Source organism: Amycolatopsis sp. A133, assembly GCF_031082405.1.
Lineage (GTDB): Bacteria > Actinomycetota > Actinomycetes > Mycobacteriales > Pseudonocardiaceae > Amycolatopsis.
Genome location: NZ_JAVHJU010000024.1, coordinates 1 through 57,671 on the forward strand (window position 1 = coordinate 1; position 57,671 = coordinate 57,671).

Below are 57,671 nucleotides of genomic sequence, written 5' to 3' on the forward strand. Positions count from 1 at the left end.
ATCAGCCCTGCAAAGAAGCTCACAATGTTACTGTCCTAAATAGAGCATGTTGCGACGACCGCATGAATCCGCCTGGCCTTCGGTGCGTTCAACGCACCGAAGGCCACATTGGGACGCTTGAGTTGAGCGAAGGCAGACGCGGGTGAGCAGGCGGTCGTGGGCCGTCAACGCCTTGTAGTCGCGGTAGGCGTCTTCCGCCGGCGCCGCCGGGCACGTCGCCGGCTCCGCCTCCAGCAGCGCCACGTTTTCGTCCGACATCGCGGCCGCCGCCAGCGCCGCGGACGGCGGCTCCAGCAGCAGCCGCAGCGCGTAAACGGTCCCCTCTCGGTTCGTGCCCCCAGGCTATTGCTCGAACAGCGCTCCGAAGGCGTCGAGCACCGCACGCAGGTCGTCGGCGCCCCCGGCTTCGTGGCCGCTGTAGTCCCAGACCGCGATCTCCTTCGGCCCGCGATAGGCGTGGTAGGCGCCAAAGACGGTCGACGGGGGCACGATGCCGTCCGTCAGCCCCACGGAGAACCAGGCCGGCGCCTCCGCGCGGCTCGCGAACCCGACACCGTCGAAATAGGACAGGACGGCGAAGACGCGCTCCGCCCGGGTCCGGTGTTCGGCCAGGTAACCGGTTAGTTCCGTGTACGGCCGCTCTCCCGCGACGAGGCTGGCGCGCCGGAAGTCGCAGAGGAACGGCGCTTGGGCGTGCAGGGCCGAGACGTCCGGGACCAGCGCCGCCGCGGCGAGCGCGATGCCGCCACCCTGGCTGTACCCCACGACGGCCACGCGGGCGGGGTCGACGGGCCCGATCGCCCGCGCCGCGTCGACCGCGCGGGCCGCGTCGGTGAAGATCCGCCGGTAGACGTAGGTCTCGCGGCTGTCGATCCCGCGCGTGAGGTGCCCGGGGTACGCCGGGCCGCTCCCGGCCGGGTCGGGCGTCACGCCGCCCTGGCCCCGCACGTCGACCTGCAGGTGCGCGTAGCCCGCGGCCGCCCAGTGCAGCTGCTCGAGCTCGCTGCCGCGGCTGCCGCCGTAGCCGTGGAACTGGACGATCGCCGGCAGCGGCCCCCCGGCGTGCCGGGGCAGCTTCAGCCAGGCGCGGATCGGGTGGCCGCCGAACCCGGCGAACGTGACGTCGAAGACGTCGATCGCCCGCAAGGGCGACTCGACCGGGGTGAGCCGCACGCCGATGTCGTGCGTCCGCGCTTCGGCCAGCGTCGAAGCCCAGAAGGCGTCGAAGTCGGCCGGAGCCGCGTAACCACTGCGGTACTCCCACAGCGCCTCGCGGTCGAGGTCGGTCAGCATCACAGTCCTTTCAGGACGGTCGAATCGCCCACCGCCGGTCCGCGTCAGCCGGACGACGTCCGGTTCGCCGTCGCGCCGGCCGAGGTCGACGGTAACGCCCCCGTGGCAGCGCAGGCCCCGGACCTCCCCGTCCGGCCAGGCCGCGGGCAGCGCCGGGAGCAGCACGATCGTGCCGGAATGACTCTGCACCAGCAATTCGGCGATCGCGGCCGGGAAACCGGTTGCCGTCGAGCTGGACCGGCGGGTGCGTGCTGAACAGGTTGGGCAGCAGCCCGCCCCACTCCGAGCCGTCGACCGGGGCGTCGCCCAGCCCCACGGGTCGGTGTTGTGGTGGGTGACCCACCCGCGGGCGCCGTACAGCTCGCGCGCCACATCGGCGCCGGTGACCGCGAGCTTGGCGAGCAGGTCGAACAGCGGAAGGTGGCACTCGCCGAGCCCGGTCGTCTCGGCGGCCCAGTAGTTCATCTGGGTGTTGATGTTGACCGTGTAGTTCGACGACCAGGCCGGGCGCAGGTCGTCGTTCCAGATGCCCTGCAGGTTCGCCGGCGGCGTGCCGGGCCGGGGACGCGCTCGCGAGGAGGTAGCGGCCGTACTGGAAGAGCACAGCGGCTAGGTTCGGGGGCATGCTCACCACGCTGGCCGTCGGGAACTACCGCTCGCTGCGCGACCTGGTCCTGCCGCTGTCCGGGCTGACCGTCGTCACCGGACCGAACGGAAGCGGCAAGTCGAGCCTGTACCGGGCGCTGCGGCTGCTGGCGGACGCGTCGCGCAACGGCGCCGTGGCGGCGCTGGCGCGGGAAGGCGGGCTGCCGTCGACGCTGTGGGCCGGGCCGGAAACGGTCGGGCGCGCGGTCCGCGAAGGACGTTCGCCGGTGCAGGGCACGGTCCGCACCAAGGCCGTCGGGCTGCGGCTCGGCTTCGCGGGCGACGAGTTCGGCTACGCGCTCGACCTGGGACTGCCGGTGCCGGGCCGGAAGACGATGTTCAACCTCGACCCGGAGTTCAAGCGGGAAGCGGTCTGGTCGGGACCGGTCCTGCGGCCGTCCGCGTTGCTCGCGGACCGGGCGGGGCCGTCGGTGCGCACGCGCGTTTCCTCGGGGGCCTGGGGTGAAGACCGGTTCAAGATCCGGCTGACCGACAGCATGCTGAGCGAGTTCGCGGACCCGCGGGCGTGCCCGGAACTGCTGGTGCTGCGGGAACGCATCCGGTCGTGGCGCTTTTACGACCACTTCCGCACGGACGCCGCGGCCCCGGCCCGCCAGTCCCGCATCGGCACGCGCACGCCGGTGTTGTCCCACGACGGCGCCGACCTGGCGGCGGCCCTGCAGACGATCATCGAGGTGGGCCACGCTTCGGAGCTCGCGGCCGTGGTCGACGCGGCGTTCCCGGGCTCGACGCTGGAGGTGGCCACCCAGGACAGCCTGCTGTCGGTCCGCTTCCACCAGCACGGTCTCCTGCGCCCGCTTTCGGCCGCCGAGCTGTCGGACGGAACGCTGCGGTTCCTGCTGTGGGTGGCGGCCCTGCTGACCCCGCGCCCGCCGGAGCTGCTGGTGCTGAACGAACCGGAGACGAGCCTCCACCCGGACCTCCTCCCGGCCCTGGCGGCCCTCATCGCGACGGCGGCGAAGGAGACCCAGCTGGTGGTGGTGTCCCACGCCCAGCCCCTGATCCGCGCACTCGCGGAGATCGCCGAGGTGGGCACTTTGGAACTGGAGAAGGAGTACGGCGAGACCAAACTGGCCGGCCAGGGCCGCCTGGACCGCCCCTCCTGGCACTGGCCCTCCCGCTGACCAGAGCGCCCCAATGTGGCGTTGGTTGCGTCCAACGCACCCAACGCCACATTGGGGCGCTTGGGCGTCAGCGGCTGCGGGTGCTTTCGCGGATCTCCAAGGCGAACGGGGTCTGGATGTCCTGCGGTGGTGACGTGTTGTCCCCCGTGATGCGCCGGTGCACGAGGTCCACCGCCGCCTCGGCGAGCGCCGTCTTGTCCGGGGCGATCGTCGTCAACGACGGCAGGGAGAATGCGCTCTCTTCGTTGTTGTCGAACCCCACGATGGCCACGTCCCCGGGCACCCGCAGCCCCAGCTCGGCCACCGCGCGCAACGCGCCGATGGCCAGCAGGTCGTTGAAGCAGAACACCGCGTCCGGCGGCGAAGGCAACGCCAGCAGCGACTTCATCGCCGCCGCCCCCACCGAGCGGTGCCACTTGTCCGCCGGTGCCACCAAAGCGTCCGAATAGGACAAGCCGGCGTCGGCCAGCGCCGAACGGTAGCCGGCCAGCCGCTGGGACGACGTCCCGCGGGCCGGGTTGCGCCCGATCGCCGCGATGCGCTTCCGGCCGAGCGACGCCAGGTGCGACACCGCCGTGCGCGCCGCCAGGACGTTGTCGATGGCCACGTGGTCGATCGGCACGTCCACCGCGTGCTCGCCCAGCATGACCAGCGGGATCCCGCCCGGATCGGCCGGGAAGTCCGCCGCCTCCATGGCTTCCGGGTGCACCAGGGCCCCGTCGACCAGGTGCGGCCCCAAGGACGACAGCGTCTCCCGCTCCCGCGACCGCGTCCCCTGCGTCTGTTCGATCAGGACGCTCCACCCGCGCTTCTGGGCCGCCGTGATGACCAGGCCGGCCAGCTCGCCGAAGTACGGGATCGACAGCTCCGGCACCATCAACGCCAGGAACCCGGTGCGGCCGCGACGGAGGTTGCGGGCCCCGACGTTCGGCCGGTAGCCGGTCACCGCCAGTGCTTCCTCGACGCGCCGCCGGTTCTCCGGCTTGACGAAGGCGTAGCCGTTCACGACGTTCGACACCGTCTTCACCGACACTCCGGCGAGCGTGGCGACGTCCTTGAGCGTCACGGTCACGGGCGGTCCCTTCAGTGAGTGAGCACGAAGTGTAGCGAGCCACTGCCGGTTTACAACGTTGTTCCAACGATGTAAAAAGTACCTCAAGCTCCCCGCGGTGACCCCGATCACCCCGGCGAGCGGGTCACCGACGATGCTGCCCGAGGAGTCACCGTGCTGTTGTCCTCCCGCCCCCGACTGGTCCTGGTGACCGCGGCCGCCGCCGCGCTCACCCTCACCTCCTGCACCAGCCGGGAGGAAACCCCCGCGGCCCCGTCGAGCGGCGGCGGACCGGCCGCGAGCGCCCAGTCCGCCGCACCGTCCGCCGACGGCTGCACCCTGCAGAAAACCGGTTACCCCAAGGTCGACCTCAAGACCGCGGTCGTCGGTTTCTCACAGTCCGAAAAGGAGGCCAACCCGTTCCGGATCGCCGAGACGCAGTCCATCCGGGACGAAGCCGCCAAGCTCGGCATCGCGAGTGACAAGCTGCTCGTCACCAACGCCCAGAGCGACCTGAACCGGCAGATCAGCGACATCAAGTCGATGCTCGACCGCGGCGCCCAGCTGCTGATCGTCGCGCCGCTGAACTCCGACGGCCTCCAGCCCGCCCTCGACGCGGCGAAGGCCAAGAAGGTCCCGGTCGTCACCGTCGACCGCAAGGTGACGTCCCAGCCGTGCACCGACTACCTGACCTTCATCGGCTCCGACTTCGTCGAGCAGGGCAAGCGCGCCGCCCAGGAGACCGCGCGGGTCACCGGCGGCACCGGCAAGGTCGCCATCCTGCTCGGCTCGTCCGGCAACAACGTCACGACCGACCGCACCAAGGGCTTCAAGGACGAGCTCGCGAAGACGCCCGGCCTGTCCGTGGTCGCCGAGCAGACCGGCGAGTTCGACCGGTCCAAGGGCCAGTCCGTGATGGAGCAGCTCATCCAGAGCCACCCCGACATCACCGCGGTCTACGCCGAGAACGACGAAATGGGCGTCGGCGCGGTCAACGCGCTCAAGACGGCGGGCAAGACGCCCGGCAAGGACGTCAAGATCATCTCCATCGACGGCACCCGCAACGCCGTGCAGCTCATCGTCGACGGCAGCTACAACGCCGTCATCGAATCCAACCCGCGCTTCGGCCCGCTGGCCTTCCAGACGCTGCAGAAGTTCGAGAACGGCGAGCCGATCCCGGCGAGCATCGTCATCACCGACGACCAGTACGACGAGACCAACGCGGCCCAGAAGGTCGGGAACTCCTACAAATGACGTCAGCCACCGAAGAGGACGTCGCCATGACGACCGCACCGGTGCTCGAGGTGACCGGGGTGACCAAGCGGTTCCCCGGCACCCTCGCGCTCGACGACGTCAGCTTCGCACTGGCGCCGGGTGAGGTGCACGCGCTGGTCGGCGAGAACGGCGCCGGCAAGTCCACCCTGATCAAGGTGCTCACCGGCGTCTACCAGCCCGACGAGGGCGAGGTGCGCCACCTCGGCGAGCCGGTGGTGTTCAAGCGGCCGATCGACGCGCAGCGCGCCGGGATCTCCACGATCTACCAGGAGGTCAACCTCGTCCCGCTGATGAGCATCGCCGGCAACGTCTTCCTCGGGCGCGAGCCGCGCACGAGGGCCGGTCTCGTCGACTGGGCCAAGATGCACGCCGACGCCCGCGAGCTGCTCAAGGGCTACGGCATCAACGACGACGTCAAGCGCCCGCTGCACACCCTCGGTGTCGGCGCGCAGCAGATGGTCGCCCTCGCCCGCGCGGTCTCGACCGACGCCAAGGTCGTCATCATGGACGAGCCGACGTCGTCGCTCGAGCCGCGCGAGGTCGAGACGCTCTTCGAAGTGTTGAACAGACTGCACGCCGAGGGCATCGCGATCGTCTACGTCAGCCACCGGATGGACGAGCTGTACCGGGTGTGTGACAGCGTCACCGTCCTGCGCGACGGCCGGGTCGTCCACAGCGGACCGTTGAAGGGCCTGCCACGCATCGAGCTCGTGTCGAAGATGCTCGGCCGGGAGATCAAGCAGATCCGCGAGGAAGGCGTCACGGCGTTCGGCGAGGAGCACGACGTCGAGCGCGAGCCGCTGCTCAAGGCCGAAAACCTGAGCGGGATGCGGAGGCTGCACGACGTCTCGGTGAGCATCCGGCCCGGCGAGGTCGTCGGGCTGGCCGGCCTGCTCGGCTCCGGCCGCAGCGAGACGGCGCGGGCCATCGTCGGCGCGTTCCCCCTCGACGGCGGGAGTGTGCTGCTCGCCGGGAAACCGCTGAAGAAGGGCAAGATCGCCCGGGCCATGCGCGCCGGGATCGCGCTGCTGGCCGAAGACCGCAAGACCGACGGCATCATCCCCAACCTGTCGGTGCGCGAGAACATCGTGCTCGCCGCGCTGCCGGGACTTTCGCCGTTCGGGCTGGTCAGCAAGGCCAAACAGGACAAGATCGTCAAGATCTTCATGGAGCGGCTGCGGATCAAGGCCGCCAGCCCCGAGCAGAAGGTGTCGGAGCTGTCCGGCGGCAACCAGCAAAAGGTGCTGCTCGCCCGCTGGCTGGCGACCGGCCCGAAGATCCTGCTGCTCGACGAACCCACCCGCGGCATCGACGTCGGCGCCAAGGCCGAGGTCCAGGCCCTGATCGACGAACTCGCGCAGGAGGGGCTCGGCGTGCTGCTCATCTCGTCCGAACTGGAAGAGCTGATCGACGGCTCCGACCGCGTGGTCGTGCTGCGCGACGGCTCGGTCGTCGGCGAGCTCACCGGCGAAGGCATCACCGAGGAGAACGTCCTGACGGCCATCGCAGCGGAGGGTGACAACGATGTCCACCGCCACCCTTGAGCGGGCGAAGGTCACCGCGTGGCTGCAGAACTACGGCGTCTACCTGGCCGTCGTGGTGCTGCTGCTGTTCAACATCGGGTTCACCGAGAACTTCCTGTCCGCGGCCAACTTCCGCACCCAGCTGGTGCAGGCGGCGCCGGTCTGCATCGTCGCGCTCGGCATGGCGCTGGTGATCGGCACCGAGGGCATCGACCTCTCCGTCGGCTCGGTGATGTCGATCGCCGCCGCGCTCATCCCGCTCTACCTCGGCGCAGGCCCGATGATGGCGATCATCGTCGCCGTCATCGCCGGGATCGTGTCCGGCCTGTTCAGCGGCTACCTGGTGGCCTACCTGGGCATCCAGCCCATCATCGCGACACTGGCGCTGCTCGTCGGCGGCCGCGGGCTCGCGCTGGTCATCGCGCACGGCCAGCTCGTCCAGCTGCACAACCAGGACTTCCTGGAGCTGGGCACCGGCGACTTCCTCGGCGTGCCGATCATGGTCGTCGTCGCGGGTGTGCTCGCGGTGCTGGCCGGCTTGGTCGTGCAGCGCACGACGTTCGGGCGCCACCTGGTCGCGGTCGGCGGCAACCGGGCCGCGAGCACCCTGGCCGGGCTGCCGGTGAAGCGCGTGCTCGTCAGCGTTTACGTGATCTCCGGGGCACTGGCCGCGATCGCCGGTGTGCTGGCGACCTCGCGGCTGGCGGCCAGCGACCCGAGCGACGTCGGCCTGCTCATGGAGCTGTCCGCGATCACCGCGGTCGTCGTCGGCGGCACGCCGCTGACCGGCGGCCGGGTCCGGGTGCTCGGCACCGTGTTCGGCGCGCTGCTCATGCAGCTCGTCCAAGCCACCTTGATCAAGCACAACCTGCCGGACTCCACCGCCCAGATGGTCCAGGCGGCGATCATCGTCGTCGCCGTCTACGTCGCCCGTGAGCGGAGCAGCAAATGACCGCGACCCAGACCCAGGTCCGCAACGCGGCCTTCGCCGGGGTTCTGCAACGCCAGGGCGCGGCCGTCGTGCTCGTGCTCGGCATCGCCGCCGCGTGGTTCGCGTTCCCGCACTTCGGCACCGCGGACAACCTGCGCAGCCTCGTGCTGCAGGGCTCCTTCCTGGCGGTGATCGCGCTCGGCATGACGTTCGTGATCATCTCCGGCGGCATCGACCTCTCGGTCGGCTCGAACTACGCGCTCGGCGGCGTCCTCGCCGCCTACGGCGCGCAGTACGGCCTGGTCGTCGCGATCCTGTTGCCGCTGGCCGTGTGTTCGCTGATCGGGTTCGTCAACGGCCTGCTCATCGCCCGCACCGGGATGGCGCCGTTCATCGTCACGCTGGCGTCGCTGCTCTTCGCCAGGGGACTCCTGCTGGCCCTGACGTCCGAAGGCGCGACAACGTACAAAGTGGACCCGGGCTCGGCGTTCCTTTGGCTCGGGCAGGGCACGATCTTCGGCATCGGCGTCCCGGTCTACTTGACGCTGATCCTGTTCGCCCTCGGCGGGCTCCTCCTGCGCCGCACGCGGTTCGGCCAGTCGGTGTTCGCCATCGGCGGCGCCGAGCAGTCCGCGCTGCTGATGGGCCTGCCGGTGGCCCGCACGAAGATCAGCCTCTACACGCTGAGCGGCGCACTGGCCGGGTTCGCCGGCGTCCTCACCGCCGCGTACCTGCAGTCCGGCGTCACGGTGATCGGCGTCGGCACCGAACTCGACGCGATCTCCGTGGTCGTCATCGGCGGCACCCTGCTCACCGGCGGCGCCGGGACGATCATCGGCACGCTAGTCGGCGTGCTGCTGCGCACGCTGATCCAGAACGTCATCAACCAGATCGGCACCCTCGACTCCAACTACCAGACGGTGGTGAGCGGGGCTTTCCTGCTCGTCGTCGTGGTGATCCAGCGCCTGCTGGCGCGTTCCCGAACCCGGTGAAAGTTCCACGCTGAGTCCCCGTCCCCCCACCAGGAGGTCTCAACGATGTTCCGCCCGGCCCGAAAAACCCGGAGATGGCTGACCGCCGCCGCGGCGTTCGCCGTCGCGATCGCCGGCCTCGGCACCGCGCCGGCGGCGAGCGCCGCCGACGCGCCCCAGTGGCAGCGGCTCACCCCGCCGCTGTCCACGCCGTGGACGAAGGACGTCTCCCCCGCCAACGCCCTCCCCGACTACCCCCGGCCCCAGCTGACGCGCGACAAGTGGCAGAACCTCAACGGCGTCTGGGAATTCGCCAAGGCGACCCCGGGTGAGGCCGCGCCGGTCGGCAAGACGCTCGGCGAGCGCATCCTCGTGCCGTACCCGGTCGAGTCCGCGCTGTCCGGGATCATGCGCCACGAGACGAACATGTGGTACCGCCGCACGTTCGAGGTCCCGAAGAATTGGCAGGTCGGCAAGGGCCAGCGGCTGCTGCTGCACTTCCAGGCCGTCGACTACGACGCCACGGTCATCGTCAACGGCAAGACCGCCGGCCGCCACACCGGCGGCTACGACGCCTGGTCCGTGGACGTCACCGACGCGCTGACCACGAAGAAGACCCAGGAGATCGTCGTCGGCGTCGCCGACCCGAACGACCAGGGCGGGCAGCCGATCGGCAAGCAGCGCCAGCCCGGTGACGGCATCTTCTACACGCCGTCGTCCGGCATCTGGCAGACCGTCTGGATGGAGCCGGTGGCGTCCGCGCGCATCGACCGCCTGGACGTGACGCCGGACGTCGCTTCGGGTTCGGTCACGGTCAACGCCGTGGTCGGCGGACCCGTGAAGCAGCGCGTGGAAGCGGTCGCCTACGACCACGGCCGCCCGGTCGGGCGCGTGAGCGGTGACGCGAACAAGCCGTTGAAGCTCAAGGTGGACCGGCCGCACCTGTGGTCGCCGGACGACCCGTTCCTCTACGACCTGCGCGTGCGGCTCGTCCCCTCCGGCGACGAGGTCGGCTCGTACTTCGGCATCCGGTCGATCGGCCTCGGCAAGACCGCCGACGGCAAGCAGCGGATGCTGCTCAACGGCAAGTTCGTGATGCAGGTCGGCCCGCTCGACCAGGGCTTCTGGCCGGACGGCATCTACACCGCCCCGACCGACGCGGCCCTGAAGTTCGACCTGGAGCAGGAGAAGGCGCTCGGCTTCAACATGGTGCGCAAGCACATCAAGGTGGAGCCGGACCGCTGGTACTACTACGCCGACAAGCTCGGGCTCCTGGTGTGGCAGGACATGCCGGCGATGAAGGACGACGTCGAGCCGTCGGCCGCGGCGCGCGTCAACTACGAGTCCGAGCTGAAGCGGATGATCGACCAGCACCGCAGCTTCCCGTCGATCGTCAGCTGGGTGCCGTTCAACGAGGGCTGGGGCGACTACGAGGTCGGCCGCATCGCCGACGAGGTCAAGGCCTGGGACCCGACGCGGCTGGTGAACGCCGAATCCGGCGTCAACTGCTGCCGGTCCGAACCGGACAGCGGCAAGGGCGACATCTACGACGACCACACCTACACCGGGCCGGGCACGCCGGTGCAGACCGGCACGCGCGCGGCCGTCGACGGCGAGTACGGCGGCCTCGGCCTCAAGGTCGCCGGGCACGAGTTCGACCCGGCGGGCAGCTTCGCCTACGAAATGGAGCCCGACAGCGCAACGCTGACCCGGCGCTACGGCGAGCTCCAGCAGCGCCTGCTGCTGGTCGCCCAGCGGTGCGGGGTGTCCGCGGGGGTCTACACGCAGACCACCGACGTCGAAAAGGAGGTCAACGGCTTCTTCACCTACGACCGGCAGGTGAAGAAGATGGACTTCGCGGCGGTCCGCGCGGCGAACCTCGCGGTGATCAAGGGCGCCACGGGTGCTCCGGTCTCCGGTCCTTCGGTGCCCGCGGGCACGCCGGGCATCGACGGCATCGCGGCCTACCCGTTCGACGAGAACGCGGGCACGGTGGCGGCGGACGTCGTCGGTGACCACGACGCGACGCTCGCCGGCGGCGCGTCCTGGACGGCCGGGAAGAGCGGATCGGCGTTGGCCACAAACGGTTCCGGCCAGTACGCCGACACCGGCGCCGCCCTGGTGAACACCGAAGGCAGCTACAGCGCGGCCGCGTGGGTGAAGTTCAACGCGGTGGGTGACGGCTTCCAGACCGTGGTGAGCCAGGACGGCGACAGCAACAGCGCGTTCTTCCTGCAGTACTCGGGCGCGGACCACCGGCTGGCGATGAGCTTCGTGGGCACGCGGGCCTTGGCGCCCACCGCGCCGGAGGCCAACCGCTGGTACCACGTCGTCGGCGTGCGGGACGCGGCGTCGGGCACGCTGAAGCTCTACGTGGACGGCCGGCTGGCCGCGACGAAGAGCGTGTGCCTCGGCGAAGCGTCGACGGGCCACACGGTGATCGGCCGCGGCAAGTACGGCGGCGGCCCGGTCGACTACCTCAACGGGGCCGTCGACCAGGTCCACGTTTACGACCGGGCGCTGTCCGACGCGGACGTGAGTGCGTTGTACAGCAGCGGTAAATAGCCGTTTGTCCGGAATGGCCGCATCGGGGTTCCCGGTGCGGCCATTCCGCTTTCCGGCGGGTAACGATCCCGAAAGGACCTTCGATACGGGACTGAACCGACACTTCACGGGGGAGGCCCGATGGGCTCGAAGGTCAGGGCGGCCGGGGTTTTCGCCGTCTCCACACTGTTGACCGCGGTGGTCGCCGCGGCACCCGCGGCCGCTTCGACGATCACCGAGGTCGCGGCCGGCTCGTGGGCGTACATCGACTCCGCGGCGCCGGGCACGAGCTTCACGAACCCGGCGGGCGACGTCCCGGTGGGCGCGCACACCTACGCCAACGGCGTCGACCACGTCTCGAAGGCGTACCTCACGTTCGACATCTCGGCGCTGCGCGGCCACCGGCTGGAGCGGGCCGGCGTGGCCGTCGACGAAACCGCCGTCGCCGACTGCACCGCGACCAGGGCCACCGAGCTGTGGCTGACCGACCCGGCGAAGAAGCCGACGTGGCACAGCCAGCCCGCCGAACTGGTCAAGGCCGGCGGTCCCATCCTCGACACGTCCTGCCCGGCCCGCGGGGTGTTCTGGAACGCCACCACGGCGCTGCAGAACGCGCTCGACGCCGGCCGCAAGACGGTGACCTTCGCCCTGCGGCTGCCGGCCGACCGGCAGGACGACCCGAAGGCCGGGCGCTCCTACAACCCGCACGCGACGCTCAGCATCGGCTACAACCGCGCGCCGCTGAAGCCGGCGCAGCTCACGGTGAACACGCACCCGTGCGCGGCGAAGCCCGTCGTCGTCGGCAACGGCTCGACCACCCTCGGCGCCGCGCTCACCGATCCGGACGGCGACTTCGGCCAGGCCGAGTGGGCGCTGTGGCCGGTCGACCACCCCGAGCAGCGGATCACGCTGCAGAACTCCTTCTACGGCGACGGCGTCTCGATGAACGTCCAGGGCCGGCTCGCCGACGCGACGACGTACGCGTGGCAGGTGCGCGGGTCCGACCGCACCGACACCGGGCCGTGGAGCGCGGTCTGCAAGCTGACCACCGACTTCGCGGGGCCGGACAAGCCGCCGGTGGTCACCTCGCCGGACTACTCCGACGTCGGCCTCGGCACCGGCGGCACCGGTGTTCCCGGTTCGTTCACGTTCACGGCCAACGGTGTCCCGGACGTCGTCGGCTACTACTACGGCCTCTTCGACACCCCCGGCTCCTACGTCCCGGCCACGCGCAAGGGCGGCCCGGCGACGGTCACCATCGTGCCGAAGCAGGGTGGCCCGCAGTACCTGTCGGTGTGGAGCGTCGACCCGGCCGGCACCCGATCCGACCGCACGGACTACCGGTTCTGGGTCGCCGACAACGGCCCGTCGATGACCTGCGCCGACCACGCCTACCTGGGTGAGACCCAGCAGTGCACCTTCGCCCCGCACGGCACCGACGGCGCGAGCGAGTACGTCTACACCATCGACGGCGGTCCGGAGACCACCGTCCCCGCGGGAGCGGACGGCACCGCCACGATCGACGTCACGCCCACCGATGCCACGCAGGCCTACTACCTGCTCGTCCGGGCGCGGATGGCCAACGGCAACCTGTCGGGCTCCGGCGGAGGGCAGCTCCCGGTCGACCGCGGCCTGCCCGTGGTCGACGTGCCCACGGACACCATGGTCGGCAAGCCGGTGGTCTTCACCCTGCACGCCACGCTGCCCGGTTCGGTGTCCTTCACCTACGACTGGGACTACGGCGAGCCGGTGACCGTCCCGGCCGGACCGGACGGCACGGCGCAGATCACGATCGTGCCCGACTCGGCGTACGGCCACTACCTGCACGTCAGCAGCACGACCGGTGCCGGGATCGGTTCGGGGACCCAGGAGGTCGACGTCCAGATCGGCTCGAACGAACCGACGGTGACGAGCGCGGAGTACCCGGCCGGGCGCCAGGGTGCCTACGTCACGACGCCGGGCACGTTCGCGTTCGCCCCGGCGCTGCCCGGCGTGGTGAGCTACTCGTACCGGTACCTCGGCGGCGCGCCGGTCACGGTGGCGGCGGGCCCGGACGGCACGGCGAGCACCGTCCTGACACCGCTCACGGCGAACACGCAGTACCTGGAGGTCCGCAGCACGTTCGCCGACGGCACGGTGTCCGAGGCGGCGTACTACTCGTTCTTCCCGCGCTCGGCCGCCCCGCCGCTCACGTGCGACGCGGCCGCGGGCCTGCACCCGGACCAGGTCGTCCACTGCACGCTGGCGCCGGTGCAGCCGGGCCTCGCGGCCTACGGCTACCGCATCGGCAACGGCACGGAGGTGCCGGTGCCCGCAGCGGCCGACGGCACCGGCGCGTTCGAGTTCACCGTGCCCGCGGGAGACGGCCGGTACTACCTTTCGCTGACCGCTTGGAGCGTCAACGCGGCCGGGCTGCGCACGGACACCTCGTACACCGGCTACGTGGTGGACGCGACCTCGGCAGCACAGGTCACCAAGGCGGTCTGACCCGCCTCGCCGGCCGCCTCACGTCGTGGGGCGGCCGGCGAGCCGCTGCCGTGCGACGAGGCCGGCCAGCAGGTTCGTCAGCCCTTCGGCCGGCACGAACACCGGCCGATCCGCCGGCTCCGCGGCCGCCGCTGGCTCGGCGGCCGCCGCCGGCTCGGCCGCGGGCCACGATCCCGACACCAGGACCACCCCTCCGCGGGCGAAGTGCCGCGCCCCTTCGGGCGGCAGCTCCGGCACCCGGACCCGGACCAGCTCGCCGAGTCGTTCGAGGCTACCGGTCAGTCGCGGGCCGAAGCCTTCGTTCCGGTTTCCCGGCGCGACTTGACCCGGCGGTAGCTCCAGCCGAGCAACGCGAACAGGATCACCGACGACAGGATCAGGCTCGACCCGGTGCTCCAGCCGCTGAACGGCAGCGATTTCACCGTGCCCCAGACGATGCCCGCCGCCAGCAGCGCCAGCCCGGCCAGCACCGAGCCGGCGATCCGCAGCGGCGACGACACGCTGTCCTCGGCCGCCTTCATCGCCCGGTCGCGGACCGGGTCGACGTACCGCTCCAGCGCCGGGAACTCCGAGGCCAGCAGCAGCAGCCCCGCGAGCACCAGCAACAGCCCCGGGCCGGGCAGGACGAGCAGCAGCACCCCGACGATCAGGAGGATCGCGCCCGCCACCACCTTCGAGACCCGCTTCATCCGCTTTCCGAGCCCCACGCGACCACTCCCGTCGTTTCGACCGATTCTTCCCGGCGCGGCCGCTGTCTGCCACTCACCAGAGCCCGTACCCGCGCAACGACCACCACTAACGCGCAGAGCGCGGCGGATCCGAGCCAGCCGACGAGACCGGGCCAGACGTACAGGATCTGCCCGAACGTGCCCTGCCGCCCGGCGAACACGACGCTCATCAGGTCCGGCAGCAGCAGGAGGGCCAGGCCGGGCACCGGGTACGGCAGCAACCGCAGCCCCGCCCGCCACGGGCTCGTCCGGCGCGCGGCCCACCGTCGCGCGTGGACGACGCCGAGCGCCGCGAGCAGCACCGAAAGCAGGATCAGCGCGGCGAGCACCCGGTCCGCGACCACCCCGGCTGGCAGCGCGAGCTCCGGCGAGCCGCCCTGGACCAGGGTGGCCAGGCCCTGCGCCAGCGTCTCCGCGTCGTTGTCGATGGCCATTCCGGTGGTGGCGAGCACGGCGATGCCGTAGCCGTCCGGGAGCAGGATCTGCGCGGCGGTGTGGCTGAACCACTCGCCGGTGTGGGCCAGCTGTCCCGGGCGGTAGGCGGCCCAGCCCAGCGCGTACTGGCGGCCGGGCGCGGGGGTGTGCGCGAGCGCCACCGAGGACGGCGACAGGACGCCCCCGCCGTCACGCTGCGCGACCAGCCACCGCGCGAGGTCCTCCGCGGTGCTCTGCACGCCGTGGCTGCCGCCGGTGAACCACCGCGGTTCGGCCACCGGGACCTCGAACCCGAACGCCCGGACGTACCCCGGCGAGAGGTCCGCGGGCGGCTCGTCCACGGTCGTGCTGGCCGTCATCCCGAGCGGCCGGAACAGCCGCGTCCGCAGGTAGCCGTCGAACGGCTGCCCGGCCACGACCTCGACGATCCGGGCGGCGACCTCGTAGTTCGGGTTGTGGTAGTGGTACCGGGCGCCCGGCTCGCCGGCGAGTTCCGCGTCCTTCAGCCGGGTGACGGCCTCGGCGAGGGTGTGCGGTTGCGGCAGCTTCAGGTCGGGGAACGCCGAATCGGCCATCCCGGACGTCTGGTCCAGCAGCATCCGGACGGTGATCCGGGCGCCCCGGGGGTCGGCGAGCCGGAAGCCCGGCAGGTAGCGCGTGACGGGCTCGTCGAGCCCCACCCGGCCCGCTTCGGCCAGTTGCAGCACGGCGAACGCCGTCATGGACTTGCTCAGCGACGCGATCGGCAGCCGGCTCGACGCCGTCAGGGGGGTTCCCGCCGCGTCGTGGCCGTAGCCGGCTACGCGGACGATGTTGTTGTCGTGGGTGACGGCGACGGCCGCGCCGGGCAGGCCGGTGTGGTCGAGGTAGGCGCGGACGTAACTGTCGATGTCCGGCGGCGGCGCGGCGGCTGCCGGGGGTGCGGTGGTGAGCAGGAGGGCCGCCAGCACGAGGAAAACCCTGGTCATGGGCAGGAAGATAGGCAGCGAGGGGTGGCCGTGGCTCCTGCCGGACGGCGGGCGGCACCCCCTACTTTCGGCAGCTTCTTGACGCGTCCGGGTGACCGTCTTATCTTCAACTTATCGGTTGATAAACGGATTGGTTGATAACGATGCCCGGAGTGGTCGCGAGCTTCTGCATGTCACTGGACGGTTTTGTGGCCCGGCCCGACGACAGCGTCGGACCGCTTTTCGACTGGTACCAGGCCGGGGACGTCGAGGTGCCGATGGTCGGCTACCCCATGACGTTCCGGGTCGCGGCGGCCAGCGCGGAGTACCTGAGCGCATTCCTCGATTCGGTACGCCACAGCGCCTTCGTCTGCGGCCGCCGGGTGTTCGAGCACACCCGCGGCTGGGGCGGCCGGCCGCCGGGCGGCGGCGCGGCGTTCGTCGTGACCCACCGCCCGCCACCCGCGGACTGGCCCGCGGACCACCTGGCGCCCTTCACGTTCTGCCCGGACGTCGGGAGCGCGATCGAGCGGGCGAAGGCGGCCGGCGACGGGACCGTGGGCGTTTCCGGGCCGTCGATCGCCCAGCAGTGCCTGAACCTCGGGCTGCTCGACGAGGTGCGGATCGACCTGGTGCCGGTGTTCCTCGGCGAAGGGGTGCGGTACTTCGAGAACCTCGGCTCCGGCAAGGCCGAATTCGAACGGGTGGAAGTTGTTGCGGGGCAAGGGGTGACGCATCTGCGGTACCGGGTTCACCACCCCTGAGCCCGCTCCCGCCCTACTCCGCCAGCAGCTGTTCGAAGGGAACAAAACCCGGCCCCGCGCTCACCGCGGGCCGGCCGGCCGCTGCCGAAGCCAGTTCTCCGCCGGCCTTCTCGATCCGCCGCTGCAGCGCCCCCGCCGCCTCACCGCTGCCCCAGTCGGACGAAGCCGCGTACACGCCCGTAGCGACCGGATCCGCTTTCAGGTAACCGAACAACGGCCGCAGCTGGTAGTCGAGCACCAGCGAGTGGCGTTCCGTCCCGCCCGTGGCCGCGAGCAGAACCGGCTTGCCCACCAGCGAATCCGCGTCCAGGACGTCGAAGAACGACTTGAACAACCCGCTGTACCCCGCGGTGAACACCGGCGTCACCACGATCAGGGCGTCCGCGCCGGTCACCGTTTCGATCGCCGTGCGCAGCGCCGGGCCCGGGAAGCCCGTCAACAGGTTTTTCGTGATTTCCAAAGCGATGTCCCGCAGCTCCACCACCGACACCGAGACCGGCGGGCCGGCCGCGGCGACGGTCGCCGCGGCCAGCCGGTCGGCCAGCAATCTGGTCGACGAAGGGACCGACAGGCCCGCCGTCACCACTGCGAGTTTCATACCGAAGCCTCCACGGAAGCGTCCTTCAGCGAAGCGGCCTTGAGCGAAGCGTGCGTCGGCGCTTCCGGGACGTGGGCGGGACGCAGCGCGTCCAGTTCCTTGCGCAGCACCGGGACGACGTGCTCGCCGAGCAGGTCGAGCTGCTCCAGCACCGTCTTCAGCGGCAAGCCCGCGTGGTCCATCAGGAACAGCTGGCGCTGGTAGTCGCCGAAGTGCTCGCGGAAGGTCAGCGTCTTGTCGATGACCTCCTGCGGGCTGCCGACCGTCAGCGGCGTCTGGTCGGTGAACTCCTCCAGCGACGGGCCGTGGCCGTACACCGGCGCGTTGTCGAAGTACGGCCGGAACTCCTTCCGCGCGTCCTGGGACTTCGGGCGGATGAACGCCTGCCCGCCCAGGCCGACGATCGCCTGGTCGGCGGTCCCGTGGCCGTAGTGCTCGAAGCGCTGGCGGTAGAACGAGATCAGCTGCTGGAAGTGCTCCTTGGGCCAGAAGATGTGGTTGGCGAAGAAGCCGTCGCCGTAGTACGCGGCCTGCTCGGCGATCTCCGGGCTGCGGATGGAACCGTGCCAGACGAACGGCGGGACGTCGTCGAGGGGACGCGGCGTCGACGTGAAGCCCTGCAGCGGGGTGCGGAACTTGCCGGACCAGTCGACGACGTCCTCGCGCCACAACCGCCGCAGCAGCGCGTAGTTCTCGATCGCCAGCGGGATGCCCTGGCGGATGTCCTGGCCGAACCAGGGGTAGACCGGGCCCGTGTTGCCGCGGCCCATCATGAGGTCGACGCGGCCGTCGGCGAGGTGCTGCAGCATCGCGAAGTCCTCGGCGATCTTCACCGGGTCGTTCGTGGTGATCAGCGTCGTCGACGTCGACAGGATGATCTTGGACGTCTGCGCCGCGATGTAGCCGAGCATCGTCGTGGGCGACGACGGCACGAACGGCGGGTTGTGGTGCTCGCCGGTCGCGAAGACGTCGAGGCCGACCTCCTCCGCCTTGAGCGCGATCCGGACCATCGCCTTGATCCGGTCGTGCTCCGACGGCGTGGTGCCGTCGGTGGGATCGGTCGTGACGTCGCCCACCGTGAAGATTCCGAACTGCATGACCTGCTCCCTTCGCGAGCACCATCTTACATGCACGCTCAACTACTTCCAAGCAAGAGATATTCCGGCCGTCAACCGCTTTGGGGGCACCGGCTAAGGTCGGGGCATGGACGCGGAGCTCGCTCGGCTGGGTTTGGCAGAACGTTCGGTACGACTACTCGCCGGTCGCGACATCTGGGCCTCGATCACCCCCTTGCTCGCCCCGCGCCGGAACCTGGTGGCCGCCTTCGGCCACGTCGGTCCCGGCGCGGCGGCCCTGTTGCCGTTGCAACCCGGCGACACGCTGATCACGGACGCGAGCCTGGACACCGTGCTGTCGGGGGCGACGAGCCCGCACGCGCTGCTGCACTGGGTCAAGGCGGGCGTGATCGTGCACTCGCTGCGGGGGCTGAACGCCAAGCTGGTGATCGCCGAGGACGACCCGTCCTTCGTCGTGGTCGGCTCGGCCGACGTCACCGCCGCCGGCCCGCGGCAGCTGTTCGAGGCGGTCACCCTCTCCCACGAGCGGCAGACCGTCGAGGAGGCCCAGGAGGCCTGGCTCGAGTGGTGCGACCTCGCGGGCCCCTCGCTGACCGCCGGCGACCTGGAGCCGCTGCTGGAGCAGTACGCCGCCGGCAAGCCGGTCACGGCCCGCCCGGCGGCCTCCCGGCCCACCGCGGCCGCCCGGCCGGTGGTGACCAGCCGCCCCGCGACGCCGGTCCGCCCCGCGGCCGTGACGCCGCCGCCCTCGCCGGTCCGGCCCGCGCCTCCCGCGCCTTCGCCGGTCCGCCCCGCACCTCCCGCACCCTCGCCGGTCCGCCCGGCGACGCCCGACGCGCCCGCGGCTGCCCTCGCCTCCCCGGCCCAGCCGGGAACGGGCCCGCAGCCCACCGGCCCGGGTGGCCCGGAAGGCACCGCGGCCGCCCAGCCGGACAGCGCGCCGCCCGCCACCGCGGAGCCGGCCGAGGCCGCCGCGACCGCGGAACCGGTGGCGGCCGAGCCGGAAGCCGCCGACGTGCCCCGGCCGTCCTGGCCGCGTCCGGCCGAGCTGTACCTGGTCAGCCTCGTCGAAGGCGGCGAACCGAACGCCGAGGCCGCGTACCGGCTCGAAGAGCTGCAGCGCGAATACACCCACCCCGGCGACAACGGCGAATCACCGTTCCGCGTCGAGCTGCTCTGGGCCGACGACGCCCAGGGCCAGGACCCGCCGCGCACGCTTCGCGCGGGCGTGCACGTGATCCCCGTCTACAGCCAGAAGCAGGGCCGGCCCCTCGTCGGGTCGCGGATCGAGGCCCCCGGTCTCGTCCTGCAGGCTTACATCGACGAGTTCGCCTACCCCCGCCGCACGTACTGCTACGTCCTGACCCGGCAGTCGGCCGCCAAACCGGCCTTCGGCGACCTCCGCAAGGCCCTCGCCGCGATCGGCGAAAAGCCGAACTTCCGGAACAGCTTCCAGGTCCCCCGGAAGATCGAAGCGCTGCTGGGCCTGTGGCCCGACCTGGGCTTCGACCCCCGCTAGGGAGCGGCGCACGCCACTCCGGGAACGGGAGCGCGCGGAAGTTGTCGGGGGTGGCGGATATCCTGCACTACGGTGCAGGCGAGTCCGCACCACCACCAGCACTTTCGCGAGCCACGATCCGGGAGAACGACCCTGTGACTGCCGAGACCTTGTACGGGGCCGACGACCTGACGCATCTCGAGGGTCTCGAAGCCGTCCGCAAACGACCCGGGATGTACATCGGCTCCACCGACAGCCGGGGCATCAACCACCTCTTCTCCGAGGTGGTGGACAACTCGACGGACGAGGGTGTCGCCGGCTACGCGACGAAGATCGTCGTCACGCTGCACGCCGACGGGAGCGTCCAGGTGGACGACGACGGCCGCGGCATCCCCACCGGCACCCACGCGAAGTCCGGTTTGTCCGGCGTCGAGCTGGTGCTGACGCGGCTGCACGCCGGCGGCAAGTTCGGCGGCTCCGGCTACAAGACCTCCGGCGGCCTGCACGGCGTCGGTGCTTCGGCGGTCAACGCCCTGTCGCACCGCTTCGACGTCACGGTGAAGCAGGACGGCAAGGTCCACCAGATGTCGTTCAAGCACGGCATCCCCGGCACCTTCGACGCGCCCGGCCCGAAGGCGAAGTTCACCCGCCGGTCCGGGCTGAACGTCACCGGCAAGATGAAGCGCGGCGAGCGCAGCGGCACGTCGATCCGCTACTGGTACGACGCGCGCTACTTCGAGTCCGGCGCGGCGCTCGACGTCGAGGGCGTGCGGGCGAAGATGCGCAACACCGCCTTCCTCGTCCCGGGCGTCACGTACGTGCTGCGCACCGCGATCGAAGACACGATCAACGAGGAGACCTTCCACTTCCCGCACGGCCTGGTCGACATGGTCGACTTCCTCAGCCCGTCGGGCGAAAAGCCGGTCTGCGGCACGCTGCTGATCACCGGCGAAGGCACGTACAAGGAGAACGCGGCGGACGCGGCGGGCGTCATGCAGTCCAATGTGGAGCGGCACGCCGAGGTCGAGGTGGCGCTGCGCTGGGGCACCGGCTACGAGCGCACGGTCGAGTGCTTCACCAACACGATCCGCAACGTCCACGGCGGCACCCACCGGCGCGGCTTCGACCGCGCGGTGACGAAGGCGTTGCAGGAGGCCATCTCCAAGACCCGCGGGCTGCTCAAGCCCAAGGAGGACATGCCGACGATCGAGGACGTCCTCGAGGGCATGACGGCCGTGGTGCACGTCCGGCTGCCGGAGCCGCAGTTCACCTCGCAGACCAAGGACGAGCTGTCCACGGCCGGGATCACCCGCGTCCTGCAGGGCATCGTCGACAAGCACGTCAAGGCGTGGACCGAGGACCGCAAGACCAAGTCCGAGGCCAAGGTCGTGCTGCAGAAGGTGGTCGACGCCTCCCGCGTGCGGCTCACCCAGAAGCAGCAGAAGGACGCCGCCCGGCGCAAGACCGCCCTCGAGGGCGCGGCGATGCCGCCGAAGCTGGTCGACTGCCGCACCACCGGCGTCTCCCGCAGCGAGCTGTTCCTCGTCGAGGGTGACAGCGCGCTGGGGTCGGCGCGGATGGCGCGCGTGTCGGAGTACCAGGCGCTGCTGCCGCTGCGCGGCAAGATCCTGAACGTCCAGAAGGCGTCGCTGGGCGACACGCTGAAGAACGCCGAGATCGCGTCGATCGTGCAGGTACTGGGCGCCGGCACCGGCCGCACGTTCGACCTGACGACGATGCGCTACGGCCGGGTCATCCTGATGGCCGACGCCGACGTCGACGGCTCGCACATCCGCACGCTGCTGATCACGCTGTTCGCGAAGTACATGCGCCCGGTGATCGAGGACGGCCGGCTGTACGCGGCGATGCCGCCGCTGCACAAGCTCGTCACGAAGGGCCGCAACCCGGAGACGCACTTCACCTTCACCCAGCGGGAGATGGAGCAGAAGTTCGCCGAGCTGGAGAAGGCGGGCAAGAGCATCGTCACGCCGGTGCCGCGGTTCAAGGGCCTCGGCGAGATGGACGCCGACGAGCTGTGGGAGACCACGATGAACCCGGCCACCCGCTCGGTCCGCCGGATCACCATGGACGACGCCGAAGCCGCCGAAGGCGCGCTGGAGCTGCTGATGGGTGAGAAGGTCGAGCCCCGGCGGAACTGGCTGGTCGCCTCCTCCGACCGGGTCGACCGCGAAGCCATCGACGCCTGATCTTTTCGTAGCTACCAAGGAGTTCTGCCGTGGCACGCCGCAAGGGCACCACCACCAAGGTCGATCCGAGCGCGTTCGACGCCGCCGGGGCGCAGGTCTTCGAGAACCCGCTGAAGACCGAGATCGAAGACTCCTACCTGGAGTACGCGTACTCGGTCATCCACTCGCGCGCCCTGCCGGACGCGCGGGACGGGCTCAAGCCGGTGCACCGCCGGATCCTGTACTCGATGAACGAGAACGGTTACCGGCCGACGCACGCGTACGTGAAGTCGTCGCGCGTGGTCGGCGACTGCTTCGTCCGCGGCGCTCTGGTTTCCACCCCGGACGGATTGCGCCCGATCGAAGAGATCGGGATCGGCGACCAGGTGCTCGACCGTGGCGGCGCCTCCGTGCCGGTCACCGAGGTCTACGAGAACCCGGCCTCCGAACTGGTTCGCGTCACCTGGGCCAACGGGCACACGATGCTCGTGACGCCGGGCCAACGGTTCCGGACCGTAGCGGAAGACTCGAGTCTGACGTGGACGGACGCCCGTGACCTCACCGGGCGACGCACCGTCGCCTACGGGAACGCACGCCGCGAAAACCGGCCCACGGGCGGAGACCGCTACGCCTACCTCCTCGGCCTGATCACGGCCGAAGGATTCGCGGTCGACCGCAACCGCGACGCGGACGGCCGGGTCCGGATCCACATGTGCGACGTGGAGCCGCTCGACGCGGTGTACGAATGGGCAACGGCCAACGGACTGGGCGTGTCCAGGGGGACCCGCCCCGCGGCGAAGCCGGGATGGCGCGACCAGCACATCCTCACCTTTGCCCGGCACGAAGGCCTCCTCGCGGCGGGAAACCCGCTCAGCGACGCGAAGACTGTCCCGGCGGAGGTTCTCACGAACCGTTCGCACTGGGCACCGTTCCTCGCGGGCATCTTCGACGGCGACGGCTACATCCGCAAGAACCGCCGCGAGATCGTCTACGTGAGCACAAGCGAGGTGCTGGTCCGGCAGGTTTACGCGATGCTCGCCGACCTCGGGATCCACGGTCACCACTGGACCGATCCGAAGCCGGGTGGTCACAAGACCTTGCTCGGTCTCTCGGTGAGCGGATCCGACGCGGCGGCACTGGCCGGCATCCTGACGCCGTGGATCACGATCGGCTACAAGAAGAGCGATCTGGAAAAGCTCACGGAGATCACCTACGGGTACGGCGGCAAACAGGGCAACGACCGGTTGCCCGCCAAGGGCGTCATGGCCGAGTTCTCGGCCGCCCATGTCGGTGGCGGTTGGTTCCGCGACAGCGAGGGAACTGCTTTCCGCGCCTCGCTGTCCGTGGTCAGCGGGGCGAAGGTCCGCTACGGCAAGGATCGGCACGGTACCGCACTGGCCGACCGCTCATTCCCGCTTGAGCGGGCGCACCAGGACGGCTGGATCGAAAAGCTGCGGCGAATCGGCTCTCCGCTCGCCGACCGGCTCGACGCGCTGAAGGGTTTCTCGTTCCTCGAAGTGGTGTCGGTCGAGCGCGTCGAGCCGGACGTCACCTACGACATCCAGGTCGGCACCGAAGCGCACGAATTCGTGGTCGAGGGGTTCGCCGTCCACAACTGCATGGGTAAGTACCACCCGCACGGCGACACCGCGATCTACGACGCGATGGTGCGGCTGGCGCAGGACTTCTCGCTCAACGTCCCGCTGATCGACGGCCACGGCAACTTCGGTAGCCCCGACGACGGCCCGGCTGCCTCGCGGTACACCGAAGCCCGCATGTCGCCCGAGGCGATGCAGCTGGTCGGCGAGCTCGGCGAGGACACCGTCGACTTCCGGCCGAACTACGACGGTTCGCTCGAAGAGCCGTCCGTGCTGCCCGCCGCGTTCCCTAACCTGCTGGTCAACGGCACGTCCGGGATCGCGGTCGGGATGGCGACCAACATGATCCCGCACAACCTCGGCGAGGTCATCGCCGCGGCGCGGTGGCTGATCACGCACCCGACCGCGACGCTCGACAAGCTGATGGAGTTCGTGCCCGGCCCCGACCTGCCGACCGGCGGCAAGCTGCTGGGCCTCGACGAGGTGCGCCGCGCCTACGAGACGGGCCGCGGCGTGGTGCGGATGCGCGCGAGCGTCGAGACCGGGCCCCTGGAGGGCAGCCGCGGGCGGCAGGCGATCACCGTCACCGAGCTGCCCTACGGCGTCGGCCCGGAGAAGGTGATCGAGAAGATCACCGACGAGGTCAACAAGTCCAAGCGGCTCACCGGCATCGCCGACGTGAAGGACCTCACCGACCGCGAGAACGGCACGCGGCTGGTCATCGAGTGCAAGGTCGGCGTCAACCCGCAGGCCCTGCTGGCCGACCTCTACCGGCTCACGCCGCTGGAGCAGTCGTTCGGCATCAACAACCTGGTCCTCGTCGACGGCCAGCCGCAGACGCTGGGCCTGAAGGAGCTGCTGGAGGTCTTCCTCCGCCACCGCTACGACGTCGTCACGCGGCGGACGAAGTACCGGCGCCGCAAGCGCGAAGAGCGCCTGCACCTGGTCGACGGCCTGCTGATCGCGCTGCTGAACATCGACAAGGTGATCAAGCTCATCCGCGAAAGCGAGAACGCGCAGGCCGCGAAGGACGGCCTGATGACGCGCTTCAAGCTGTCGGAGATCCAGGCGACGTACATCCTGGACACGCCGCTGCGCCGGCTGACGAAGTACGACCGGCTCGAACTCGAGTCGGAGCAGGAGCGGCTGCGCGAGGAGATCGCGGAACTGACCAAGATCCTCGACGACGAGTCGGTGCTGAAGAAGCTCGTCTCGTCGGAGCTGGCGAAGGTCGCGAAGGACTTCACGACCGAGCGCCGCACCTCGCTGATCGACGGCGACCTGAAGGAGGTCCTGGCCGCGTCGAAGCCGTCCGGGCCCCTGGAGGTCACGGACGACCCGTGCCAGGTGATCCTGTCGGCGACCGGGCTGGTGGCCCGCACCGCGGCCGAGTCCGAGGAAGCGACGGAGACGCGTCGCCGCAACGGCCGCGTGAAGCACGACGCCGTGGCGGCGCTGGTCCACACGACCGCGCGCGGGCAGGTGCTGCTGGTGACCAGCCGCGGCCGGGCGTTCAAGACGGACGTGCTGCCGCTGCCGGTGCTGCCCGAGCAGGCCGGCACGGTGTCGCTGCGCGGCGGCATGGCGGCGAAGGAACTGGTGCCGCTGGAGAAGGGCGAGACGGTCGTCGGGATCGCCCCGCTGGGCGAGCAGGCGGCGGGCTCCCCGGGCCTGGCGCTCGGTACCCGCGCCGGCGTGGTGAAGATCTGTTCGCCGGAGTGGCCGGTCCGCTCGGACGAGTTCGAAGTGATCTCGTTGAAGGACGGCGACGAGGTCGTCGGCGCAACGTGGCTGACGGACGGCTCGGAGACGCTCGCGTTCGTCTCGTCGGAGGCGTCGCTGCTGAAGTACGCGGCCTCGCTGGTCCGCCCGCAGGGCCTCAAGGGCGGCGGCATGGCGGGCATGAACCTGCCCGCGGGCGCGTCGGCGGTGTTCTTCGGCGCGGTCCGCACGGACGACGACGAGCACGGTGAGCCGATGGTGATCACGGCAACGGGCCAGAGCGTGAAGGTGACCCCGTTCAGCGAGTACCCGGCGAAGGGCCGCGCCACGGGCGGCGTCCGGGCCCAGCGGTTCCTCAAGGGCGAGACGGAACTGCGAGTGGCGTGGATCGGCCCCCGCCCAGCGGGAGCGGCCCGCAACGGCGACCCGGTGGAGCTCCCGGAGATCGACGTCCGCCGCGACGGCTCGGGCCACGCCCACCCCGGCCCGGACGTGGTGGGTCACCTCATCGAACGCGGCTGACGCCTCGTGAGTGGTAAGGCGGGTTCTAACCCGCCTTACCACTCACGACCGGCTAGGCGACCTTGAACGACTGAGCGGCGCTGCCGTTGCAGGCCGCCTGGACGAGCTGGACGCTGTCCGCCGTGGACGACCCCGGCACCGTCAGGCACTTCCCGCTGTGCCGGGTGACGAAGTGGTAGTACCCGCCGCCTTCGGACACCGGCTGCCACTGCTGGTTGCCGCCGCCGCTGTAGGACCACAGCTGCAACCCGGCGTTGTCGGCCGTCGACACCCCGGTCACGTCGATGACCTGGGCCGCGTTCGTCCGGTTGTTGATGCGGTCGTAACCGCCGCCGGTCGGGGCGAACTGGTACTGCTGGGCCGCGGTGCCGTTGCACGTGTACTGCTGGATCACCGTGCCGTTGGCGCTGGCGGCACTACGGGCGTCGATGCACTTGCCGGACGCCTTGTTCGTCACGGCGTACCACGCCGCGGGGTCGATCGTGCCCGGGTCCGGCGGGGTCGTGGTCCCGCCGCCGCCGAGCCACTTCAGGCCGTCGAGCACGAACCGGTTCTGGTCGGCGCTCTCGAACGTCGACGACAGCGCCGTGTTCGTCTCGTAGTTCATCGCGTTGTGGCCGAAGTTCGCGTAGAGCATCTTGTAGCTCTTGTTCGTCCACGCGATCGGGTAGTAGCCGCTGTACCAGGTCTGGTTCGGGTCGGTGCCGATCGGGAAGGTGCCCTGGTCCATCGACGCCAGAATCGCAATGTTCGGATTCTGCCGCAGGTCGTTCTGCCAGGCGTACCACTCCGAGGTGGACGACCGGATGGTCGCCGGCAGGTTCACCGTCGACGGGTGCGTGCGGTTCTCGATCCGCAGCGTCTCCGGGGTCGGGCCCCACGTGTTCGACGTGAACCGGCCGGTGCCGAGGAAGTCGTTGTGGAACCAGTTCGCGTACGACGGCGTGGAGCTGTCGTTGTAAGCCGTGACGTGGAAGCCGAAGAACCCGCCGCCGGCCTGCATGTACCGCTGGAAGCCCTGGAACTGCGCCTGCGACTGCGGCTGGTCGTCGAGGAACAACACCACCTGGTACTGGTCCGGGGTGAGGGTTGTGAGCTGGTTCCAGTTGGTCGTCGCCGTGTAGGTGAACCCGTTGGCCGCCGCCTGCTGCGGGAACCAGACGTTGGCTTCCTTCTCGAAGCTGATGTGCGCGGCGTCGTACGAGCCGCTGTAGAAGGCCAGGACCTTGAACGGCGTGGCGGCCTGCACCGCCGGAGCGCCCAGCGAGAGTCCTAGGCAGGCGGCGAAGAAGGCGAGAATTCTGAGCAGGGGACGGCGGGGCATGCGTGTTCCTTCCGGTGGGGGACGGTGGCTCACCAGTGGCGCGAGTAGCGCAGGCCGAAGCCGAAGGGGAACAGCGCGGGCTTGCCGTCACCGACGTTGATCGGCTGCTGGTCGGCGCTGCGCATCCAGGTCACCGGCAGCTTGCCGGTCGGGTTGTAGTCGCCGAAGAGGACGTCGGCGACGCCTTGCCCTTCGCTGCCCGGCAGCCACGATGCGACGAGCCCCGCCCAGTCCGGCAGCTGCGCGGTGATGTCGAGCGGGCGCCCGGACACCAGCACGACCACCGTCGGCACCCCGGAGTCCTTCAGCTTCTGCAGCGTGGCGAGGTCGGTGGCGTCCAGCGCCATCCCCTGGGGACGGTCGCCCTTGCCTTCGGCGTACGGCGTCTCCCCGACGACCGCGACGGCGACGTCGTAGCTCTGGTCGATTCCCGTGCCGTCCTTGGCGAAGGTGACGGACGACGACTTCTGCCGCAGGCCCTGCAGGATGGTCGTGCCGGGGATGACCGGCCCGCTCGTGCCCTGCCAGCCGACCGTCCAGCCGCCCGACTGGTTGCCGAGGTCGTCGGCGTTCTTGCCGGCCACGAAGATCTTGCTGCCGCGCTTGGCCAGCGGGAGGACGTGGTTCTCGTTCTTCAGCAGCACCTGGGATTCCCGCACGGCCTGGCGTGCGAGGTCGCGGTGCGGCTTGCTGCCGATGGTGTTCAGGAACCGCCGGTCGGTCAGCGGGTGCTCGAACAGGCCGAGCTCGAACTTCTTGGTGAGGATGCGGCGGTTGGCGTCGTCGATCCGGGACATCGGCACCCGGCCCTGCTCCACCAGCGACCGCAGCGTGTCGATGAACTTCTGCCACTCGTAGGGCACCATCACCATGTCGATGCCGGCGTTGATCGACGCCTCGACCTCTTCCGGGGTGAACCCGGTCTTGCCGTCGATCTTGTCGACGCCGTTGTAGTCCGAAACGACGATCCCGGTGAAGCCGAGTTCCTTCTTGAGGACGTCGTTGATCAGGTAGGACCCGGCGTGCATCTTGACGCCGTTCCAGCTGCTGTAGGAGATCATCACCGAGCCGACCCCGCGCTGGATCGCGGCCTTGAACGGCGGGAGGTGGATGGCGCGCAGTTCCTGCTCGCCGATCTCGGTGTTGCCTTCGTTGACACCGCCGGTGGTGCCGCCGTCGCCCACGTAGTGCTTGGCGGTCGCCAGCACCGAGCCCGGCCGGTCGAGCCTTTTGCCTTGCAGCCCGGTGATGATCGACGTCATCTGGGTGGCCAGCTGCGGGACCTCGCCGAAGGACTCGTAGGTGCGGCCCCAGCGGTCGTTGCGGGCGACGCACAGGCAGGGCGCGAAGTCCCAGTCGATGCCGGTGCCGGAGACCTCTTCGGCGGTGGCGCGGCCGATCTTCTCGACCAGCCGCGGGTCGCGCGTGGCGCCGAGGCCGATGTTGTGCGGGAAGACCGTGGCGCCGTAGAGGCCGTTGTGGCCGTGGACGGCGTCGACGCCGTAGATCAGCGGGATCCCCAGCGGCGTGGCGAGCGCGGCCTTCTGGAAGCCGTCGTACATGTCGGCCCAGGTGACGGGCGTGTTCGGGGTCGGCTGCGAGCTGCCGCCGGAGAGCAGCGAACCGAGCCGCCCGGTCGTGACGTCGTCCGGGCTTTTGACCCCGAGGCGTTCGGCCTGCATCATCTGGCCGAGCTTGTCGTCGAGGGTCATCCGGCCCAGCAGGTCGGTCACCCGGACCTTGACCGGGCGCCAGGAATCCTTGTAGACGGGGCCGTTTCCGGCGAGCGCGGGCGTTTCCGGCGCCAGCAGCAACCCCACGGCCAGTGCGCCGATGCCCAGCCTGCGTCCGAGCCGCATCCGGGTCCTCCTCGTCGAGAGACCAAAATTCACGCCTTGAATTAATGCATAGTCCTCGACGGTTGGTCCAGACCTCTGAGCGAACTCGGGTGCCGGTCAGCGGGATTGTGCGTTCCGGCCGGGAACTGACCTAATTCGGTCCTACGGTGACGCCATGACCCGCGAACACGACGACCTCCTCGAGCTCCTGGCCGAAGTCCGGAAGCGCTTGCTGATCCCGGCCCGCGGCGTTTCGGACGCCGACGCGGCCAAGCGCACGACGGTCAGCGAGCTGACCCTCGGCGGCTTGATCCGCCACCTGGCCACGGGCGAGCGCCTGTGGCTGCAGATCCTGCGGACCGCCGACGGATCCCTGCCGGACGGCATGCTGGACACGGACCAGTACTCGATGAGCGAGACGCTGTCCCACTGGCTCACGGCTTACGAAGCCGCCGCTGCCGAGACCGACGCGTACGTGGCTTCACTGCCTTCGCTGGACGTCGAGGTCCAGCTGCCGACGACACCGTGGTCACCACCGGAGCCGCAGTTCTGGTCGGCCCGGCGGATAGTCCTGCACTTGATCCACGAGACGGCCCAGCACGCGGGCCACGCGGACATCATCCGGGAGTCGTTGGACGGCGCGAATTCCACGGCTCAGCTGGCTTGAGGGTCGTGGACAGAACCGGCCCAGCCCGACCGGAACTGTCGGTGCCCTGCCGTAGCGTGGAAACGGGGGCTGCTCAGCGGTCCGAGCGCAGCGAAGCCGGGTCGAAGGAGTCCCAGTACGCGTCCTCGTCCTCGACACTTGTCACCGGTTCGGGTGATTCCGCCGGCGCCGAACCGAGCCGCTCGGCCCGCTGCCGCTGGAACTCCTCGACCGTCATGCCCGGGTCGTCGTCCTGCGCACGGGCCGGCGCCGGGACTCCCGTCATCTGCTCGATCATGTACGTCATGTCTTCGCCGAGCAGCAGGGCCACCTTGTTGTAACCGTCCTGGGTCGCCTCGCGCATGGCCGCCTGGGCGATCTCCACCACCAGCGGGCCCAGCTGCTCGCCCAGGTTCACCGCCGACGGCGCCAGCCACAGCCGCAGGAGCTTGCCGCGGGCGTCGACGGTGATCTCGACCTGCCCGTCGAGGTCGTGGGCCGTGCCGGACGCCGACGCGAGCAGCTCCTCCACCCGGGCCATCGCCTCTTCGCGGGCGCGGGCCTGGGCGATCAGCTGGCGGGTTGTGATCACCTCGATCCCCCTCCGTACGAATAGGTCTCGGCGTCCGGGTCGTCGTCCGGGATCGGTTCGTAGCCCAGGGTTTCCAGCTGCGCGGCGTCCACCACGGGGGCCAGCGCGTGGTACATCTTGTCGCCCGCGCGGCGGGTCGCGCGCTGGGCCAGCTCGAAGATCCGGTCGGCGAGCACCGCCGACCCGTGCCGCAGCGCCGACCGGTGGATCGTCACGCCGGTCAGCAGCCCGCCGGGCGCCACCTGGACCTCGATCCCGCCGGCGTCCGCCTTGCCCACCACCGGACCCGAGCGGGCGAGGCGCGCCGAAGCCTCCGCGCCCGCCCGCGTTGCCTGCTCGGCGATCCGCGCGGAAGCCAGGTCGATGTCGAATTCAGCCACAGCTCACCCCGTAGGCCGGTAGAAGCCGATGAACGACTGCCCCGCGTTCGTGGTGCGGATCTTGCTGATCTGCACCGGGTCGCCGGCCTCGACCATCTGGCCGTCGCCGATCACCATGGCCACGTGCCCGGACCACACGACGAGGTCGCCGGGCAGCAGCTGGTCGATCGAGGGCACCTCGGCCCCGACCGTCTGCTGCGCCGCCGTCCGCGGCAGCTGCAGGCCCGCGTCCTGGTACGACGTCATGGTCAGCCCGCTGCAGTCGAGGCCGACACCGCGGGCGGTGCCGCCCCAGACGTAAGGCACGCCGAGCTGCGAAAGCGCGTTGCGCACGGCCTTGGCCGCGGTCTCGTTCGGCGCCATGACCTGCTTGCCGCCGGGCAGGTTGATCGCGACGCCGCTGCCGGGCTGCGGCGGGATCGCGACCGGCAGCCGCGGCTTGTGCACGGCGCCACCGCCACCGCCGCCGCCTCCCCCACCGCCGCCGCCCCCGCCGTCCGAACCGCCGGAGGAGCCGCTGTTGCTGTTGAACGACGACCCGACCTTCGTCGAGGCGGACGACGCCGACGTCGACTGCTCTTCGCCGCCGAGCCGGGTGCCGATGGCGGTGAGGTCGTTGATCGTCTGTTCGCTGAACGTCGCGGCCTGGCCGGTGAGCTGGCTGATCTTGGTCTGCAGCTTCATCAGGATGTCGCGCGAAGCGGCGCCGCGGCTCTCCGGCGGCTGGATGGTCTTGACCGCTTCCAGCGCCTTCATCGACGCCGAGATCTCCTTGATGATCTGGTCGCGGACCTGGTCGTTCTTGATCTCGCCGACGTGCAGCGTCTCGGCCGCCTCGGCGACGGCCTTCTCGATCTCGGCGCTCTCGTCGAGGAGGTCCTGGACCTCCTTCTCCAGGCTCTGCGACGTCGCCGTGGCCCGGTCGGTCGTCGAACCCGAGCTGGCGGAAACGAGGTTGACGCGCTGGGCGGAGGCGTGGTCGCGGGTCGTGCCGACCGACGTCTGCAGGGCGAGGTGCGCGTCCCGGGCGCCGCCGATGGCGGCCGGGTCGTGGCGCAGCTTCTGCGCGAACTGGTTGGTCGTGTCCAGGCCGTGCCGGACGAGCTGGTCGGCGTGCTCGGTCACGCGTCCCGCCCGAGGTCGCCGCCGAGCCGCCGGACGAAGTCGCCGTGCTCGGCCTCGACCGCCGCGTAGTTGCGGTCGGTCTGCCGGGCGGCTTCGCCGACCTGCCGCCAGCCGCCGCCGACGCGGTGCATCTTTTCCTGCAGCGCGCGCATCCGGCCGCTGTAGGCGCCGGAGAAGCCGGACTCGCCGCCCATCTCCGAAAAACCATCGCCGCCGAGCGTCACGTGCGGACCGACGTGCCGCTCCGCAGCACCCTTGACGTCTTCACCGAGCGGGTCGACTTCGCGCGCGTACCGCGTGTACGCGCCGTCGTCGACGTGAAACCCCGAATGCGAACCGTCCACTGGCCCTCCCTGTCACCGGGGGTGCGACGTGCGTGCGGCACCCCCGGTTCCCTGTGCCATCCGGGCTTCGCCCGGGCCGGGGGCTCCGCCACCCGGACCCCCGAAGAGATGTCGTGCGGGAATCAGCCTAGTCCACGGCCCATACCCGGGTGGGCGAATTGCCCGGAGTCAGCCGATGACCTTCTTGAGCCAATCCGGGTCCTGCCAGGAGACGATCGAGCCGTTCGCGGTGACCGTCGGCGTGCCGAACCCGCGCTGGCCGCCGCCGAAGTCCTGCGCCAGCTTCGGGTCGGTCTCGATCTGCTGGAACGCGGTGTTCAGCTGCTGGTCGTAGGTGCCCGCGTTGACCGTCTGGGCGAACGCCGGATCGGTGATGCCGACGTTCTTGCCGAGCTCGATCAGCTGCGCCTTGTCGTAGCCGCGCTTGCCCTCTTCGGGCTGGTTGGCGAACAGCGCGTCGTGGAACTGGAGGAACTTGCCGGCGTCGGCCGCGGCGAGTGCCGCGTTCGCCGAGTCCAGCGAGTAGCCGGGCGGGCTCGACTTCCCGGTGAGCAGCGGCACCATGTGGTAGCGGACCTGCAGCTTGCCGTCGTTGATCGCCTGCTCGACGTCGCTCTTGTACCGCTTCTCGAACTCGCCGCAGATCGGGCAGAGGAAGTCGGCGTAGACGTCGATCGAGGCCTTGGCGCCGGTCTTGCCGACGGTGACGACCACGCCGTCACGCTTCTGGCCGACATCACCCGCCAGCGCGCTCGTCGGCTCGCCGGGGTTGATGACCTGGCCCTCGGTCTTGTTCCGGTCCGAAATCGTCCAGATCACGCCGCCGATCACGAGCGCGGCCACGACGACCACGGCCCCGATCCCGATGATCCACTTCCGCTTGTCCCCGGACGCGCCCCTGGCCTGGGCCACCGCCCTCGCTCCCCCGGCCTGTGCGGCCTGACGACGCTTCCGAGCGGTCCGCTCAGCTCCACCCACTGTGTATCAATTCCCTTCCGCGATACCCGAGTAGTCGTGCCCGGGTCCGGTGGAGTTCCCGCGACCTCGCGCGAGCCAGCCGTCGAGTGACAGCCAGGTGCGCGGGCGCGCCAGCAGCCAGGCGGCGAGCAGCGCGAACCCCGAGTCGCGGAGGATCTCCTGCGGGTACTCCGTCTGCCCCGCCGCCACGTGGCCGCCGCCCCCGAAGCACCCGCAGTCGATGCTCAGGCCGCGCGCCCACGACTGGGCGATCCCGGCGATGAGCACGAGCAGCAGGCCCAGCGAAGCCGCGGCGGCCCACCGGGTCACGAGGCCCGCGAGCAGCAGCAGCCCGAGCACGAGTTCCACGAGCGGCAGCGCGATGGCCGCCACGTCTTCGAGCGCGTCCGGCAGCACCTCGTACGCCTGCACGGCGATCAGCGTCTGGCCGGGATCCGCCAGCTTCAGGGCACCGGAAACGAGCCAGACGGCCGCGAGCCCGAGCCGGGCGAGGGTGCCGACGGTGTTCAGCACGGGTTGGGACGGTCGCACCACGCACTTAGGCTAACGGGAGGACCTGAGAACCACGTGAGGCAGGACCGCGGCGGAGGGAGCGGCTGGATGCGGTGGCGCACGCTCCTCGGCTCGGCGTTGCTCCTGGTCACGGCGGCGGCGTGCGGACCGGCCACGGTTTCGCCGACCGACTCGCTCGTCACCCGGGCGAGTGCCACGGATCACCTGACCATCGGCATCCGGTTCGACGCGCCGGGGCTTTCGGAGCACACCGTCGACGGCCGGTTCGTCGGGTTCGACGTCGATGTCGCGACTTTCGTCGCGAGTGAGCTCGGCGTCTCCGCGAAGGACATCACCTGGCGCGAGACGACGCCGGCGTCGCGGGAAACGGACCTCACCTCCGGCGCGGTCGACCTGGTCGTGGCGACCTACTCGATCACCGACAAGCGCAAGCAGCAGGTGTCGTTCGCCGGCCCGTACTTCACCACCGGCCAGGACCTGCTGGTGCGGCGGACGTCGGCCGACATCGCCGGGCCGGAGGCGCTCAACGGGCGGCGGCTGTGCTCGGTCAGCGGCTCGACACCGGCGCAGCAGGTGAAGGACAAGTACGCCCAGGCCGTCCAGCTGGTCGAGTACCCGCGGTACTCCGACTGCGTGACCGCGCTGCTCGCCGGGCAGATCGACGCGGTCACCACGGACGCGGTGATCCTGGCCGGCTACGTGGCGCGCGACCCGGAACTGCTGAAGATCGTCGGGAAGCCGTTCTCGAAGGAGAACTACGGCATCGGCTTGCGCAAGGACGACACCCAGGGGGTGGCCGCGGTCGACGACGCGATCCGGAAAATGATCTCCTCCGGCGAATGGCTGCGCTCGCTCAACGCGAACATCGGCCCGTCCGGTCCCCAGCTGCCCCCACCCCCCGAGGTCACGCCGAAGTGAAGCTCCCCGACCTGCCCGTCAGGTCCGTGCTGCCCGACGTCGTCGCCGCGCTGGACGCGCACGGCACCGCGGTGCTCGTGGCCCCGCCCGGCACGGGCAAGACGACGCTGGTGCCGTTGGCGCTGGCTTCGGCCGGCGCGGGCCGGGTGGTGGTCGCCGAGCCGCGGCGGCTGGCGGCGCGGGCCGCGGCGGCGCGGATGGCGGCGCTGCTGGGTGAACCGGTCGGCGAGACGGTGGGCTACGCCGTGCGCGGCGACCGGAAGGTGTCCGCGCGGACCCGCATCGAGGTCGTGACGTCGGGGCTGCTGGTGCGGCGCGTGCAGGGCGACCCGGAGCTGCCCGGCGTCTCGACGGTCCTGCTCGACGAGTGCCACGAGCGGCACCTGGACGCGGACCTGCTGCTGGCGCTGCTCCTGGACGTCCGCGCGGGCCTGCGCGACGACCTGCGGCTGCTGGCGACGTCGGCGACGGTCGCGGCGGGGCGGCTGGCTTCGCTGCTCGGCGACGCCCCGGTGGTGACGGCCACCGCGCGGACCTACCCGGTGGAGTTCTCCTACGTTCCGCCCGCTCGCGGCGAGCGCGTGGAGGCCTGCGTCGCGCGGGCGGTGCGGACGGCGTTGGCGGCGGGAGACGGCGACGTGCTCGCGTTCCTGCCGGGGGCCGGGGAAATCGCGCGGACGTCGGGACTGCTGTCTTTGTCCGAATCGGACACTGTGGACGTTCTCCCGCTGCACGGCCGGTTGCCGGCGGCGCACCAGGACGACGCGCTGCGGCCGCGTGACCGGCGCCGGGTGGTGCTGGCGACGGCGGTGGCGGAGTCGAGCCTGACGGTGCCGGGCGTACGCGCGGTGGTGGACTCGGGTTTGGCGCGCGTGCCGCGCGTCGACCACCGGCGCGGGCTGCCGGGCCTGGCCACGGTCCGGGTGTCGGCGGCGGTGGCCACGCAGCGGTCCGGCCGCGCGGGGCGCGAGGCGCCGGGACGGGCTTACCGTTGCTGGGCGGAGCACGAGCAGGCGACGCTGCCGCCGTACCCGGAGCCGGAGATCCGCACGGCCGAGCTGGCCCGGCTGGCCTTGGAGCTGGCGTGCTGGTCGACCCCCGACGGCAGCGGGCTGGCCTGGTGGGACCCACCGGGCGAGGGCGCACTGGCGGCGGGCCGCGCCCTGCTGGTGACGCTGGGCGCAACGGACGCATCGGGAGCGGTGACACCGCGCGGACGGCGGATGGCGGACCTGGGCTTGCACCCCCGGCTGGCCCGCGCGCTGCTGGACGGATCGTCCGAGGTGGGCGCCCGCAACGCGGCAGAGGTGGTGGCCCTGCTGGACGCGGGCGCAACCTTGACGGACGTGAACGCGGAGCTGAGGCGCCTGCGCTCGGCCGGCGACGAAGGAGCACGACGCTGGAAGCGCGAGGTGCGGCGGCTCGAGGGCTTGGTTTCGGGCCACCGAGCCGATTCACGACCGGCCGATCGCTTCGGTACGGCCCCGGCCGGCGGCGGCAGCGGCGAACCGGCCGGCCGTTCGGCCCGGACCGGCGGCCACCGGCCCGATCCCGCGCTGGTCGTCGCGCTCGCCCACCCCGAGCGGCTCGCCCGGCGCCGTCCGGGCGGTGCCCCCGTCTACCTCATGGCCGGCGGTACCGCCGCCGAGCTCCCGGCCGGCAGCGGCCTCGACTCCGAATGGCTGGCCATCGCCGAAGCCACCCGGGACCCCGGCCGCGTCCACGGCACCATCCGCCTCGCCGCGGCCGCCGACGAATCCCTCGCCGTCCGTGTCGGCCCGGTGACCGAAGCCGACGAAGTCACCTGGGACGGCGATGTTGTCGCCCGGCGGGTCCGCAAGCTCGGCGCCATCACCCTGTCCGAGAAACCGCTCAAGAACGCCGACGTCCACGACGCCCTCCTGACCGGCCTCCGCGAAACCGGCCTCGGCCTCCTCAAGTGGAGCCAGGACGCGACCCGGCTGCGCGAACGCCTGGCCTTCCTGCACCGCGTCCTCGGCCCGCCGTGGCCCGCGGTCGACGACGCCGCCCTCCTGTCCGATGTGGACAGCTGGCTCAACCTGGGCAGCGCCCGTCGCAAGGCGGACCTCGCGAACATCGACGCGGGCGCCGCCCTCAAAGCCCTCCTCCCCTGGCCGGAAGCCGCGAAGCTGGACGACCTCGCCCCCGACCGCCTCGAAGTGCCGTCGGGGTCACGGATCCGCGTCGACTACACCGGCGACCGGCCCGTCCTGGCCGTGAAGCTGCAGGAAACCTTCGGCTGGACCGACACGCCCGTGCTCGCCGGCGTCCCGGTGGTGCTGCACCTGCTCTCCCCCGCCGGCCGCCCCGCGGCGATCACCGCCGACCTCGCGGGCTTCTGGACGTCCGGTTACCCGGCCGTGCGCGCCGACCTGCGCGGCCGCTACCCGAAGCACCCCTGGCCGGAAGACCCGGCCGGTGCCGTCCCGACCCGGCACACCCGCCGCCGCGGCTGATCCCTGCCGAAAGTCGGGGGTCACCCGCGACCGTCGTCCGATGTCCCCGGTACCCCGGGAACCGCAAACTCCCGGTACAGGCGAAAACCGGGAGGAAAGATGATCACGCTTCGAGGACTCACGAAGCGCTACGGGGAGAAAACGGTGGTCGACGCGCTCACGTGCGACGTCGCCCCGGGCCAGGTGACCGGGTTCCTCGGCCCCAACGGCGCCGGGAAGTCGACGACCATGCGGATGACCGTCGGGCTCGACCACCCGCAGGCGGGCGAGGTCCTGGTCGGCGGGCAGCGCTACGCCGAGCTGCGGCACCCGCTGCGGGAGGTCGGCGCGCTGCTCGACGCCAAGGCCCTGCACCCCGGCCGCAGCGCCGGCAAGCACCTCCTGTCCATGGCGCGCAGCAACGGCATCGCGGCGAGCCGTGTCGAAGAGGTGCTGGCGACCGTCGGGCTTTCCGACGTCGCCGGCAAGCGGGCCGGGCAGTTCTCGCTCGGCATGGGCCAGCGGCTGGGCATCGCGGGCGCGCTGCTCGGCGACCCGGGTGTCCTGCTGTTCGACGAGCCGGTCAACGGCCTCGACCCCGACGGCGTCCGCTGGGTGCGGCAGCTGATGCGGTCGCTGGCGGCCGAGGGGCGGACGGTGTTCGTCTCGAGCCACCTGATGAGCGAGATGCAGCTGACCGCCGACCACCTGGTGGTGATCGGCAAGGGCAAGCTGCTGGCCGACGCGCCGGTCGCGGAGTTCATCGCGGGCAATTCCCGCACAACGGTGTCGGTCCGCGTCCCGGCCGACGCCGAACGCTCCACTTTGGACGCCCGATTGCGCGCGGAGGGCGGGCTGACGCACCCGGGCGAGCCGGGCGAACTGGTGGTGGACGGCCTCGACGTCACCCGCGTCGGCGACCTCGTGCACGAACTCGGGATCCGCGTGCACGGGCTCGCCGAGCGGACGGCGTCGCTCGAGCAGGCCTACATGGAACTGACCGCTTCTTCGGTGGAATACGGGGTGTCGGCATGACTGCACCGGTCGAGGTCCGCGGCGGCGGTTTGCCGGGCGCGGTGGCTTCGGAGTGGACGAAGTTCTGGTCGGTCCGCGCGACCTGGTGGTGCCTGGTGGGCGGCACGGCGCTGCTGTTGTTCTACAGCACGCTGTCGGCGATCGCCCAGAACGTCGGCGACGAGCCGCAGGGTGCCCACACGATCGCGTTGGGCGGCGGTTTCTACCTGGCCCAGTTCGCGGTGATCGCACTGGCGACGCTGTTCGTGACGAGCGAGTACGCCGGCGGCGGCATCCGGTCGACGCTGCTGTGGACCCCGGTCCGCTCCCGGGTGGTCCTGGCGAAGGCGGCGGTGCTGGCACCGGTCCTGTTCGCCTACGGCGTGCTGCTGTCGTGCGCCGGAATGGCACTGGCAAGCGTGGTGATGAACGGCCACGGCCTGCCGACGTCGTTCGCAGCGGGCTTCACGGTGGCGTCGGGCATGGGCGGCTACTTCGCCCTGACCGGCTTGCTGTGCACGGGCATCGGCTGGGCACTGCGCAGCGCGGCCGGGACGCTGGTTTCGGTGATCGTGCTGCTGGTTCCGTTGCCGCTGATCGTGGCGTCGCTGGGCTTGCCGGAGGCGATCCCGTATTTCCCGGGCATCGCCGGGGTGAACGCCATGGTCGAAGAGGGCCGGCCGAACCCGATCACGATGACGGCGGCACCGTACGCGCCTTGGGTGGGGCTGGTGATCTGCGCGGTTTGGGCAGCGGCGGCGTTACTGGCGGGGGCGGCGGTGTTGCGCCGTCGGGACGCTTGACTCGGATCAGCTACCGGCTGGGCCCCGGCGGTCTTCCTGGCTGCCGGGGCTTCGGCCGCGAGCCCGATGTCGCACCGCCACAACGCCCGATCACGTCAGGGCTGTGGACAACCGGCCCGAGTCACCCCACCACGATCCCCGCCAGGATCTCCCGGGCGCTCGCCAGCAGCTCCTCCAAGCCAGGCGGCGCAAGCGATCCCGTCCCCGCCAGCGCCCCGAAGATCGTCCCCTCCATCCAGTCCACCACCACCCTCGCGTGCCGCTCCGGCTCCGGTGAACCCGCCGCCTCCAGCACCGAAGCCGCGCGGTGGCGGATCTGCAGACCGCCCTCGTCGTACACCGCTCGCAACTCCGGGCGCCGCGTGGCCTCCAACGCGAACTCGTAGCGCGCCAGCATGCGCGTCCGGCCCGCAGTAATCGCCTCGAATGCGTATTCCGCAACGAATTCCGCCAACCCGCCGCCACCTCCGCCGGCAAGCGGAACCTGGTCCAGGACGACGATCCGCGTGATCGTCAGCTCCAGCAGCGCCGCCCGCGTGCGCGCGTAGTAGGACGTCGACCCCACCGGCAGTCCCGCGGCGCGGTCCACCGCGCGGTGGGTCAACCCGCGCATCCCCTCCGCCGCGATCACCGAGATCGCCGCGTCGGCAATCACATCCACCCGTTCCACGAAAACGCACTCTACAGGTGTAGAGTCCTCTACACCTGTAGAGGAGGCGTTATGCACGCGATAGTGGTCGGTGGCGGCATCGGCGGCCTGGCCGCGGCCGCAGGGCTGCACCGGGTCGGCTGGACGGTCACCGTCCTGGAGAAAGCACCGGAGTTCGGCGACGTCGGCGCCGGGATCTCGCTCTGGCCGAACGCCCTGCGCTGCCTCGACGAACTCGGCGTCGACCTCGGGCCACACCTGGCCGCGCAGCAGACCGGCGGCTTCCGCGACCACCGCGGCCGCCGGATCACCCGCTTCGACGCCGCCGGATTCGAACGGCGGCACGGGAGGCCGCTCGGCGCGATCCACCGGCGCGACCTCATCGCCGCCCTTCGTGACGCCGTCCCGGCCGAAAGCCTCAAGACCGGCGCCGAAGTCACCGAAGTCCGCGAAGACGGCCTGGTCCGCTACAACGACAGCGAACTGCGCGCCGACCTCGTCGTCGCGGCCGACGGCATCCACAGCCGGATCCGCGCAGCGCTCTTCCCGCACCACCCGGCCCCGGCCTACTCGGGCAGCACGGCGTTCCGCGGCGTCGCGCACCTCCCCGGCACCGGGCTCAGCACGAGCTTCGGCCGCGGCACCGAAGTCGGCATCCTCCCGCTGACCGGCGGCGACGTCTACTGGTGGATCTCGCGCGTCGCCGAACCGGGCGAACGAACCGTCGACCTCAAGCACGCCTTCAAGGACTGGCACGAACCGATCCCCGCCCTCCTCGACGCCACTGCGCCCGAAGCCGTGCTGCACCACGACCTCTACTACCTCGCCACCCCGCTCCCGACCTACACCCGCGGCCGGATCGCGCTGCTCGGCGACGCCGCCCACGCGATGCCGCCGTTCCTCGGCCAGGGCGGCTGCCAGGCCATCGAAGACGCCGTCGTGCTCGCCCACGCCGTGTCCACACAGGACTTGAGCACCGCTCTCGAGCACTACGACCAGCAGCGACGGCCCCGCAGCCAGAAGGTCGTCCGCGAGTCCGTCCGGATGGGCAAACTCGGTCCGCAGCTGACCAACCCCGTCGCGGCAGGCCTGCGCACCGCCCTGCTGAAGTGCCTCCCGGCGAAGGCGACGGCCCGCGTGGGCGCGGGGATCACGGGCTGGCGGCCGCCGCGTCTCCCCCGACCAGTCCCGCCTCGTACGCCGTGATCGCCGCCTGTACCCGGTTCTTCGCGCCGAGCCGGGTCAGGATCGTGCTCACGTGCGCCTTCACCGTGCCCTCCACGACGAACATCTTCGCCGCGATGTCTGCATTGGACAGTCCGGACCCGAGCAGTGTCAGCACTTCCCGCTCGCGCGGGGTCAGCGCCGCGATCCGCTCGCGGGCCGCGGCGGCGCGCGCCAGCTGCCCGCCGGAGAGCCGGGCGATCACCCGCTGCGCCACCTTCGGCGAGAGGAACGCGGCCCCGCCGGCGACGGCGTGGATGCCGGAGAGGAGCTCGCGCGGGTCGCCCGACTTCAGCAGGAACCCGCCCGCGCCGAGGCCGAGCGCGCGCTCGATGTAGTCGTCCTCGCCGAACGTCGTCAGCATGATCACGCCGGTGGCCGGCAGCAGCCGCCGGATCTCGGCGGCCGCGCCGAGGCCGTCCAGCACCGGCATCCGGATGTCCAGCAGGACGACGTCCGGGTGCGTGGCCAGCACCTGGGAAACCGCTTCCCGGCCGTCGGCGGCTTCGGCGACGACCTCGATCCCGGGATCCGCGCCGAGGATCGCCGCCACCCCCGCCCGCATCATCGCTTCGTCGTCGGCCAGCACGACCCTGATCACGGTGCCCCCTCGGCGAACCTGTCCTTGGCGACCAGTCTCCCACCGGCGAAACACAGCCGGTAGGCGGCGTAATCGTTGTTCAGCCACGACCTGCCGGTGCCGTAGTACTCGCAGGCGGCGCCCGGTACCGGCGGCAGCGGCGGCTCGCCCCGCACCGGACGGGCGACGCGCTCACGCTCGGGCAGCTCCGGCACGATCTCGGCGCGCGGCTGCCCGATCCGCAGCCGCTCGTAGACCCCGGCGGGCAGCTCCGAGGAATTCCACTGGTAGAGGAACGCGATGCCGGCGATCGCGACGACCATCGCGAACAGGCCGAGCGGGACGACGACCGCCTGGACCAGGCTCCGCCGCACGTCCCGCCGGGCCAGCTCGAGAGCCCGGGCCGACGTCGACTGCCCGGCCTCGTCGTCGGTGGCGGTATCGGCATCGGTGGACGGCTCGGCCGGCGCGGCCCCGTGCGGCAGCGTCGCGGTCACGGCGAACCCGCCGTCGCGGGGGCCGGCCCGCAGCGTGCCACCGACGAGCCGGACGCGTTCGCGCAGGCCGATCAGCCCGACGTGCCCGGACGCGGCCCCCGGCAACGGCCCGGCGGGCGGCGGGGCGTTGACCACGCTGACGTCGGTTCGCGCGCCGGCACTGGTCACCCGGACCGCCACGGCGGCGCCCGGCGCGTGCTTGGCCACGTTCGTCAGCGCTTCCTGCACCACGCGGTAGGCGGCCCGGGCGACCATCGGCGGCGCTCCCGCAGCGTCCACTGTGGACTCGATGAGGAGACCGGAGGCCCGCGCGCGGGAGAGCAGCTCGCCGAGGTCGCCCTGCACCGGCTCGACCGGCGCGGCGTCCTCGCGCAGCACGCCGATGATTTCGCGCAGCCGCTCGGTCGCGGTCGCGGCGCTCGTCCGCAGCTGGGCCGCGGCGTCGCGCTGGGCGTCGTCGAGCCCGCCGGCGACCTCCAGCGCGGCGGCGCGGACGGCGATCAGGCTCAGCTCGTGGCCCAGCGAGTCGTGCATGTCGCTGGCGATCCGCGCGCGCTCGCGCAGCCGGGCCTGCGCGGCGACCAGCCGCTGCCTGCTCTCCATCTCCTCGGCCCGGCGCCAGCCCGTGCGGGCGAGCTCGCCGCGGACCCGGACGTACCGGCCGAGCAGCCACGGCGACAACCCGGCGAACACGAGGATCGCGACCATCGCCGCCCAGTCGCCCAGCCCGTCCTGGCCGAAGACGAGCGCGATCGGCAGCCCCAGGACGGCGCAGGCCACCCCGGTCAGGATCCCCGGCCGGGCGCGCGGCATCCGCAGCCCGGCCTGGTAGCTCATCGCGACCAGCACGAAGATCACCCACACCGGCACGTGGTCGCCGTACGGGAACGGCACGGCCAGCGCCCCGGCCAGCGCGATGCCGAGCGAGACGACCGGGTACCGCCGGGCCGTCGCCACCGAGCCGGCCACGACGGCGAGGCCGGCGGCCAGCTCCACGTACGACCGGGTTTCCAGCGTCCCCACGACGACGGTGAAGGCGAGGAACGCCCCGAGGGCGACGTCGAGCAGCAGCCGCCACCTACGCTTCGTCACCTCCCGCACGGGTTCGAAGCTACAAGGCGTGACAACGGCCGACCACTGCCAAAAGTCAACCTTTCAGCGTGAGCGGTGCTCTCGAAGCTGAGCGCCGCTCGCAATGGCGAGTGAGCAGTGCTCTTGCTCGGAAGCGCCGCTCCAGCCTGCGCGCCGACACGGACCGTGGACGTCTTGGTGCGCATATCCGCGCGGTAGCGCCCGCGGTGTTGCATGATGATCCACCATGGCCGAGCGCACACTCTCCGACCAGCTGGGCGGCTACCTTCCCGTAGGCATCGAAGCCCTCGAGGAGCACGAGCGGCAGGACCTCGCCGACGCCCTGCGCGACGCGCGCCGTCGGCAGGCCAAAGCGCTCGCCGAAGCGGGCGAAGAAGGCCTTCGGTACGTCCCCGCGCTGCTGCGCGGAGCGGTCCGGAAGGCGGTCGGCCTGTGACCCAGGAGAACTACGGGGCCGAGGCGGAGATCCTCAAGCTGGCCCGCGTCCTCGGCGTCGAGCCCGCGCGCCTGGAGTACCTCGCCCGCGTCGACGCCGACGACCTGCAAGCGTTCCGGGAGCAGGTCACCGACACGCTGTTCGACGCCAACGCCGCCGCGCTGCAGCGGATGGCGCTGGCCGCGCGGGTCGTGCCCGTCGGTGTGCTCGCCAAGATCGCCGAGAAGGTGTTCGGCCCGTTGCTCTGCGCCCGGATCGCCGGGCTGGTCGACGTCTCGCGCGGAGTCGACGTCGCCAAGCGGCTCAGCCCCCGGTTCCTCGCCGACGTGGCCGCGGAGCTCGACCCGCGGCGGGCGAGCGCGATCATCAGCCGCATCCCCCTGGACACCGTCCTCGCCGTCGCCACCGAGCTGGCGCGCAAGGAGGACTGGATCACCCTCGGCCGGTTCGTCGGGCACCTGCCCGACCTCACCGTGCGGCGGGCGTTGGAGCAGATCGACGACCCGTCGCTGCTGCGGATCGCGTTCGTGCTCGACGACAAACGCCGCATCGACCACGTCGTCGGCCTGCTCCCGGCCCACCGGCTCGGCCGGCTGGTCACCGCGGCGAGCGCCGACGAAGACCTCTGGCCGCCGGCCCTCGACCTGCTGAACCACCTGGGCGAAGCGCGACGCGCCACACTGAAACCGATGGTCGGCGGGCTGCCCGAGGGGTTCCGCGACCGCGTTCAGGCGACGATCAAGTAGATCCCGTAGCCGATGATCGCCGCGCAGGCGGCGAAGCAGACGACCGCGCCGGCCAGCGGCCCGGTGCCCGAGGCCCCCGACTCGCGGGCCGCGTCGCGGTGGGAGAGCCCCACCACGCCGAAGGAGAAGAGGCTCGTCAGTACCACGACCGACGCCAGCGCGACGGCGAAGACGAGACCGAGGGAACCCCAATCGATGTGCACGGCGCTCCTCAGGCGTTGGCCGGCTGCGGAACGCCGGGTTCGGGCTGGGTGACGGAGTGGGCACTGACCGGGTTCCGCTTCGACGCGAGGTAGATGCCCAGCGCGACGACGACCCCGGCCAGGCCCACCAGCACGGTGCCCCAGGTCCCGAGGGTCGAGACCTCGGCGGCGAGCGCGCCGACGATGGCGGCGGCGGGCAGCGTCAGCGCCCAGGCGAGCACCATCTTGCCCGCGACGCCCCAGCGGACTTCGGCGAGCTTGCGGCCCAGCCCGGAGCCGATGATGCCGCCCGAGCAGACGTGCGTGGTCGACAGCGCGAACCCGAGGTGCGCCGAGGTGAGGATGACCGCCGCGGCACTCGTTTCGGCCGCGAAGCCCTGCGGCGTCTGGATTTCCGTGAGCTTCTTGCCCATCGTCTGGATGATCCGCCAGCCGCCGAGGTAGGTGCCGAGCGCGATCGCGGTGCCGGCGGTCAGGACCACCCACAGCGGCGGGCCCGAGTTCGGCGCGAGCGAGCCGGAGGCGATCAGCGTCAGCGTGATGACGCCCATGGTCTTCTGCGCGTCGTTCGTGCCGTGCGCGAGCGACACCAGTGAGGCGGAGGCGATCTGGCCGGCCTTGAAGGTCCGGCCCACCGTGTCCTGCTTCGCGCGGGCGGTGATCCGGTAGACGAGGAAGGTGCCCAGCGTCGCGACGATCCCGGCTACGACCGGCGAGGCGAGCGCCGGGATCAGGACCTTTTCGACGACCTTCCCGAAGTGGACGGCGTCCGAGCCCGAGGCGATCCAGGTGGCGCCGATCAGCCCGCCGAACAGGGCGTGCGAGGAGCTCGACGGCAGCCCGATCAGCCAGGTCAGCAGGTTCCACACGATGGCGCCGACCAGGCCGGCGAAGATGATCACCGGCGTCACCTTCGTGTCGTCGACGATCCCGCCGGAGATCGTCTTCGCGACCTCGACCGAGAGGAACGCGCCGACGAGGTTCAGCACGGCCGAGACGCCGACCGCGACCTTCGGCTTGAGCGCCCCGGTGGCGATGGAAGTGGCCATCGCGTTGGCGGTGTCGTGGAAGCCGTTGGTGAAGTCGAAGGCCAGCGCGGCGACGATCACCACCAGCACGATCAGCGAGAAGTCCATGGTGGCCCACTTTCGTTGCCGTCGCCCGCAACGCTACTGATCGGCAAGAGCCGCTCCGATCCCTGTCGCGTGACGGATTACTGAACTCTGCGTGAACCGGGGTGAGGAAAACCCCACCAAGACCGGGGTGGTTCAGCCCAGTGTGCGGACGCCCATCGCCTGGAACCCTCGGATCCGGGCGAAAGGGGCACCGATGAAAGCGATCCTGGCGACAGTGGCGTCGGCTCTGTTGTTCTTCTTCGGCACGGGGCTGGACCCGCTGCCGGAGCTCGCGTGGCTGGCACCGCTACCGGTTCTCCTCCTCGCGCCGCGCGTTTCCGGCGTGGCCGCGTTCGCCTGCGCGTTCGCCGCCTACCTGGCAGGCAGTGCCGGCAGCTGGAGCTACTTCTGGCATTCCCTGTCGATCCCGCGGCCCGCCGCGCTCGGGATCCTCGGTGGGAGCGCGGTGCTGTTCGCGGCATCGACCCTGCTTTTCCGGCTGCTGGTCCGCCGCGGCCACGGCTTCCTGGCCGCGCTCGCCGCACCGGCGTTGTGGACCGTCGCGCTCTACGTCGTCTCGCTGGTCAACCCGACCGGCCTCGTGGGCACCTTGATGACGACCCAGGCCGACCGGCCGTCGATCGTGCGGATCGCCGCCGTCACCGGGGGCTGGGGCGTGGAGTTCCTCGTGCTGTTCGTCCCGGCCGCCGTCGCCGCCGCGCTCGCCCCGGGTGTCCGCGCCCGGTCACGAACGATCGGGCTGGTCGCCGTCGCCGCCGTCCTGGGTGCGGTCGCGTTCGCGAGCGTCCCGTCACTGACCGGGCCGTCGACGCGCATAGCGCTGATCGCCCCCGCGCAGAGCCGCTGGGCCGTCGACGTCGCCACCCCGGACGGCCAGGCGCTCGTTCGGTCCTATGTGGACCAGATCGGCCGCCTGCCGGACGGCGTGAAAGCCGTCGTGCTCCCCGAAGCGGCCTTCGCCGTGGACCAGGTCAGCCGTCCCCGGCTCATCGAGGCCTTCACCGAAGTCGCTCGCACGCGGAACCTCGACGTCGTCACCGGCGTCCTGGACACGACCCCGGACGGCCGGTTCAACGCCGCGCTCGCCGTCCCACCGTCCGGCACGCCGGTGGAATACCGCAAGTGGCACAACGGGGACTCGCCGAACATCACCTCCGGCACCGAACTCGCCCGCTTCGCCGGGATCGGGCTCATGGTGTGCATGGACGTCAACTTCGCCGACCCCGGCCGCGAATACGGCGAAGCCGGCACGGGCCTGGTCCTGATCCCGGCGTCCGACGAAGACGTCGACGGCTGGGCCCACAGCCGCACGGCACTGATCCGCGGCGTCGAGAACGGCTTCTCGGTGGCGTGGAGCGCCGCCCGCGGCACGCCGATGCTGGCCGACGCCCAGGGACACGTGCTGGCCGACACCCGCACCGGCGACCGCCCGGTCTCCGTGGTGGTCGCCGACGTCCCGCTCGGACCCGGAAAGACCCCGTACGCCCGCTTCGGCGACTGGTTCGCCTGGCTCTGCGGCCTGGTCGCCCTGGCCGGGATCGCCACGGCCGTCCGCAAGCCGTCGTTGTCACCCATCACAACGAACACCAGCCAACTCTGAGCGTTTTCCCAGGTCGTCTCCAGCCATATGTGACCGAGCATGATCTGCGTAACGTACTGACGAGTAACTGGAGGCAAGGGGATGCGGGTCACCAACGGCGGTGCCAAGCGGGTCCTGACCACGCTGGTCGCGGCGCTCACCCTCGGCGTCGCGGCTCCGGCCGTGGCCGAAGCCGCCCCGAGCGGCGGCTGGAACGACTGGGGCTGCCGTCCTTCGGCCGCGCACCCGCAGCCCGTCGTGCTCGTCCACGGCCTGGGCGCGAACGACACCGTCAACTGGTTCTTCCACGCGCCGAAGATCGCCGCCCAGGGCTACTGCGTCTTCTCGCTGACCTACGGCACGGGACTCCTGGGCCCCGGCGTCGGCGGGCTCGCGTCGATGCGCGACAGCGCCGCGCAGCTGGGCCGGTTCGTCGACCGCGTCCGGTCCACCACCGGAGCGGCGAAGGTCGACATCGTCGGGCACTCCGAGGGCAGCACGATGCCCGCGTACTACCTGAAGTACGGCGGCGGCGCGGCCAAGGTCGCCCACTTCGCCGGCTTCGGCGCGAACTACCGCGGCACCACGCTGGGCGGCCTCGACGCGCTCGCCAAGGCCCTGCTCACGTCCGTGCCCGGGCTGGGCGCGATCCTGCGCACAGCGTGCGGCGCGTGCACCGAGTACCTGGCCCCGTCGGCCTTCCTCGACGACCTCGCCCGCGGCGGTGTGCACGTGGCCGGCCCGTCGTACACGAGCATCGTGAGCAGGTACGACGAGGTGGTGACGCCGTACACCAGCGGAATCCTCGGCGAGCCGGGCACGACGGACATCGTGCTGCAGGACTTCTGCCCGTCCGACGCGTCCGGCCACCTGAGCCAGGCGATCGACCCGAACGTCACCGGATTGATCTTGCACGCCCTGGACTCCTCCTACGCGCCGACGTGCACGCCGTTCACCCTGCCGCTGTGAGCGGGTTCTGCCCGAGGTACCGGCGACCGTTCTCAGCGGATTCCCGCACGGCCGCGAAGCCGTAGCCCACCATCGCGGCCTCGTAGGTACCCACGGCTTCGAGAAGCGGAGCTCCGGCCAGCGCGGACGCCAGCGCCGCACCATCGCGCAACGCGGTGTTGGCGCCCGCGCCGCCGGCCGGGCTCATCGCGTGGATCGCGTCGCCGGCGAGCGTCACCCGGGACGCCTCCCACGGCCCGATCGGGATGCTCGTGCGGATCGGCTGCGGGAACGTCGACGGCACGTCCCAGCCCTCGACCATCGCGGGGGCCAGCGGATGCCAGCCGTCGACCAGGCGGAGCGCAACCTTCTGCAGGTCGTCCGGGGCCATCGCGGCGAGCTCGGCCTCGGGGTGGCCGACGACCTCCCAGCGCGCACCGACCGAGCAGGTCATGTACGGCCGGTCGTCGCGCAACCGCAGGTCCGGCACCAGCCGTGCGCACGCGTCGGCGACCGGTTCGGGGTAGTCGACGGGCGCGAAGCCGGCCATCGTCCGGTCCGGCCCGAGCATCATGGAGAACACCGCGAACATCTCCGGCTCGAACAGCGCGCGCGTTTCCGGCGTCAGCGGGATCCGGCCGTAGAGGTGCACCAGCCCGGCGTCGACGACCTGAGCGTGCGGGAGGTACTGCTGCCGCACGGCGGAGTTGATGCCGTCGGCCCCGACGAGCAGATCGCCCCTCGCCGACGTCCCGTCGGCGAAGTGCGCGGTCACGCCACCGGTGTCGGTCTCGTAGTGCGTGAACTGCTTGCCGTACGCCACTTCCTGGCCGTACAGCAGGATTTGCCGCAGGGTGAAGCGGTTGATGTTCAGGTGGGTTCCCTCGTCCGCCAATCGCGTGCGCAACCGCAACTGGTGGTCATAGACGTTCGTGTGCGGCAACGCGCGGCCGGCGGTGGCGCGGAAGAGTGCGTGCAGCTCCGGCCGCAGCACTTCGCGCAACGCCGCGTCGCCGACGCCGCTGATGTGCAGCCGGTACCCCTGCTTGCGCGCGCCCGCCGACTCGTCGCGTTCGTAGACGCGGCACGGGATTCCGGCACGGCGCAGGCCGTGCGCGAGGCTCAAGCCACCCAGGCCGGCACCGATGATGATCACAGACACAGCTGTCCCTTCGTCACGGATGAGGAAGGGACGCACAGGTAAGCCTGCGTGAGCGGCCCGGACTAACCCATACCGGACTGTGTCTTCGCGCGTCCTCGCGTCCGACGTTAGCGCACGCGCTCCCCGGCGCGCCACACCATGTTCGTCAGCGGCACGCCCGGCCGGTAAGCCAGGTGCGTCACCGAAGGCGCGTCGAGCACGTGGACGTCCGCCCGCGCGCCGGGCCGCAGCACGCCGACATCGGCACGCCGCAGCGCCTTCGCCCCACCGGCCGTCGCGGCCCAGACCGCCTCCTCGACGGTCATGCGCATCTGCAGCACCGCCGTCGCGACGCAGAACGCCATCGACGTCGTGTACGAGCTGCCCGGGTTGGCGTTGCTGGCCAGCGCCACGGTCGCGCCCGCGTCGAGCAGCCGGCGCGCCGGGGCCAGGGGCTGGCGGGTCGACAAGTCGCACGCGGGCAGCAAAGTCGCGACCGTCTCGGAGGCGGCCAGCGCTTCGACGTCGGCGTCCGCAAGGTAGGTGCAATGGTCGACGCTCGCCGCGCCGAGCTCGACGGCCAGCCGCACGCCGGGGCCTTCGCCGAGCTGGTTGCCGTGCACGCGCAGGCCGAGACCACGCCCGGCGGCGGCCTTCAGCACCCGCGCCGACTGGGCCTCGTCGAAGGCGCCGGTCTCGCAGAAGACGTCGGCCCAGCGCACGCTGCCCGCGACGGCGTCGAGCATTTCGCCGCACACAAGGTCCACATAGGACTCGGCGTCGGCGCCGGGCGGCACGAGGTGCGCGCCGAGGAACGTGACCTCGTCGGCCACCTCCCCGGCGATCCGGGCGCTCCGGGCTTCGTCGGCCACCGTGAGCCCGTAGCCGGTTTTGGTCTCCAGGCAGGTCGTCCCCTGCCGGGCCGCCTCGTCGACGTGCCGGCGCAGGTTCGCCGCCAGCTGCTCGTCGGACGCCTCCCGCGTCGCCCCGACAGTGATCGCGATACCGCCTGCCGTGTACGGCTTTCCGGCCATCCGCGCCTCGAACTCGGCGGTGCGATCGCCGGCGAAGACGAGGTGCGTGTGGCTGTCGACCCAGCCCGGCAGCACCGCGCGGCCCTCGACGTCGACGCGCTCGTCGGCGTCCGGCGCTTGGGCCGCGGCGCCCACCCAGGCGACGCGCGAGCCGTCCAGCACCAAAGCCGCGTCGGTCAGCCGGCCCAGCCCGGGGTCGTTGGTGGTGAGTTCGCCGATACCCGTGATCAGGACCGCCACAGTGCCTCGATCTCCTTTGCCAGCAGGGTTTCCGGTCGGTCGATGAGCAGGTGCACGCCGTCCCGCACGACCTCGCGGCCGGCGACGACAACGTGCCGGACGTCCGCGCCGGACGCCGCGAACAGGACCCCCGAGGGCTCGATCCCGGCCGTCCGCACCGAATCCAGGGTCACGGTGACGAGGTCCGCGCCCGCCCCCACGGCGAGCGCGCCGACCTCGTCCCACCCGATCGCCGCGTGATCGGTGCCCGCTTCGAGGAGCTCCTCGGCGCTGAACCGGCCCCGTTCCTCGCTGGCCAGCCGGTCGTCCAGCTCCAGCGCGCGGGTCTCTTCGAACGCGTCGACGACGGCGTTGCTGTCACTGCCGATGCTCAGCCGCACCCCGGCGTCACGCAGCGCACGAGCCGGGCCGATGCCGTCGCCGAGGTCGCGTTCGGTCGTCGGGCAGAAGCACGCCCGCGCTCCGCTCAGCCGGTCGATGTCCGACGCCGTCAAGTGCGTGGCGTGCACGGCGACCAGGCGCTCGGTCAGCACCCCGCGGTCGGCCAGCAGCTCGGTGGGGGTACGGCCGTAGGCGGCCAGGCACTGCTCGTTCTCCGCGCGCTGCTCGGAAAGGTGGACGTGCACGACCCGCTTGCTGTCCACAAGGGACAACTCGGCCGCCGGGACCGCCCGCACCGAATGGATCGCGGCGCCGACCCGGAACAGCTCGCCTTCCGCCAGCCCGGCCACCCGCGTCGCCCACGCCGACGCCGAGCCGTCGGAGAACCGCCGCTGGACCTCGTCGGGCTCGACGCCGATCCCGCCCGCCAGGTAGCACGTGTCGAGCAGCGTCAGCCGGATCCCGGCGTCGGCCGCGGCCTGCCGCAGTGCCGCGCCCATCGCGTTCGGGTCGGCGTAGGCCTTCCCGCCGGACGCGTGGTGCAGGTAGTGGAACTCCCCGACGCTGGTGTAGCCGCCCAGGACCATCTCGGCGTACACGCCGCGGGCCAGCCGGTAGTACGAATCGGGATCGAGCCGGGACGCCAGCGCGTACATCCGCTCGCGCCACGTCCAGAACGTGCCGCGTTCGTGGTGCGTCCGTCCCCGCAGCGCCCGGTGGAAGGCGTGCGAATGCCCGTTCGCGAAGCCCGGCAGAGTCAGGCCGCCGAGCACGACGCCGGTTCGCGGCGAGCCAGGTGTCACGGCGGTGATCCGCCCGTCCGCGACATCGATGCGCACCGAAGACGCGATCCCATCGGGCAGCCAGGCCTGTTGGCACCAGAAAACTGTCGGTGCCGAGCGATAGGCTGGAAACGGGGGGCGCCCCCGCGGGCCGAAAGTCATCGCGCCAGCCGCTCCAGCACCGTGGCCAGCGCCGATGCGCCGGCTTCGACGTCTTCGGCCTCGGCGAACTCCTCCGGCGAGTGGCTGATCCCGGTCGGGTTGCGCACGTACAGCATCCCGGCCGGGACGAACCCGGCGAGGATCGCCGCGTCGTGACCGGCGCCCGTCGGCAGCTCCGGCGGACCGCCGAGCCAGCCGCCCAGCTCGCGGCGCAGGACGTCGTCGAACACGACGTCGTCCGAATAGGACTCCCGCGTCACGGTCACCCGGCAGCCCTCCTCCTGCGCCGCCTCCGAGGCGGCCCGGCTGATCTCGGCGACCAGTCCCGGTGTGCCGGCGCCGGGCACCCGCGCGTCCAGCCAGAGGTCCACAGTGGATGCGATGACGTTGGTCCCGCCGGGGGTCGGCACGAGCCGTCCGACGGTCGCCCGCGCGTCCGGGACCTTCGCGGCCAGCCGCCGGACGGCCGTGACCGTCGCGGCGGCGGGCAGCATCGGGTCCGCGCGGTCGGCGAGCAGCGTCGCCCCGGCGTGGTTCCCCTGGCCCGCGAAGGAAAACCGCCACCGGCCGTGGGCGATCACCGTGCTGCCGACGGCCACCGGTGCACCGAGGTCGATCAGCCCGCGGCCCTGCTCGACGTGCAGTTCGAGGAACTGCCCGATCCGGCCGAGCCGCTCGGCGTCCGGCCCCATCCGCGCCGGGTCGACACCCGCCTTCCCGGCCGCTTCGGCGAACGTCACGCCGTCGGCGTCCCGCAGGCCCCGCGCCTTGTCGGGGTCGATGGTGCCGGTGAGCAGCCGCGAGCCCAGGCAGGGAACGCCGAAGCGGCCGCCCTCCTCCTCGGCGAATACGACAACGGCGAGCGGACGGCGTGGCCGGAATCCCTTGGCCTGCAGTGCTTCGACGGCGGCCAGCGCGCTCACCACTCCCAGCGGGCCGTCGAACGCGCCGCCGCCCGGCACCGAGTCGAGGTGGCTGCCGGTGACCACGGCGTTGCGGCCCGGCGGCCCCCACCACGCCCAGACGTTGCCGTTGCGGTCGGTCTCGACGTCGAGCCCGAGCCCCAGCGCGCGCTCGACGAACCACTCGCGCAGGTCGTGCTCGGGCGCGTCGAAGGCGTGCCGCGAATAGCCGCCGCGCTTCGGGTCGCGCCCGACGTCGTCGATCTCGGCCAAGAGCCCCGAGGCGCTCACTCGGCCTCCCGCATCGGCACCCGCACGCCACGCTCGCCGGCGACGTCGGCCGCACGGTCGTAGCCCGCGTCGACGTGCCGGATGACGCCCATGCCCGGATCGTTGGTGAGCACCCGCTCCAGCTTCTGCGCGGCCAGCAGCGTCCCGTCGGCCACGCTGACCTGACCCGCGTGGATGGACCGGCCCATGCCGACGCCGCCGCCGTGGTGGATGGACACCCAGCTGGCGCCCGAGGACGTGTTGACCAGGGCGTTGAGCAGCGGCCAGTCGGCGATCGCGTCGGAGCCGTCGGCCATGCCTTCGGTTTCGCGGTACGGCGAGGCCACGCTGCCGGAGTCGAGGTGGTCACGGCCGATGACGACCGGCGCCTTCAGCTCGCCGCTGGCCACCATCTCGTTGAACCGCAGACCTGCGAGGTGCCGCTCGCCGTAGCCGAGCCAGCAGATCCGGGCCGGCAGACCTTGGAAGGCCACCCGCTCCCCGGCCAGCTTGATCCAGCGGGCGAGGGATTCGTTCTCCGGGAACAAGTCCAGCATCGCGCGGTCGGTGGCCGCGATGTCCTCGGGGTCACCCGAGAGCGCGGCCCAGCGGAACGGGCCGTTGCCCTCGCAGAACAGCGGGCGGATGTAGGCGGGCACGAAGCCCGGGAAGTCGAACGCGCGCTCGCAGCCGCCGAGCTTGGCCTCGCCGCGCAGGGAGTTGCCGTAGTCGAAGACCTCCGCTCCGCGGTCCAGGAAACCCAGCATGGCGTCGACGTGGTCGGCCATCGACTCGCGCGAGCGGTCGGTGAACTCGTCGGGTTTCTTGGCCGCGTAGTCGTGCCAGTCGTCGACGCTGACGCCCTTCGGGAGGTAGGAGAGCGGGTCGTGCGCGGACGTCTGGTCGGTGACGATGTCGACCTCGACGCCGCGGCGCAGCAGCTCCGGCAGCACCTCGGCGGCGTTGCCGACGACGCCCACGGACAGCGGCCGCTTCTCCTGCTTCGCCTTCGAGACGCGGGCGATGGCGTCGTCGAGGTCGTCGGCCACCTCGTCGAGGTAGCGGGTCTCGACGCGGCGGTGCGCGCGCTGCGGGTCGCACTCGATGACGAGCGCGACGCCGTCGTTCATGGTGACGGCGAGGGGTTGCGCTCCGCCCATGCCGCCGAGCCCGGCGGTGACGGTGAGCGTGCCTTTCAGTGAACCGCCGAACTTCTTCTTCGCGACGGCGGCGAACGTCTCGTAGGTGCCCTGGAGGATGCCCTGGGTGCCGATGTAGATCCACGAACCCGCGGTCATCTGGCCGTACATGGTCAGACCCTGCTGTTCCAGGCGGCGGAACTCCGGCCAGGTCGCCCAGTCGCCGACCAGGTTCGAGTTCGCGATGAGCACGCGAGGCGCCCACTCGTGCGTGCGAAACACGCCGACCGGCTTGCCCGACTGCACCAGCAGCGTCTCGTCGATGTCCAAAGTGGTCAGTTCACGGGTGATCGCGTCGAAGCTGGCCCAGTTGCGGGCCGCCTTGCCGGTGCCGCCGTAGACGACCAGGTCGTCGGGCCGCTCGGCGACGTCGGGGTCGAGGTTGTTGTGGAACATCCGCAGCGCGGCCTCGGTCTGCCACGACTTCGCGGTGAGCTGGGTGCCGCGGGCGGCACGGACTACGCGGGACATTCTCAGACCTCCAGACGGGCGGCGTCGAGGACGGCGCCGGAGCGGACGAGTTCTTCGGCAGCAGCGATTTCGGGTGCCAGGTGCCGGTCCGGGCCGGGACCCGCGACCTTCGTGCGGAGCAGGTCCCGGACCCGGCCGGTGACCGGCGACGGCTCCAGCGGCGCCCGGAAGTCCAGCGCACGGGCCGCCGTCAGCAGCTCGATCGCGAGGACCGTGGTCAGGCCGTCGACGGCCTTGCGCAGCTTCCGCGCGGCCGACCAGCCCATCGAGACGTGGTCCTCCTGCATGGCGCTGCTCGGAATCGAGTCGACCGACGCCGGCACGGCGAGCCGCTTGAGCTCGCTGACCACGGCGGCCTGCGTGTACTGGGCGATCATGTGGCCGGAGTCGACGCCGGGGTCGTCGGCGAGGAACGGCGGCAGGCCGTGTGAGCGGGTCTTGTCGAGCATCCGGTCGGTGCGGCGCTCGGCGATGCTGGCGACGTCGGCGACCGGGATGGCCAGGAAGTCCAGCACGTAGGCGACGGGCGCGCCGTGGAAGTTGCCGTTGGACTCGACGCGGCCGTCGGCGAGGACGACGGGGTTGTCCACAGCGGACATCAGCTCGCGCTCGCCGACGAGTTCGGCGTGCGCGAGGCTGTCGCGCGCGGCGCCGTGGACCTGCGGGGCGCAGCGCAGCGAATAGGCGTCCTGGACGCGGTTGCAGTCCGGGCCGCGGTGGCTTTCGACGATCTTCGAGCCCTGCAGCGCCTGCCACATCCGCGCCGCCGACGTCGCCTGCCCGGGGTGCGGGCGCAGGGCCTGGAGGTCGGCGGCGAACGCGCGGTCCGTGCCGAGCAGGGCTTCGACGCTCATCGCGGCGGTGAGGTCCGCGATGTCGAAGAGCCGGTGCAGGTCGGCGGCGGCGAGCAGGAGCATGCCGAGCATGCCGTCGGTGCCGTTGGTGAGGGCGAGCCCCTCCTTCTCGGCGAGGACGACCGGCTCGATCCCGGTCTGCCGCAACGCCTCCGCGGCGGGCTTCAGGTGACCGGCGTGGAGCACTTCGCCTTCGCCCATGAGCGCCAGCGCGACGGCGGCCAAGGGGGCGAGGTCGCCGGAGCAGCCGAGCGAGCCGTACTCGTGGACGATCGGCGTGATGTCGGCGTTGAGCAGGGCCGCAAGCGTTTGCGCGGTACCCGGCCGGACGCCGGTGTAGCCGCTGGCGAGGGTCCGCAGCCGCAGCAGCATCAGCGCGCGGACGACCTCGGGCTCGACGGCGGGCCCGGCGCCGGCGGCGTGCGAGCGGATCAGGCTGCGCTGCAGCGCGGTCCGGCTCTCGACCGGGATGTGACGGGTGGCGAGCGCGCCGAAGCCGGTCGAGACGCCGTACGTCGGCGTGACGGCGTGGGCGAGGTTTTCGATGTGCTGACGGGTCGCGGCGAGGTTCTTCTCGGCGGCGTCCGTGAGCGCGACGGGCGCGTGGCCGCGGACGACGTCGACGACCTGGGCGGCGGTCAGCGGTTCCGGGCCCAGGAGCACTTTTTCCGGCATGGCCTCATTGGACAACGTCCTTCCCGCTGGTGGGCTGCCTCAACGAGTGGTTCCGTCTGGTATCCCAGACGTTAGGCTCGGGCCATGGGCGACAGCAGCGAGGTTCCGGCGCTGCGCCGCGGCCTGGCGGTGCTGCGGCTGCTGGCGACGCGCCCGGGGCCGGTGACCGCGGCGGCGATCGCGCGCGAGGCGAACCTCCCCCGCTCGACCGCCTACCACCTGCTCAACGAGCTCGAGGCGGCCGGTTTTGTCGTCCACCTGCCCGCGGAACGCCGCTACGGCCTGGGCATCGCGGCGTTCGAACTGGGCTCGGCCTACCTGCGCCACGACCCCCTGGAGCGCCTGGCCGGGCCGTTGCTGCGCAAGCTCGTCGACCGCGTCGGGCACACCGCCCACCTGGGCGTCCTGCACGGCAACGAGTCGCTGTACCTGATCAAGGAACGCCCGGCCCGCCCCGAGACGCTGGTGACGGAGGTCGGTGTCCGGCTGCCGGCCCAGCTGACGGCGTCCGGCCGGGCGATCCTGCGGCACCTGCCGTCCCCGCACGTCCGCGCGCTCTTCCCCACGGCGACGGCGTTCGTGCTCCGCACCGGCCGCGGCCCGCGCACGCTGGCCGAGCTGCGCCGCACCCTCACCGCGGAACGCCGGCTCGGCTGGTCGGTCGAGGACGGCCACGTCACGGACGGCTTCGCGTCGGTGGCCTGCCCGGTCTTCGACCACGGCGCCCGCCCGCTGGCCGCGATCAGCGTCACCCTTCGCCACCACTGCGCCGCGGAGCCGTGCGCGCAGACGTGGCCGGATCTCGCCGCGGAAGCCGCGGCGACGGCGGCCGAGCTGACCACCCGGATCGGCGGCCACCCGGGCTGACGGCCGTCGCGGGCCGTCCGGGCGCCGGGGCTGGTGCGAACGGGGCAACTGTCACCGAACGGCTCGATTCCGCTCCACTCGGTTATTACCGTTGCTGAACAGCGGTATCGAGGGGCGCCAGCGATGGACGACGCACGCGTGACGAGGGTGGGTTTCGGCGCGGTGCTCGCCGTCGCCGAGTTCCGGGCGATGTGGGCCGCGGAGCTGCTGTCCATCTGCGGCGACCAGCTCGCCAGGGTCGCGCTCGCCGTGCTCGTCTTCCAGCGCACGTCCTCGGCCGCGTTGACCGGCCTGACCTACGCCTTGACGTACGTGCCTTCCCTGCTCGGCGGCATCCTGCTGGCCGGTGCAGGCGATCGGTGGCCGCGCCGGGACGTGATGGTCGCGGCCGACCTGGCCCGGGCCGCGCTGGTCGCGGTCATCGCGATCCCCGGCGTCCCGCTGTGGGTGCTGTGCGTGCTGGTCGCGGTGATGACGGCGCTCGGCGGGCCGTTCAAGGCGGCGCAGCAGGCGCTGCTGCCGACGGTCCTGGAAGGCGAGCAGTACCTCGTCGGGATGGCCCTGCGGAACGTGACGATCCAGGCCGCGCAGCTGGCCGGGTTCGCCGGGGGCGGCGCGCTGATCGCCGCGCTCGCGCCGTCGGCGGCTCTGGCCCTGGACGCGGCGACGTTCCTGCTCTCGGCGTTGTTCCTGGTCACCGGCGTCCGGCGGCGCGCGGCGATCGCGCAGGCGG

49 protein-coding genes (1 of these 49 running past the window's edge) are annotated in these 57,671 nt (G+C 71.4%); 23 read left to right on the forward strand and 26 right to left on the reverse strand.

What is annotated here, in order from left to right; all coding sequences use genetic code 11:
• Positions 1 to 342: 342 nt before the first annotated feature.
• Positions 343 to 1,899, reverse strand: a complete 1,557-nt coding sequence (locus Q5425_RS18375) for an acetylxylan esterase (protein WP_396135191.1) — start codon at positions 1,897 to 1,899, stop codon at positions 343 to 345.
• Between the two features lie 17 nt (positions 1,900 to 1,916).
• Here Q5425_RS18375 and Q5425_RS18380 point away from each other — a divergent pair, with 17 nt between their 5' ends.
• Positions 1,917 to 3,083: an AAA family ATPase gene (locus Q5425_RS18380; RefSeq protein ID WP_308673475.1), complete on the forward strand. Its 1,167-nt coding sequence runs from the start codon at positions 1,917 to 1,919 to the stop codon at positions 3,081 to 3,083.
• A gap of 67 nt (positions 3,084 to 3,150) precedes the next feature.
• On the opposite strand, the gene Q5425_RS18385 is transcribed toward Q5425_RS18380, so the two are convergent.
• The gene (locus Q5425_RS18385) at positions 3,151 to 4,155 is read right to left on the reverse strand and encodes a LacI family DNA-binding transcriptional regulator (protein ID WP_308673476.1); all 1,005 of its coding nucleotides are present in this window, start codon (positions 4,153 to 4,155) and stop codon (positions 3,151 to 3,153) included.
• Between the two features lie 153 nt (positions 4,156 to 4,308).
• Between Q5425_RS18385 and Q5425_RS18390 the strand changes: the two genes are divergently transcribed.
• The 6 genes from Q5425_RS18390 (at position 4,309) to Q5425_RS18415 (ending at position 13,865) form a co-directional block, all read left to right on the forward strand.
• On the forward strand, positions 4,309 to 5,388 hold the full coding sequence (locus tag Q5425_RS18390) for an ABC transporter substrate-binding protein (protein WP_308673477.1): 1,080 nt from the start codon (positions 4,309 to 4,311) through the stop codon (positions 5,386 to 5,388).
• Positions 5,385 to 6,953, forward strand: a complete 1,569-nt coding sequence (locus Q5425_RS18395; protein WP_308673478.1) for a sugar ABC transporter ATP-binding protein — start codon at positions 5,385 to 5,387, stop codon at positions 6,951 to 6,953. The genes Q5425_RS18390 and Q5425_RS18395 overlap by 4 nt, the downstream gene beginning before the upstream one ends.
• On the forward strand, positions 6,934 to 7,884 hold the full coding sequence (locus Q5425_RS18400) for an ABC transporter permease (RefSeq protein ID WP_308673479.1): 951 nt from the start codon (positions 6,934 to 6,936) through the stop codon (positions 7,882 to 7,884). The genes Q5425_RS18395 and Q5425_RS18400 overlap by 20 nt, the downstream gene beginning before the upstream one ends.
• Positions 7,881 to 8,855, forward strand: coding sequence for an ABC transporter permease (locus Q5425_RS18405; RefSeq protein WP_308673480.1), 975 nt, complete (start codon positions 7,881 to 7,883; stop codon positions 8,853 to 8,855). Before Q5425_RS18400 ends, Q5425_RS18405 begins: the two co-directional genes overlap by 4 nt.
• Positions 8,856 to 8,900: 45 nt before the next feature.
• Positions 8,901 to 11,399, forward strand: a complete 2,499-nt coding sequence (locus tag Q5425_RS18410; RefSeq protein ID WP_308673481.1) for a LamG-like jellyroll fold domain-containing protein — start codon at positions 8,901 to 8,903, stop codon at positions 11,397 to 11,399.
• 120 nt (positions 11,400 to 11,519) lie between these two features.
• Positions 11,520 to 13,865 carry a hypothetical protein gene (locus Q5425_RS18415; protein ID WP_308673482.1) on the forward strand — a complete coding sequence of 782 codons (2,346 nt, stop codon included), beginning with the start codon at positions 11,520 to 11,522 and terminating at the stop codon, positions 13,863 to 13,865.
• 18 nt (positions 13,866 to 13,883) lie between these two features.
• On the opposite strand, the gene Q5425_RS18420 is transcribed toward Q5425_RS18415, so the two are convergent.
• From Q5425_RS18420 to Q5425_RS18430, 3 genes are read right to left on the reverse strand one after another with little or no spacing between them, the layout of a single operon-like run.
• Positions 13,884 to 14,102: a hypothetical protein gene (locus tag Q5425_RS18420; RefSeq protein WP_308673483.1), complete on the reverse strand. Its 219-nt coding sequence runs from the start codon at positions 14,100 to 14,102 to the stop codon at positions 13,884 to 13,886.
• A gap of 41 nt (positions 14,103 to 14,143) precedes the next feature.
• Positions 14,144 to 14,572, reverse strand: coding sequence for a PGPGW domain-containing protein (locus tag Q5425_RS18425; protein ID WP_308673484.1), 429 nt, complete (start codon positions 14,570 to 14,572; stop codon positions 14,144 to 14,146).
• Positions 14,551 to 15,996, reverse strand: coding sequence for a serine hydrolase domain-containing protein (locus Q5425_RS18430; RefSeq protein ID WP_308673485.1), 1,446 nt, complete (start codon positions 15,994 to 15,996; stop codon positions 14,551 to 14,553). The genes Q5425_RS18425 and Q5425_RS18430 overlap by 22 nt, the downstream gene beginning before the upstream one ends.
• A 143-nt stretch (positions 15,997 to 16,139) precedes the next feature.
• On the opposite strand from Q5425_RS18430, the gene Q5425_RS18435 reads away from it, so the two are divergent.
• The gene (locus tag Q5425_RS18435) at positions 16,140 to 16,739 is read left to right on the forward strand and encodes a dihydrofolate reductase family protein (protein ID WP_308673486.1); all 600 of its coding nucleotides are present in this window, start codon (positions 16,140 to 16,142) and stop codon (positions 16,737 to 16,739) included.
• Between the two features lie 13 nt (positions 16,740 to 16,752).
• On the opposite strand, the gene Q5425_RS18440 is transcribed toward Q5425_RS18435, so the two are convergent.
• Positions 16,753 to 17,337, reverse strand: a complete 585-nt coding sequence (locus tag Q5425_RS18440) for an FMN reductase (RefSeq protein ID WP_308673487.1) — start codon at positions 17,335 to 17,337, stop codon at positions 16,753 to 16,755.
• The gene (locus tag Q5425_RS18445; protein ID WP_308673488.1) at positions 17,334 to 18,434 is read right to left on the reverse strand and encodes an LLM class flavin-dependent oxidoreductase; all 1,101 of its coding nucleotides are present in this window, start codon (positions 18,432 to 18,434) and stop codon (positions 17,334 to 17,336) included. The genes Q5425_RS18440 and Q5425_RS18445 overlap by 4 nt, the downstream gene beginning before the upstream one ends.
• Before the next feature lie 106 nt (positions 18,435 to 18,540).
• Here Q5425_RS18445 and Q5425_RS18450 point away from each other — a divergent pair, with 106 nt between their 5' ends.
• The 3 genes from Q5425_RS18450 to Q5425_RS18460 all read left to right on the forward strand — a co-directional run bounded on the left by Q5425_RS18450 (position 18,541) and on the right by Q5425_RS18460 (position 25,939).
• On the forward strand, positions 18,541 to 19,932 hold the full coding sequence (locus Q5425_RS18450; protein WP_308673489.1) for a hypothetical protein: 1,392 nt from the start codon (positions 18,541 to 18,543) through the stop codon (positions 19,930 to 19,932).
• A gap of 134 nt (positions 19,933 to 20,066) precedes the next feature.
• The gene (locus tag Q5425_RS18455) at positions 20,067 to 22,118 is read left to right on the forward strand and encodes a DNA topoisomerase IV subunit B (protein ID WP_308673490.1); all 2,052 of its coding nucleotides are present in this window, start codon (positions 20,067 to 20,069) and stop codon (positions 22,116 to 22,118) included.
• 29 nt (positions 22,119 to 22,147) lie between these two features.
• Positions 22,148 to 25,939 carry a DNA topoisomerase (ATP-hydrolyzing) gene (locus Q5425_RS18460; RefSeq protein ID WP_308673491.1) on the forward strand — a complete coding sequence of 1,264 codons (3,792 nt, stop codon included), beginning with the start codon at positions 22,148 to 22,150 and terminating at the stop codon, positions 25,937 to 25,939.
• A 52-nt stretch (positions 25,940 to 25,991) separates the two neighbouring features.
• On the opposite strand, the gene Q5425_RS18465 is transcribed toward Q5425_RS18460, so the two are convergent.
• Both Q5425_RS18465 and Q5425_RS18470 read right to left on the reverse strand, forming a co-directional pair.
• Positions 25,992 to 27,263, reverse strand: coding sequence for an RICIN domain-containing protein (locus tag Q5425_RS18465; protein ID WP_308673492.1), 1,272 nt, complete (start codon positions 27,261 to 27,263; stop codon positions 25,992 to 25,994).
• Between the two features lie 29 nt (positions 27,264 to 27,292).
• On the reverse strand, positions 27,293 to 29,122 hold the full coding sequence (locus tag Q5425_RS18470; protein ID WP_308673493.1) for a glycoside hydrolase family 3 N-terminal domain-containing protein: 1,830 nt from the start codon (positions 29,120 to 29,122) through the stop codon (positions 27,293 to 27,295).
• Positions 29,123 to 29,276: 154 nt separating this feature from the next.
• Here Q5425_RS18470 and Q5425_RS18475 point away from each other — a divergent pair, with 154 nt between their 5' ends.
• Positions 29,277 to 29,768: a DUF664 domain-containing protein gene (locus Q5425_RS18475; RefSeq protein ID WP_308673494.1), complete on the forward strand. Its 492-nt coding sequence runs from the start codon at positions 29,277 to 29,279 to the stop codon at positions 29,766 to 29,768.
• 73 nt (positions 29,769 to 29,841) lie between these two features.
• On the opposite strand, the gene Q5425_RS18480 is transcribed toward Q5425_RS18475, so the two are convergent.
• From Q5425_RS18480 to Q5425_RS18505, 6 genes are all read right to left on the reverse strand, one after another.
• Positions 29,842 to 30,339, reverse strand: a complete 498-nt coding sequence (locus Q5425_RS18480) for a YbaB/EbfC family nucleoid-associated protein (protein ID WP_308673495.1) — start codon at positions 30,337 to 30,339, stop codon at positions 29,842 to 29,844.
• On the reverse strand, positions 30,336 to 30,719 hold the full coding sequence (locus Q5425_RS18485; protein ID WP_308673496.1) for a YbaB/EbfC family DNA-binding protein: 384 nt from the start codon (positions 30,717 to 30,719) through the stop codon (positions 30,336 to 30,338). Before Q5425_RS18485 ends, Q5425_RS18480 begins: the two co-directional genes overlap by 4 nt.
• Before the next feature lie 3 nt (positions 30,720 to 30,722).
• Positions 30,723 to 31,844, reverse strand: coding sequence for a C40 family peptidase (locus Q5425_RS18490; RefSeq protein WP_308673497.1), 1,122 nt, complete (start codon positions 31,842 to 31,844; stop codon positions 30,723 to 30,725).
• The gene (locus Q5425_RS18495; protein WP_308673498.1) at positions 31,841 to 32,188 is read right to left on the reverse strand and encodes a hypothetical protein; all 348 of its coding nucleotides are present in this window, start codon (positions 32,186 to 32,188) and stop codon (positions 31,841 to 31,843) included. Before Q5425_RS18495 ends, Q5425_RS18490 begins: the two co-directional genes overlap by 4 nt.
• A 168-nt stretch (positions 32,189 to 32,356) precedes the next feature.
• Positions 32,357 to 33,100, reverse strand: a complete 744-nt coding sequence (locus Q5425_RS18500; RefSeq protein ID WP_308673499.1) for a thioredoxin domain-containing protein — start codon at positions 33,098 to 33,100, stop codon at positions 32,357 to 32,359.
• A gap of 72 nt (positions 33,101 to 33,172) precedes the next feature.
• Positions 33,173 to 33,679: a MauE/DoxX family redox-associated membrane protein gene (locus tag Q5425_RS18505; RefSeq protein WP_308673529.1), complete on the reverse strand. Its 507-nt coding sequence runs from the start codon at positions 33,677 to 33,679 to the stop codon at positions 33,173 to 33,175.
• An 87-nt stretch (positions 33,680 to 33,766) separates the two neighbouring features.
• On the opposite strand from Q5425_RS18505, the gene Q5425_RS18510 reads away from it, so the two are divergent.
• The 4 genes from Q5425_RS18510 (at position 33,767) to Q5425_RS18525 (ending at position 38,870) form a co-directional block, all read left to right on the forward strand.
• Positions 33,767 to 34,597: a glutamate ABC transporter substrate-binding protein gene (locus Q5425_RS18510; RefSeq protein WP_308673500.1), complete on the forward strand. Its 831-nt coding sequence runs from the start codon at positions 33,767 to 33,769 to the stop codon at positions 34,595 to 34,597.
• Positions 34,594 to 37,074, forward strand: a complete 2,481-nt coding sequence (gene hrpB / locus Q5425_RS18515) for an ATP-dependent helicase HrpB (RefSeq protein ID WP_308673501.1) — start codon at positions 34,594 to 34,596, stop codon at positions 37,072 to 37,074. Before Q5425_RS18510 ends, hrpB begins: the two co-directional genes overlap by 4 nt.
• A 99-nt stretch (positions 37,075 to 37,173) precedes the next feature.
• Positions 37,174 to 38,088, forward strand: coding sequence for an ATP-binding cassette domain-containing protein (locus Q5425_RS18520; RefSeq protein ID WP_308673502.1), 915 nt, complete (start codon positions 37,174 to 37,176; stop codon positions 38,086 to 38,088).
• The gene (locus Q5425_RS18525) at positions 38,085 to 38,870 is read left to right on the forward strand and encodes an ABC transporter permease (RefSeq protein ID WP_308673503.1); all 786 of its coding nucleotides are present in this window, start codon (positions 38,085 to 38,087) and stop codon (positions 38,868 to 38,870) included. Before Q5425_RS18520 ends, Q5425_RS18525 begins: the two co-directional genes overlap by 4 nt.
• Before the next feature lie 121 nt (positions 38,871 to 38,991).
• Here Q5425_RS18525 and Q5425_RS18530 read toward each other — a convergent pair whose 3' ends face one another.
• Entirely contained in the window at positions 38,992 to 39,651 is a 660-nt protein-coding gene (locus Q5425_RS18530) for a TetR/AcrR family transcriptional regulator (RefSeq protein WP_308673504.1), read from the reverse strand.
• Here Q5425_RS18530 and Q5425_RS18535 point away from each other — a divergent pair.
• Positions 39,592 to 40,725 carry an FAD-dependent monooxygenase gene (locus tag Q5425_RS18535; protein ID WP_308673505.1) on the forward strand — a complete coding sequence of 378 codons (1,134 nt, stop codon included), beginning with the start codon at positions 39,592 to 39,594 and terminating at the stop codon, positions 40,723 to 40,725. The two genes, Q5425_RS18530 and Q5425_RS18535, sit on opposite strands and share 60 nt — an antisense overlap.
• Here the strand turns inward: Q5425_RS18535 and Q5425_RS18540 are convergent.
• Complete coding sequence (locus Q5425_RS18540; RefSeq protein WP_308673506.1) at positions 40,670 to 41,344, reverse strand: response regulator transcription factor; 675 nt, start codon at positions 41,342 to 41,344, stop codon at positions 40,670 to 40,672. The genes Q5425_RS18535 and Q5425_RS18540 overlap by 56 nt on opposite strands.
• Complete coding sequence (locus tag Q5425_RS18545; RefSeq protein WP_308673507.1) at positions 41,341 to 42,921, reverse strand: histidine kinase; 1,581 nt, start codon at positions 42,919 to 42,921, stop codon at positions 41,341 to 41,343. The genes Q5425_RS18540 and Q5425_RS18545 overlap by 4 nt, the downstream gene beginning before the upstream one ends.
• Before the next feature lie 217 nt (positions 42,922 to 43,138).
• Between Q5425_RS18545 and Q5425_RS18550 the strand changes: the two genes are divergently transcribed.
• Positions 43,139 to 43,348, forward strand: a complete 210-nt coding sequence (locus Q5425_RS18550) for a hypothetical protein (RefSeq protein WP_308673508.1) — start codon at positions 43,139 to 43,141, stop codon at positions 43,346 to 43,348.
• Positions 43,345 to 44,094 (forward strand): hypothetical protein, encoded by a 750-nt coding sequence (locus Q5425_RS18555; protein ID WP_308673509.1) that lies wholly within the window; start codon positions 43,345 to 43,347, stop codon positions 44,092 to 44,094. The genes Q5425_RS18550 and Q5425_RS18555 overlap by 4 nt, the downstream gene beginning before the upstream one ends.
• Here Q5425_RS18555 and Q5425_RS18560 read toward each other — a convergent pair.
• Positions 44,076 to 44,297, reverse strand: coding sequence for a hypothetical protein (locus tag Q5425_RS18560; RefSeq protein ID WP_308673510.1), 222 nt, complete (start codon positions 44,295 to 44,297; stop codon positions 44,076 to 44,078). The two genes, Q5425_RS18555 and Q5425_RS18560, sit on opposite strands and share 19 nt — an antisense overlap.
• Before the next feature lie 8 nt (positions 44,298 to 44,305).
• A complete protein-coding gene (locus Q5425_RS18565; protein ID WP_308673511.1) occupies positions 44,306 to 45,433 on the reverse strand; it encodes an anion permease in 1,128 nt (375 codons plus the stop codon).
• A gap of 193 nt (positions 45,434 to 45,626) precedes the next feature.
• Here Q5425_RS18565 and Q5425_RS18570 point away from each other — a divergent pair, with 193 nt between their 5' ends.
• Both Q5425_RS18570 and Q5425_RS18575 read left to right on the forward strand, forming a co-directional pair.
• A complete protein-coding gene (locus Q5425_RS18570) occupies positions 45,627 to 47,033 on the forward strand; it encodes an acyltransferase (RefSeq protein ID WP_308673512.1) in 1,407 nt (468 codons plus the stop codon).
• Positions 47,034 to 47,114: 81 nt separating this feature from the next.
• Positions 47,115 to 47,981: a lipase gene (locus Q5425_RS18575; protein WP_308673513.1), complete on the forward strand. Its 867-nt coding sequence runs from the start codon at positions 47,115 to 47,117 to the stop codon at positions 47,979 to 47,981.
• Here Q5425_RS18575 and Q5425_RS18580 read toward each other — a convergent pair.
• The 6 genes from Q5425_RS18580 to hutH form a co-directional block, all read right to left on the reverse strand.
• Complete coding sequence (locus Q5425_RS18580) at positions 47,965 to 49,122, reverse strand: NAD(P)/FAD-dependent oxidoreductase (protein WP_308673514.1); 1,158 nt, start codon at positions 49,120 to 49,122, stop codon at positions 47,965 to 47,967. The two genes, Q5425_RS18575 and Q5425_RS18580, sit on opposite strands and share 17 nt — an antisense overlap.
• Before the next feature lie 107 nt (positions 49,123 to 49,229).
• Positions 49,230 to 50,375, reverse strand: a complete 1,146-nt coding sequence (gene hutI, locus Q5425_RS18585; RefSeq protein WP_308673515.1) for an imidazolonepropionase — start codon at positions 50,373 to 50,375, stop codon at positions 49,230 to 49,232.
• Positions 50,363 to 51,595: a formimidoylglutamate deiminase gene (locus Q5425_RS18590; RefSeq protein WP_308673516.1), complete on the reverse strand. Its 1,233-nt coding sequence runs from the start codon at positions 51,593 to 51,595 to the stop codon at positions 50,363 to 50,365. Before Q5425_RS18590 ends, hutI begins: the two co-directional genes overlap by 13 nt.
• A 101-nt stretch (positions 51,596 to 51,696) precedes the next feature.
• Entirely contained in the window at positions 51,697 to 52,893 is a 1,197-nt protein-coding gene (locus Q5425_RS18595) for an allantoate amidohydrolase (protein WP_308673517.1), read from the reverse strand.
• Entirely contained in the window at positions 52,890 to 54,542 is a 1,653-nt protein-coding gene (hutU, locus tag Q5425_RS18600) for a urocanate hydratase (protein WP_308673518.1), read from the reverse strand. Before hutU ends, Q5425_RS18595 begins: the two co-directional genes overlap by 4 nt.
• Positions 54,543 to 54,544: 2 nt before the next feature.
• Positions 54,545 to 56,071, reverse strand: coding sequence for a histidine ammonia-lyase (hutH, locus tag Q5425_RS18605; RefSeq protein WP_308673519.1), 1,527 nt, complete (start codon positions 56,069 to 56,071; stop codon positions 54,545 to 54,547).
• Positions 56,072 to 56,155: 84 nt separating this feature from the next.
• Here hutH and Q5425_RS18610 point away from each other — a divergent pair, with 84 nt between their 5' ends.
• Entirely contained in the window at positions 56,156 to 56,938 is a 783-nt protein-coding gene (locus Q5425_RS18610; RefSeq protein ID WP_308673520.1) for an IclR family transcriptional regulator, read from the forward strand.
• A gap of 123 nt (positions 56,939 to 57,061) precedes the next feature.
• A protein-coding gene (locus Q5425_RS18615; protein ID WP_308673521.1) for an MFS transporter crosses the window boundary here: on the forward strand, positions 57,062 to 57,671 show its 5' portion. The gene runs 608 nt beyond the window's last position; only the first 610 of its 1,218 coding nucleotides appear in the window; the start codon lies at positions 57,062 to 57,064; its stop codon lies off the right edge, out of view.

Excerpts from the sequence above, each read along its gene's own strand:
- hutU (WP_308673518.1), bottom strand. The coding sequence starts at position 54,542 with ATGTCCCGCGTAGTCCGTGCCGCCCGCGGCACCCAGCTCACCGCGAAG.
- Q5425_RS18610 (WP_308673520.1), top strand. The coding sequence starts at position 56,156 with ATGGGCGACAGCAGCGAGGTTCCGGCGCTGCGCCGCGGCCTGGCGGTG.
- Q5425_RS18450 (WP_308673489.1), top strand. The coding sequence starts at position 18,541 with ATGGACGCGGAGCTCGCTCGGCTGGGTTTGGCAGAACGTTCGGTACGA.
- Q5425_RS18410 (WP_308673481.1), top strand. The coding sequence starts at position 8,901 with ATGTTCCGCCCGGCCCGAAAAACCCGGAGATGGCTGACCGCCGCCGCG.
- Q5425_RS18415 (WP_308673482.1), top strand. The coding sequence starts at position 11,520 with ATGGGCTCGAAGGTCAGGGCGGCCGGGGTTTTCGCCGTCTCCACACTG.
- Q5425_RS18510 (WP_308673500.1), top strand. The coding sequence starts at position 33,767 with ATGCGGTGGCGCACGCTCCTCGGCTCGGCGTTGCTCCTGGTCACGGCG.
- Q5425_RS18395 (WP_308673478.1), top strand. The coding sequence starts at position 5,385 with ATGACGTCAGCCACCGAAGAGGACGTCGCCATGACGACCGCACCGGTG.
- Q5425_RS18535 (WP_308673505.1), top strand. The coding sequence starts at position 39,592 with ATGCACGCGATAGTGGTCGGTGGCGGCATCGGCGGCCTGGCCGCGGCC.
- Q5425_RS18435 (WP_308673486.1), top strand. The coding sequence starts at position 16,140 with ATGCCCGGAGTGGTCGCGAGCTTCTGCATGTCACTGGACGGTTTTGTG.
- Q5425_RS18400 (WP_308673479.1), top strand. The coding sequence starts at position 6,934 with ATGTCCACCGCCACCCTTGAGCGGGCGAAGGTCACCGCGTGGCTGCAG.
- Q5425_RS18550 (WP_308673508.1), top strand. The coding sequence starts at position 43,139 with ATGGCCGAGCGCACACTCTCCGACCAGCTGGGCGGCTACCTTCCCGTA.
- Q5425_RS18475 (WP_308673494.1), top strand. The coding sequence starts at position 29,277 with ATGACCCGCGAACACGACGACCTCCTCGAGCTCCTGGCCGAAGTCCGG.
- Q5425_RS18520 (WP_308673502.1), top strand. The coding sequence starts at position 37,174 with ATGATCACGCTTCGAGGACTCACGAAGCGCTACGGGGAGAAAACGGTG.
- Q5425_RS18570 (WP_308673512.1), top strand. The coding sequence starts at position 45,627 with ATGAAAGCGATCCTGGCGACAGTGGCGTCGGCTCTGTTGTTCTTCTTC.
- Q5425_RS18440 (WP_308673487.1), bottom strand. The coding sequence starts at position 17,337 with ATGAAACTCGCAGTGGTGACGGCGGGCCTGTCGGTCCCTTCGTCGACC.
- Q5425_RS18380 (WP_308673475.1), top strand. The coding sequence starts at position 1,917 with ATGCTCACCACGCTGGCCGTCGGGAACTACCGCTCGCTGCGCGACCTG.
- Q5425_RS18470 (WP_308673493.1), bottom strand. The coding sequence starts at position 29,122 with ATGCGGCTCGGACGCAGGCTGGGCATCGGCGCACTGGCCGTGGGGTTG.
- hutH (WP_308673519.1), bottom strand. The coding sequence starts at position 56,071 with ATGCCGGAAAAAGTGCTCCTGGGCCCGGAACCGCTGACCGCCGCCCAG.
- Q5425_RS18405 (WP_308673480.1), top strand. The coding sequence starts at position 7,881 with ATGACCGCGACCCAGACCCAGGTCCGCAACGCGGCCTTCGCCGGGGTT.
- Q5425_RS18575 (WP_308673513.1), top strand. The coding sequence starts at position 47,115 with ATGCGGGTCACCAACGGCGGTGCCAAGCGGGTCCTGACCACGCTGGTC.
- Q5425_RS18445 (WP_308673488.1), bottom strand. The coding sequence starts at position 18,434 with ATGCAGTTCGGAATCTTCACGGTGGGCGACGTCACGACCGATCCCACC.
- Q5425_RS18430 (WP_308673485.1), bottom strand. The coding sequence starts at position 15,996 with ATGACCAGGGTTTTCCTCGTGCTGGCGGCCCTCCTGCTCACCACCGCA.
- Q5425_RS18465 (WP_308673492.1), bottom strand. The coding sequence starts at position 27,263 with ATGCCCCGCCGTCCCCTGCTCAGAATTCTCGCCTTCTTCGCCGCCTGC.
- Q5425_RS18565 (WP_308673511.1), bottom strand. The coding sequence starts at position 45,433 with ATGGACTTCTCGCTGATCGTGCTGGTGGTGATCGTCGCCGCGCTGGCC.
- Q5425_RS18525 (WP_308673503.1), top strand. The coding sequence starts at position 38,085 with ATGACTGCACCGGTCGAGGTCCGCGGCGGCGGTTTGCCGGGCGCGGTG.